The sequence below is a fragment of the Moraxella sp. CTOTU46934 genome (assembly GCF_031979465.1).
Classification (GTDB): domain Bacteria; phylum Pseudomonadota; class Gammaproteobacteria; order Pseudomonadales; family Moraxellaceae; genus Faucicola; species Faucicola tetraodonis.
Window position 1 is genome coordinate 346,029 of the sequence record NZ_DALZEG010000001.1, and the last position, 57,671, is coordinate 403,699.

A 57,671-nucleotide genomic window follows, 5' to 3' on the forward strand; every position below is an offset into this window, starting at 1 on the left:
GATACACATACACGCACCACCCGATAGGTTTGGATAGAGCGCGAATGATTGGTTGGCGGTAAATACCATCTCTTCAGCGAGCATAGTCACCATTTTTGGCATGCCTTGACCGCCATGATTTGGATCGCCGCCCAAACCAATCCAGCCGCCTTGTGCATATTCGTCAAATGCTGCTTTAAAACCAGTTGGGGTTTTTACTTTGCCTTCACCCAGATATTGTGCCGCTTCTTCATCGCCCGAGCGGTTGATGGGTAGTAACGTGTTTTTAGCAAATTTTGACATTTCTTCTAAAATCATATTGACCGTGTCACTGTCAACATGGGCTAACTGTTCATTTTTTTGCCAAAAATCGGCTGCATTGAATACATCATTTAAAATGAATTTCATGTCTTGAATTGGCGCATTATAAATAGGCATATTATTTCCTTTTATGGGTTAGCTCGTAATTCGAAATGAGACAAATCCTTAGATAGCTTTTACTACCTAAGGATTAAATAAAGAATTAAACTATCAATGATTCTATCATAATTTTATTACTACACTGGATAGCTTAGTAAAAATTAGAATTGGAATTCGTCAACGTCCATGCTCATGTATGGCTCGAGACCTGTATCAATACGTTTGACGTAAGTTAAGGTGCGAGGCAATAGTTTTGCAAAGTAGAACTGAGCGGTTTTGATTTTGGCTTGATAGAATTTGGTCTCAGTGGTGTCGCCTTGGAGCGCTTGCTGAGCGACTAACGCCATACGAGCCCATAGGTAAGCTAGGGTGATGTAGCCACTATAGTACATGTAGTCAACAGCCGCTGCACCCACTGCATCAGGGTTTTCAGTAGCTTGCATACCAATGCGAGCGGTCAAATCGCCCCATTCTTTATTCAGACGTGCTAGTGGACGAATGAATTCACCCATCGCATCGTTGTCTTTGTTTTCTTCACAGAATTGATAAATGACTTTGCTAAAGTTAGCTAGCATTTTACCTTGTGAACCCAATACTTTACGGCCTAACAAGTCAAGTGACTGGATTTCAGTGGTACCTTCGTATATACAAGCAATACGCGTATCACGTACGTTTTGTTCCATGCCCCATTCACGGATAAAGCCGTGACCACCATACACTTGCACACCGTGATTGGCTGCTTCATAACCTGTTTCAGTTAAGAAGGCTTTAGCAATTGGGGTTAAAAAAGACAACATTTGGTCAGCGTAAGCTTGTGTTTCGCCTTCACCTTTAGTTACCACATCAGAGAATTGTGATAGATAGTAGACGAGGGCACGGCCACCTTCTGCAAACGCTTTACAAGTTAATACCATGTTACGCACTGCTGGATGGACGATGATTGGGTCAGCCACTTGTTCTGGGGCTTTTGCACCGCTTAATGCGCGCATCGCAAGACGATCTTTGGCGTAGCTTAAGCCACCTTGGAAAGCCAATTCAGCCGCAGTTAGACCTTGAATTGCGGTACCAATACGGGCAGTATTCATAAAGGTAAACATACAGTTTAGACCTTTGTTTTCAGGTCCAATCAAGTAGCCTTTGGCTTTATCAAAGTTTAGTACCGCAGTTGCAGAGGCTTTGATACCCATTTTGTGTTCAATCGAACCACAGGTAACGATGTTACGCTCACCGATAGAGCCATCTTCGTTGACATTGAATTTTGGTACGATGAACAATGAGATACCTTTGGTACCTGCTGGCGCACCCGGTAAACGCGCTAGTACGATATGGACAATGTTGTCTGCCATGTCGTGTTCGCCGGCTGAGATAAAGATTTTTTGACCGGTGATAGCGTATGAACCATCTTCATTGGGTTCAGCTTTGGTGCGGGTAATACCTAAATCAGAACCTGCATGTGCTTCGGTTAGACACATGGTACCTGTCCACTCACCGCTGACAAGTTTCAATAAATATTTTTGTTTTTGTTCATCGGTACCGTGGTGTTCTAGCGTACGGATGGCACCTTCAGATAGACCTGGGTACATTGAGAAAGACCAGTTAGCGGTACCTACCATTTCATTGACCGCTGAACCCAATGACAATGGCATGCCTTGACCGCCAAATTCTTCATCGGCACATAAAGAAGGGAAGCCTAATTCACAGTATTGTTTATAAGCTTCTTTAAAGCCTTTTGGGGTATACACATTACCATTTTCAAAACGACAGCCTTCTTCATCGCCTGAACGGTTAAGGGGTGACAGCTCTGCTTCTGAGAAGCTTGCACCTGCTTCTATGAAACTATCGATCGTTTCTTTATCCGTATGGGCATAGCTAGGAATGGTTTTGTAGTGATCTTCAAATTTTAATAATTCATGCATGACAAATTTCATATCACGAAGCGGTGCTTTATATTGCATACGATATCCTTGATTAGTGTTTTAAAAAGAAAAAAACCTACCCCAATACTAAGGTTTTATATCTCTAAGATAGGAAAATTTGACAAAGGTGACAAGGTACTAACATGACTATAGGGTCATAAAAAAATCTAATTAGTCTAATTTAAACTTATAGCAAATAGTTTGGTTTATAGTTGGCTTTAAGCCACTCAGTGGTATCTTGACCAGACATGGGTTTAGCAAACCCAAAGCCTTGAATCGAATCACAACCAAGACTACGCAGATATTCGATTTCTTCACAGTTAGACACCCCCTCAGCCAATGCTTGCATGGATAACGAGTGCGCCATCTCAATCACTGATTTGACAATCACTTGTTTTTTTGGGTCTTGTAAAATATCCATAATAAATAAGCGGTCAATTTTGAGCACATCAATCGGATATTTAATCAAATATTGCATCGCGGCAAAGCCTGTACCAAAGTCATCAATCGATATACTAAAACCATACTGGCGCAGTTTTGATAACATCGCTTGCGATTTTACTTCATCTTGAATGTTGCAGACTTCGGTGATTTCAAAACTGATTAGTTGCGCAAGCCAACTATACTGCTGTATCGTCCCTTCAATAAACTCAATAAATTTGTCACTAATCAATTGGCGAGTATCAATATTGATACAGATGAGGCAGTTATAGCCCATCTCACGCCATGTCAAAATCTGCTCGATACAAACTAACACGATTTTTTCAAATAGCGGCTGCGATGACTTATCGAGCACCTCATCCAAAAAATCGTTGGGATAGAGAAGTCCAAGGGTGGGATGCTCCCAGCGCACCAGCGCTTCAAACATCGGCAAGTCAGGCTGTGCAAACTCTAACTTAGGCTGAAAATAGGGCAAAATTTGCTGTTTTAATAACGCATTTTTAAAGGCACTGAGCAAATGAATGTCTTTAAAATTGCCTTTTTGCTGGTTGGCATCATACCAAACACAATCTTCATCACTGATAAGCCGCGCATGTTTTAACGCCGTGTCTGCTTGCAATAGCAATGTCTGAGCATCTTGGGTATGGGTTGGGAAAACCGAAGCACCAATCGACAACCTTAAATAAATTGATTGGTTGTCAATGCTAAAAGGTAGGTCAAATAACTGTTTGAGCGCTGCCACGTAGTGATGCGCGGCATTAAGGTGTTGTACCGAAATCATCGCCGCAAAACTATCACCCCCAAACCGCGAAAAAGTGACTAAACTGGCACCCGAAATTTTTAAGGACTTTACCCGTTTGACAAAACCTTGAATCAGCGTATTGGTATTTTCAATGCCAAGGCTGATGTTAAAAGATTGCAATTTATCAATATTGATGCGTAGCAATATCCCCATACACTCACGCTGATTATCGGCTGCCTGGTAATAGTCAATACAGCTTTTTAATTTGTCATAAAAAGTATCGTAATTGGGCAGACCCGTTAATTCATCATAATTGTATAGATGTAAGGTGTGGCTAAGCTGCGCATCTTTTTTGGTTAAATTGCTAAGTAGCCCTACATACACCACTCGGTTGTCATCGACTTCACACACGCAGATATCTAGCCAAACCGCCACTTCAGGTGAATTGTGATAAGAAAGCACTAAATTGGTCGAAATTGATTGTCGATTATCCAGTTTGGTAATGATGGTGGCAATCGCTTGCTGTAAGTGTGGGGCGTAGGTCTTATACGGATAAAAATAAAACGGGCTACCTATCACCTGATCGCGTGGCAAGGCGGTAATGTTTAAAAATTGCTGATTGACACAGATAAAACGTAGATGTTCATCAAGCATAAAAATGCCATCATGGATTTTTGAAAAAACTGAGGCAAACACCGCATTTTGATGTTCAAGCGAAATTTGTTGCTCAAAAAAATGGTTATCAACAATAAACCCATACTCACGTAACGCATCATGACACAACTTATTAGCACCCGCAAAGCAATCACGATGGTCTATCGGCATGACTGATTTTTTATTCGGTGGCATGATTATTCCTGTGCAAGGGTCAAAGTTTGATGTAACGTTAACAATGAAGACAATGCGACGACAGGGGCTGTTTCAGTTCGTAGCACACGCTCGCCAATTTGCCAAGGGATAAAACCTCGCTCGATAGCTTGCGTTATTTCTTGCGCTGAAAACCCACCTTCTGCGCCAATGAGTAACCAAAATTGGGCTAAAGAACACTGTCTAAACTGGTTTGTTATATGGGGTAGTGGGTTGGGATATGGGGTATAGGGCGCGATGGGTTCAATATCGTTATGCTCAATGTCGCTATGCTCAATGTCATGACAAGATGTCACTACGCCACTGTCGTCAGGAGGCACGGCTAAAATTAATTTGGTCACGGTGTTAGAAATGGGCACGCCTGCTGGCTCATCAATCCAGTCGCTAAAAGCTTTTGGTGCCAGTAAGTTTGGCACGATATTAAGCCCACATTGTTCACATGCCGATACCGCAATCTGCTGCCAGTGGGCGAGCTTTTTATCGGCTTGGTCTGCTTTTAGGCGTACTTCGCCATGTTGGCTTGTGAGCAGCTGAATCGATGACACCCCAAGCTCTGTGGATTTTTGAATGGCATAATCCATGCGCTCGCCACGGCTCATAACCAAGGCAATGTTCACAGTAAATGGCAAAGCTCGATTGATCGGATTAAAATCGTTGATGGTAACGAGCGCTTGTTTTTTAGTGACATCCGTTAAAGTGACGGTATATTCACCACCTTGACCATCAAAAAACAACGCTTGTTCATCCATACTTGCTCTTAACACTTTACACCAATGATGAAAAATCTCTTCGGTCAAAGGCACAGTGCTACCAACTTGTAGCGAATTTGGTTGGTTGTAAAAAAATCTACGCATAAATCATCTAAGTAAGTTTCACGATTGAGTTAAGTTAAGTAGGTTAAAATGCCTACAAAAGTTAAATATTTTTTTGACGATAATCTCATGGATTATACGTTAAATATTAGCAATGTAGGTATAAGCTTTGAATTCTAATACAATTTTTTATAATACAGTAAGAATTGAAGGTTTGTAACAAATCCTAGCTTTTGAAGATGGATGATAAAAACAAACATTTATTTATATTTAGCGTGTAAATTTCATGAAACGTTCGTTAGTAAAGGCGTTAAGGCAGATCGATGGTTTGCAACGAGCCTTGGGGTATTTGGGGGAGATTGTTACAAAGCTTTTGCAAACAACGATTTAATATGCCAAAGATGTGCCCAATCTCTGCCGGGGTGGTGCAATAAGGCGGAATAAGATAAACATGGTTGCCAATCGGACGAATCATCACGCCTTGATCAAGGCACAACTGGGTAAAGGCTTTGCCCAAATTTTGAGAAAAATCCAAGGTAAAAGCTGCAATCATGCCGGTTTGACGTACAAACTTTATGGGTAAATTGGCATCAGCTAATTGCTGTAAGCCATCAGCCATCGCTTGGATAAGGGATTGATTGTGTAGCAAGACATTATCGCGTTCAAACAGTTCAAGCGACGCCAAAGCCGCGCTACAAGCCAATGGATTGCCAGTAAAACTATGCGAATGTAAAAACCCTTTTTCCACTTTGTCATCATAAAACGCTTGATAAACATCATCGGTTGTCATGACGCAAGACATTGGCAGATAGCCTGCCGTTAGACCTTTTGACAGACAGATAAAGTCAGGGCAATAATCGTCTTGTTTATCCGCATCTGCCAACGCCAGCATTTGCTCTACCGCAAACATAGTACCTGTACGACCAAAACCCACGGCAATCTCATCATATATCACATGGATGTGATAATGGTGCGCAAGTTTGGCAACGCCAAGCAAATAATTAGCAGAATACATCGCCATGCCAGCCGCCCCTTGTACCAAAGGTTCAAGGATAATGGCGCAGATATCGCGAGATTTTTCTGCCAAGATGCGTTCCAGTGCATCCAAGCTTTTTTGCTCATGCAGCTGCGCTGCGATAGCGTCAGTATTGAAAATATGCGCGGGGGAAGGGATACGAATTTGACTGACAATCAAATCTTTGTATTGCTCGCTAAACAGCGGGATATCTGTCACCGCAAGACTGCCAACGGTTTCACCGTGATAACCGTGTTCCAATGAGATAAATTTGGTTTTTTGGGTTTGCCCTGATTGCTGCCAGTACTGCAAACTCATCTTAAGCGCGACCTCCACCGCCCCTGAGCCACTGTCGGCAAAAAAAGCTTTGGTTAGTGATGTGGGCGTGATGGCAACCAATTTTTCTGCAAGCGTCAAAATCGGCGGGTGAGTGACACTAGCGATTAAAGTATGCTCAAGCGTATCAAGCTGTTGTTTTATTTTTGCGTTGATAAAGGGATGGCAATGTCCATGTAAATTGACCCACCATGAGCTAATCATATCGTAATAGGCGTTACCGTCCTGATCATATAATTGATTGCCTTGAGCTTTGACGAGGTGGAGTGGGGGATTGATTTCAAGGGCTTGCATCTGTGTGCAAGGAAGCCATAACGCGTTATTCATAAAGGTCTCAAAATTTTTTGTCACATTGTAGCACTTTTGACCCAAGAAAAAACGCTTGAAAATGCAAGCCTTCTAATGCTATGAGTGATAATAATAGGAACGTTAATTATCACAGAATTTACCTACTATAAATTTTCGATAAAAAATACAAAAGCATTACCACCCAAAAGTGCATAGAGGCATGCTATGTTTTTATTTCGATAGGTCAATGGTATTGCAGCATTTCTTGCAGGCACAGGAAAAAGACAGGGTAGTAAAGCGGGAAGTCAAGAAAAAAACACAACCAACGCTTTGGTGGAGTATCAGCCATATCGAAAAAGCCTGGCAACGGCTTTTTCAACGAAAAATTCATGATTAGGAGAAAATTGATGGTGAAGCAAAAATTGATGGTTACCGATTTGACAGTACCTCTAAATGTTGGTGAATGGGGAGGTTATCTGGCATTAACTCAATCAGCCTTTCTATGGCATCGCTAGCATCAGGGCAATTTGACAAATGCATGAGTAATAAGTCAACTTGATCTGACTGATAAATGGCTTGGCTTAAGCGAGCTTCTAAACAGGTGCGCCAAGTGCATAAAAAAGGGCTTTCAGTTTTGCTAAAAAATATGCCAGTATATAGTTTGATGGCGGCTTCTAAATAACCTGCATTTAATGATTGTTCAACCCGCAAAAAATCACCATCCACTGGCATTAATAGTCGGTACGGACGAGAACCCAATAAACCAGTAAGTGTATCACGTAACTGCGACATTTCAGTCTTTAGCGTACCTTGTGACACTTTACGCTCACCGTAGATGGCTTGGTGTAAGGCATCTAAGCTCAGACCTTGGGGACAAAGTGCTAACACTGTCAATATCTCGACTTGCCGAGGGGTCAGCCGCAAGGTTTTACCATTGAATATCACGCTGGGTTCATTAAATCCTTGAATATACAGATAGTGTCTTTGGCACTCATTCAAAGCGGATTGTAAAATACTGGCACAGCGTTCAGCAGCAAATATGCCAAAATTATTGTGATTCTGCCAAGTGGTCGATAAATCCAGTACGCCAATGACCTGTTTGGTATGCGGTTCAATAATAGGCGTGGCATAACAGACCCATTCATGAACCGAAGGCATATAATGTTCATTGGAAAAAACACAAGTTGATTGCTGCGTTTTTAGCGATAAAGCGAGCGCATTTGTGCCAACTTGGCTTTCCCCCCAGCATCCACCTTCAATAAAGTTAACCGCTTCTGCCGCTTTTTGCATAGACTTACTGGCAGTCGTCCAAATAATCGTACTACCGATATCAGCCACAGCCATCACCATGGAGGATTGCAAGGTGATATGTTGTAATTGATTTTGACAATAGCCTAAGGCTTTTTTTAGATAATACGATTGCTCGCTTTTGGTGGCGTTAATGGGTGCTTGTTGGCGCTCAGTTGGAATGTTAGCACGGTCTGAGCGGTGCCATGACTGGACAATACTTTGTTGGATAAGATCTGCATTATTATCGGTAAAGGTAATGTTAAAACGCCTCTTATCAATCCGATGCCTTTGCTCTAACAGTCTATTTTTATTCATATTTTAAAATATCCTAATTCACTAACCAATCCTTGGTTTTTAAAATAAGCTATCCTCAATAGTATAATGTACATCCCTTATTGTAAAGGATAATTAAACACCTACCTTTTACCTACCGTTTCTGTAATAATATGAATGTGTAACCACCAACTGCACGAAGCAGTTTTATCTACCAACTGACAAAAGGAAATGTCATTATGCGTTATGCTGACCCTAATACTGACGGTGCTAAAATCAATTTTAAAGAAAAGTATGACAACTTTATTGGCGGCCAATGGGTTGCGCCGGTTAAAGGTGAGTACTTTGATAACATCTCACCCGTCAACGGCAAGCCCTTCGCCAAAGTCGCCAAATCAAGTCCAGAAGACATTGAACTTGCACTTGATGCCGCCCATGCCGCTAAAACTAAGTGGAATGCGGCTTCACCCACAGAGCGCTCTAATCTATTATTAAAAATCGCAGATCGCCTTGAGCAAAATATTGAGTTATTGGCGGTAGCTGAAACATGGGAAAACGGTAAACCTATTCGTGAAACATTGGCTGCGGATATACCACTTGCCATTGACCATTTTCGCTACTTTGCGGGTGCAATTCGCGCGCAAGAAGGCGGTGTTTCACCCATTGATGATGACACGGTCGCTTATCACTTTCATGAGCCTTTAGGTGTGGTTGGACAAATCATTCCTTGGAACTTTCCAATTTTAATGGCTACCTGGAAAATCGCGCCTGCACTAGCCGCGGGTAACTGCATTGTCTTAAAACCCGCCGAGCAGACGCCTGTGAGCTTATTGGTGCTTGTTGAATTGATTCAAGATTTGCTACCAGCAGGTATTTTAAATATCGTGAATGGGTATGGCGAAGAGGTGGGTAGTCATTTAGCTAGAAGCCCACGAATCTCAAAAATTGCCTTTACTGGCTCAACCCCTGTCGGTCAGCTTATTATGAAGTATGCGACAGAGAATATTATTCCAGTTACTTTAGAATTAGGTGGTAAATCACCCAATATTTTCTTTGCCGATGTCATGGATAAAGAAGATGATTACCTAGAAAAAGCGCTTGAAGGTTTTACTATGTTTGCGCTCAATCAAGGTGAAATATGTACCTGTCCTTCGAGAGCCTTAGTGCATGAAAGTATCGCCGATGCCTTTTTGGCGAAAGCCGTAGAACGGGTAAAACGTATCAAAACAGGTCATCCATTGGATACGGAAACCATGATTGGTGCGCAAGCCTCTCAGGAACAACAAGACAAAATCTTAGGCTGTATTGCTACAGGTAAACAAGAAGGCGCCGAGCTTTTAACAGGTGGTAATGCAAGACATGAGGTGGGTGAAGGCTATTATATCGAGCCGACGATTTTTAAAGGCAATAATGATATGAAAATCTTCCAAGAAGAGATTTTTGGCCCGGTATTGTCTGTGACAACCTTCAAAGACTTTGATGATGCCATGCGTATTGCCAATGATACTATGTTTGGCTTAGGTGCTGGCGTGTGGGCACGTAGTGGCAATACTGCTTACCGTGCAGGGCGTGGCATTGAAGCTGGGCGAGTATGGACAAACTGTTACCACATTTATCCAGCCCATGCCGCATTTGGTGGTTACAAGAAATCAGGCATTGGGCGTGAAAACCACAAAATGATGTTAGAGCATTACCAAAATACCAAAAATTTACTGGTCAGCTATTCTGAAAAACCGATGGGCTTTTTCTAGAATTTGATAGGTCATAAACAACAAAAACCGCTCTTATAGAGCGGTTTTTTTATCGAAAATAAAAAGTATCAATATTAAATTCATTCACACTTGCTCAATCAGACAATCACAATAAGCGGTTATTGAGCAATTAAGTTGATAGATTTTAAAGAAGCAAGTGGCGTACTTAGTTTAAAAAACTTATAGTTTAGCCATAAAATCTTAGCATCTACCAAAATAAAAAAATCCCATAAAGACGCTAAGGTTAACTAGTCACTGTCAGCCTATCAAGTCAAAGTACTAAAATCTACTAAACAGTCTCGATTGATATCTTCAATTCGGTTTGCACTGGTCAATGTCATTGCCACGCGCATTTCTTTGTCTATCAAGTTGAGTAAATTGGTCACCCCGGCCTCACCATCGGCGGCTAACGCATAGATAAATGCACGTCCTAACATACATAAATCTGCCCCCAATGCCAACATTCTCACCACATCTAAGCCATTACGGATACCAGAATCGACCAAGATTTTGATATCACCTTTAACAGCATCGGCAATTTTGGGTAGGGCAGTGGCAGTTGACATCACCCCATCAAGCTGACGCCCACCATGATTGGAAACCACGATACCATCAGCGCCAAAACGTACCGCATCTTTGGCGTCTTGTGGGTCAAGAATACCTTTGATGACCATAGCGCCATCCCAAAAATCACGAATCCATTCTAAGTCTTTCCAAGAAATCGAGGGATCAAAGTTATTACCGAGCCAACCGATATAATCTTCTAAACCAATCGCTTTACCAAGATATTTAGAAACATTACCCAAATCATGGGGTCTTCCTAGCAATCCCACGTTCATTGCCCAGTGTGGATGGGTGCATGCTTGTAGATAGCGACGCATCGCGGCATTGGGTCCACTCATACCAGAGTGCGCATCGCGATATCTCGCCCCAGGTACAGGCATATCGACGGTAAACACCAGCGTTGAGCAGCCTGCCGCTTTGGCACGCTCTAGCACATTTTGCATAAACTTACGGTCACGCAACACATACAGCTGAAACCACATAGGGCGATTGATTTTTGGGGTGACTTCTTCGATAGGGCAGACTGATACCGTTGACATGGTAAATGGAATACCTTTTTTGTCAGCAGCCATGGCTGCTTGGACTTCACCACGGCGAGCATACATACCTGTCAAACCCACTGGCGAGAGTGCCACAGGTAATGACAGCTGCTCACCAAAAATCTCAGTGGATAAATCAAGCTGCGTCATGTCTTTTAATACCCGCTGACGTAAGGCAATACTTGATAAGTCTTCAACATTACGTTTTAGGGTGTATTCTGCATACGCGCCACCATCAATGTAGTGGAATAAAAAGGGGGGTAAACGGCGGCGAGCCGCTTCTCGGTAATCATTGGCAGAAGAAATAATCATAATATCCCTATCTTAACTATGTTATTAATGGTAGAAATAGCCACTGGCACTCAAAACTGTTTACACTAACATACGTTTATAAAATGCGCCTGCATTAACAGGCATCTGTATTAAAAAGCATCTGTATTAAAAAGCATCAGTGGCCAACCGGGAAACTCGCTGTCTGCGAGCCGTTGCCTCATCAATCTTGGCAACCTGTTTTATCACAAACTCAATATGTTCACCCACGGCTTTGCGAGCTAATTCACTATCACGCGCGATAATCGCATTCATCATTGCCATGTGCTGCGTATGTAAAGTTTCAAAGCCATAATGCTCGGTGTAAATTTTTCGCCGAGCTAATACCACGTTATGTCTCATTAGGTGAAAAACATTTTTCATCATCTGCAACAATACCGCATTTTGGGAGGCTTCGGCAATCGCTAAATGAAAATTGGCATCGGCAATAGCGGCTTGTTCGGTATCGCCATGTGCCTGACTATTTGCTAACTGCTCGTAGTAAAAGCGGATTTTCTCAATGTCTTGTTTTGTAGCTCTTTTGGCAGCGTACCAGGCTGTACCGCCTTCTAGTACAATTCTTGCTTCTTGCACATCAAGTCGATACAGTGGATCAGCATCCAATAAGGGGGTTAGTGTCTGTAATATCAGATTATCAGACAGCGCCACAAGGGGCTGGCGCTGTTTGATAGTTTGCACATCTTTGACAAACGTTCCCGACCCAATACGACTTTCGGTAATACCGACACTATTCATCTGCTGTATCGCTTCACGCAGTGCGGTACGAGATACGCCTAGTCGCTCACACAAATGGCGCTCGGCAGGTAATCTATCGCCATTTTTTAGCCCTTCACGGTCTATTAGCGAAATTAATTGTTCAATGACCTGCGTTGCAACCTTCATACCTTACCCATCATTAACCTTGTGGAATCATCCAAGGCACGACATACGCTTGTAGCGTGATGAGTGCGCCCATCATAATGGTAAAAATAATACTATGTTTGACGGTAAATCTAAACAAATCCGACTCTTTACCCACCAAACCTGTGGCGGCACAGGCAATGGCAATGGATTGCGGAGAAATCATTTTACCAGTCACACCGCCCGAGGTATTCGCTGCCACTAACAACACCTCAGGCACACCAATTTGCCGAGCGGTGGTGGCTTGAAGGGCAGCAAACAACGCATTGGCTGACGTGTCTGAGCCTGTCAAAAATACCCCTAACCAACCTAAAAATGGTGAAAAGAAGGTAAAAGCTTTGCCTGTGTGTGCCAATGCTAACGCTAAGGTAGCAGACAACCCTGAATAATTGGCGATAAACGCAAACGCCAACACCATACCAATAGAATAAATCGGGGTGCGTAGCTCTTTAATGGTTTCGCCAAACGTCGATAATGCTTCTTTGGGACGCATTTTTAGCATCACGATGGAGATAATCGCCGCTAACATGATGGCTGTACCTGTTGCTGAGAACCAATCAAATTTATAAATGGCCGCATAGTCGGTAATTTTGGTGACGACTGGGGGCAGTTTTTGTACGGCATTGTGCAAATACGGCACATTAATACTCATCACCATATCGACCAACGCCCCATCAGGCTGACCATTTTTGCCTTTGACAAACAAATCTTTAAACGGCTTAATGCTCCATAACGATACCATTGCTGTCAAAATCACAAACGGCATCCAAGCTTTGATGATTTGAGCGGGTGAGTAATGGGTGGTTGGCAACGGTGCTGATACGCTTTTGGTATCACCCATCTGATTTTTGCCATCGACTTGATTTTCAAAACGGAAAATGTGCTTGGGCTGCCACACTTTAAATAGCAACGTCAAACTGACTAACGAGGCAATAGCAGCGGTAATATCAGGCAACTCAGGTCCAATGTAGTTTGAGGTCAAAAACTGCGCAATGGCAAATGACCCACCACCGACCACAATCGCTGGGAAAGTTTCACGAACCCCGCGCCACCCATCCATAATCGCCATAATCCACACTAATACAATCGGCACAATAAAAGGCAACTGACGGCCGACCATTTGGCTGATGGCATGGGTTTCTACCCCAGATACTTGTCCTGCCACAATGATTGGAATTCCCATCGCACCAAAGGCAACAGGGGCAGTATTGACGATGAGGCAAAGTCCAGCCGCATATAAAGGCTTAAACCCTAATCCTACCAATAACGCCGCCGTGATAGCCACGGGTGCACCAAAGCCTGCTGCGCCTTCCAAAAAAGTACCAAAGGCAAACCCGACCAATAACATCTGTAAGCGTTGGTCTTCGGTCAGCGATAAAATACTGGAGCGGATAATATCAAATTGCCCTGTTTTTACCGTGACTTTGTATAAAAATACCGCCCCGATAATAATCCAAGCGATGGGCCAAAGCCCATAGAAGAATCCATAAATCGCGGATGATAGCGCTAATGTCACCGGCATTTGATATAAAAACAGGGCCACAAGCAGCGCCAAAACAACGGTAATGGTGCCTGCGACACTACCTTTTAAGCGAAACACCGCCAAGGCTAGAAAAAAGAAGATAATTGGGATGAGGGCAATGGCACTTGAGAGCCAAATATTGCCCATGGGATCATAAATCTGTTGCCAATGTTGCATCATTTCCTCCATGAAATAATTGGTATTACCAAAATAGTCTGAGTATCAATAATTGGTTAAATAATAAAGAAAATTACGCTTTAATTCAATTAAATTTCAAAAAAACAGTGATATTTATACGGTTTTTTGTAAATTGGTAATACCAATTTTGATAGTAATATGACTTGTTGTGTGAACGGATACAAAAAAGCTTGGTATTGAAGTCAGCAGAGTTTCAAATTTTTGCTATCGGGCTGCGTGATGAAAGCTACCCAGTGTTTTGCTGTATGGTTGACAGCATAAGCCGTGAGGGACATAGCGCAAGTAGCGTGCTTTATTTTTTCAAAAGACATTAACTCTAGTAACTTTTTGACTAAGGTAGGTTAATAGTAGGTAGAGCGCATTGGATGACTGAACTAAAATCAAGTCATAGTGATTTTATAAAAATATATTAGTACATCCTATCTAGTTGTAATGATGACAAAAAACTAGACGTATGAATAAAATTACTATACACCCCTAACATACAAGATTAAAAGGAATTTAATCATGGCTTATAAGCAAATCTCCGATCAAACCAGTGGCTTTTTTATTCCCTGTGTATCATTATTTGGACCTGGCTGTGTCAAAGAAGTTGGCTCAAAAGCCAAAGATCTAGGTGCTAAAAAAGCGCTTATTGTAACTGACCAAGGGCTGAACAAAGCAGGTGTTCCAGACATTATCATTAAACATTTAAGCGAACAAGGTATTGATAGCTACGTATTTGCAGGCGCAGAGCCAAATCCAACTGACAAAAATGTCCACGATGGCGTCACAGCGTATCAGGATAACGGCTGTGATTTTATCATCTCATTGGGTGGTGGTTCGTCACATGACTGTGCAAAAGGGATTGGTCTAGTGACCGCAGGCGGTGGTCATATCCGTGACTATGAAGGTATTGATAAAAGTAAAGTGCCAATGACACCATTGATTGCTATCAATACCACGGCAGGCACAGCATCAGAGATGACACGTTTTTGTATTATTACCAATACCGATACCCACGTCAAAATGGCGATTGTAGATTGGCGTTGTACCCCACTCATTGCTATTGATGATCCTCGACTGATGACTGCTAAACCTGCATCTTTAACTGCGGCAACAGGTATGGATGCGTTAACCCATGCGGTAGAGGCGTATGTATCGACTGCTGCAAATCCGATTACAGACGCTTGTGCTGAAAAAGCCATTCGAATGATTCAACAATGGCTGCGTCAAGCAGTAGCGAATGGCGAAAACATTGAAGCGCGTGAGGCTATGAGCTATGCTCAATACTTAGCGGGCATGGCGTTTAATAATGCCTCGCTAGGTTATGTCCATGCAATGGCGCACCAGTTAGGTGGATTCTACAATCTGCCGCACGGTGTCTGTAATGCGATTTTGTTACCGCACGTCTGTGAGTTTAACCTGATTTCAACACCTGAGCGTTATGCAAATATTGCTGAATTTATGGGCATTGATATCAAAGGCATGACTCGAGCAGAAGCAGGTAAGGCAGGCATCAATGCAATTCGTGAGCTATCCCAATCGGTAGGTATTCCTACGGGACTTACTGAACTTGGTGTTAAACAAGAAGACCTTGCCATCATGGCAACCAATGCCCAAAACGATGCTTGTATGCTCACCAACCCACGTAAGGCAAATCATGAACAGGTCGTAGCAATCTTCGCAGCTGCCATGTAAATGTAAAATCAAACTAAGACATACTCACAGCAGTAAAAAAGGGGACTTTAATAGTCTCCTTTTACATTGAGCGCTGATACAAAGCGCATAAATTTTTGCGTAAATTGATTAAAATATAGTAGCATACAGGGATGAAACAAAAAGTCATCACTCGCTTAAACCACTGCCAATACTTACGGGTAACCCAAGAAAGCTACACACTTAGCCACTATGCCAAGCCTCATCTAGCACAAAATCTGATAGCAAAAAATCTCCTAATAAAAAATCTAATAGCACAAATCAGCGATAACCGCATCTACAATCGAGCCACCGATGGTAAACGCACACTTGACCATGTTAACGCTATGCGTAGCTCTACCATCGAACACAATCCTATCTTTGATAAAACCAGACCGGTTCAACTATCAACAAGTCAATATAATCGCCAATAAAACCTCATGACTCATTTAATCAATAAGGATATTTATCATGTTAAAACAGTATAAACCGACACTCGATAAATTAACGAAGATCGTAGGGAAGTCTTATGTACTCATCGATGAACAAGATACCCGTCATTATCGACAAGGTATACGTTTTGGTGAGGGAAAAGTGTTGGCTGTGGTATGTCCAGGTACTTTACTTGAGCAGTGGCAGGCGCTACAAACAATTATTGAGGCAGATTGTGTGGTAATTATGCAAGCTGCCAATACAGGATTGACAGGCGGCTCTACACCTTATGGTGATGACTATGATCGTCCAGTTATTATTATGAGTACTCGGCGTCTACAAGGCATTCAAGTGATTTTAGATGGCAAACAAGTGGTGTGTTTACCTGGCGCAACGTTGGATAATCTTGAGCGTACTTTAAAGCCTTATAATCGTGAACCTCACTCTGTGATTGGGTCATCATGTATTGGCGCTTCAGTTTTAGGTGGGGTTTGCAACAATTCAGGGGGCGCACTGGTACGTCGTGGACCTGCTTATACTGAAATGGCGTTGTATGCCCGTGTCAATGAATCGGGTAAGTTAGAATTGATTAATCATCTAGGTATTGATTTAGGCAACACCGCCGAAGAGATACTCACCAGACTGCAAAAACAAGACTATGAAACCGGTCAGATAACCACGCAAACTACTCAGCTGGCATCAGACAATCGTTATGCCCATGACGTTAAGCAAGTCGATGCAGACAGTCCTGCTAGATTTAATGCAGATCCGACACGATTATATGAAGCATCGGGGTCAGCGGGTAAAGTCTGTGTGTTTGCGGTGCGACTCGATACCTTTGAAAAAGTTGAGAGTAAGGTTTTTTATATCGGCTCAAATGACCATGATGACCTAACAGCAATACGACGTTATTTGCTGACATCGTTACCCAGCTTGCCGATTGCTGGAGAATATATTCATCGTGATGCTTTTAGTATTGGTGCAAAGTATGGCAAAGATACTTTCTTGTTTATTGAGCGTTTTGGCACGGTTAATATACCCAGAGCATTAGCCCTCAAAGATCGCATTGATGGGTGGTTGGAAAAAATCAAGATACGGGGTTTGACTGATCAAATTTTACAAGCTATCACTTTTTTCTTACCCAGTCATTTACCGCGGCGCATGCTAGCGTTTCATCAGCGTTTTGAGCATCATTTGATTCTACGAGTAGATGAGCAAAGCGCAGAACAGACAGAGCAGTTTTTAAATGAGTATTTTGCCGTTCATTCTACTGGCTCGTATTTTGCCTGTACGGAGGAAGAAGGTCGCAAAGCTTTCTTACACCGTTTTGCTGTTGCCGGGGCGGCGATACGATATCGTGATACCCACCGAGCAGAGGTTGAGGATATTGTGGCATTGGATATTGCGTTACGACGTAACGATAGAGAATGGGTAGAAAAAATCCCAGCAGATCTCGAACAACATATGTTACATAAATTATATTATGGGCACTTTTTTTGTCATGTATTTCATCAAGATTACATTGTCAAAAAAGGCACTAATCCACTGGATATTGAACATCAGATGTGGCAGCTGCTAGACGAGCGTAGAGCAGAATATCCCGCAGAACACAATGTGGGTCATTTATATGTTGCTAAGCCAGCATTAGCCAATTTTTATCGCAAGCTAGACCCTACCAACACCTTTAATGTGGGGATTGGTCACACTTCAAAGTTAAAATACTGGCGCAAACCTAACGCATGACGACATTTAACTAGGTAAGCATAATTAGGTAAGCATCCGACTATCAGGGCAATCGCACTATCGCACTATAAAATTTTACCCAACAGTAACTACTCAAGATAAACTGTTCCAAATAAACTTTTTAAGATAAGCGTTATTTTGCGATGCCCCAATTTTACGAGGTTAAACAGAGAGTTTAACCTCGCCATTATCATTTTTTTGTTTAGTGGCAGGTTTACTGCCAGATAGTGCGCAAGGTCTATTCCCAATTAAACCAAACCGAGCGCTTCAATCAGTTGTTTATTTGGGCTGACTTGGTTCATGCTGTAAAAATGCATTGACGGTACGCCTTCGGCAATCAAACGCTCACATAGATTGACCACCACTTCAAACCCAAATTGACGAATGGCTTTTTTGTCATCGCTATAGTCGGCAAGCTGTTTACGGATAAAACGTGGAATATCTGCCCCACAGCCATCGGCAAATCGAATCAAATTTGACGCATTGGTGATGGGCATAATGCCTGCGATAATCGGGAACTCATCTTGAGTCACCCCTTTTTTGGCAAGGGCATCACGCAAATATAGATAGCTGTCAGCGTTGTAGAAAAACTGGGTAATCGCTTCAGTCGCGCCTGCGTGGTATTTATTGAGCAAGTTTTGGATATCGGCCTCAAAGCTTTTGGCTTGCGGGTGCATTTCTGGATATGCAGCGACTTTGATACGAAAATAATCACCGCTATGCTCACGTATGTATTTAACCAAATCGACAGCAAACGGCAGCTCGCCAAGACCCACCATACCCGATGGCAAATCACCGCGCAGCGCCACCAAGCGATTAATACCTAACGATTTATAATAATCCAATAACTCGCCAATTTTGGCTTTATCATCGCCAATGCAGGATAAATGCGGGGTGATAGGCGTATCACTTTTTTCACTCAGTGCCTTAACGATACCTAAGGTGCGTTCACGGGTTGACCCACCTGCGCCATAAGTCACGCTAAAATATTGAGGTTTTAAAGCATTTAATTCATTAAAGGTTGCCAATAATTTGGTTTGACCGTCATCGGTCTTGGTGGGGAAAAACTCAAAAGAAAACGGTGTTGTCATGGTGGTCATGAAAGTATCCAAAATAATAAGAAATAGCACCATTATAACGGGTAAAACAGTAAAAAAATTGAATTTTTTGGCATAAATATTGAGTTAAACTGCATAAAAAAGTCATGCACATGGGCATGACTTTGATTAAACCTTTAACAAATAGTATTTTTAGCTATTAGTATTTCTAGCTATCAGTATTTATAGCTATCAGGTTTGAAAGGACCTTCAACTGGTACACCGATATAATCGGCTTGTTGCTGCGTCAATTTAGTCAGTACCCCATTAAAGCCTGCGACCATGGCTGCTGCCACTTCTTCATCGAGTTTTTTTGGCAACACTTTGACATATAAATTGTCCGCTTTTTTGTCCGCAGGCAAATCAGCAAATTTTTCTTTGAATAAATGCATTTGTGCCAATACTTGGTTAGCAAAAGAGCCATCCATAATACGTGATGGGTGACCTGTGGCATTGCCCAAATTGACCAAACGACCTTCCGACAATAAAAGCAAGTAATCGTTTTCATCGTCTGATCGATACACTTGGTGTACTTGAGGCTTCACTTCCACCCATTTCCAGTTGTCACGCATAAACTGGGTATCAATCTCGGTATCAAAGTGACCAATATTACAAACCACTGCGGTGGCTTTTAAGGCTTTTAACATATCGCTATTACAGACATGGTAGTTACCAGTGGTAGTGACTACCAAGTCAGTATCTTGCATAAGGGTTTTGTTGACGCCTTTGGCAGGGTCGCCTTCCACAAATGGCGAGACCAATTCATAGCCATCCATACAAGCTTGCATACCACAAATTGGATCGGCTTCCGTCACTCGTACTATCATACCTTCTTGACGTAGGCTTTGAGCAGAACCTTTACCCACATCGCCATAACCGACAACAAGCGCACGACGACCTGCTAAAAGCATATCGGTACCACGTTTGATGGCATCGTTTAGGCTATGACGACAGCCATATTTGTTGTCATTTTTTGATTTGGTCACTGCGTCATTGACATTAATCGCGGGTACTTTTAAGGTGCCTGCATTGAGCATTTCAATTAGACGATGTACCCCTGTTGTTGTCTCTTCTGAGATACCGTGGATGTTGTCGAGCATTTGCGGGTAGTCGTTATGAATCAGCGCCGTCAAGTCACCGCCATCATCTAAAATAATATTGGCATCCCACAGCTTGCCCGTGGCTTCACCGCCTTCAAAAATCTGCTGGCGAAGACACCATTCGTATTCTTCCTCAGTTTCGCCTTTCCAAGCAAACACAGGAATACCGGCTGCTGCGATGGCGGCAGCGGCATGGTCTTGGGTTGAGAAAATATTACAAGAAGTCCAGCGTACTTCAGCACCCAGCGCCACGAGCGTTTCAATCAATACTGCTGTTTGGATGGTCATGTGGATACAGCCCACAATCTTGGCGCCTTTTAAAGGCTGCTCGGCTTGGTAGCGTTGGCGTAAGCCCATCAAAGCAGGCATTTCAGTTTCAGCCAGTTTGATTTCTTTGCGACCGTAGTCGGCAAGGCTCATATCGGCAACTTTGTAATCAGAAAAATTTGAATCAGTAGAATTGATAGACAGGGACACTGCGTCCACTCCTTAAAACCGGTAAAAAAAGTTAAAGTAAAAACGCAGATGCGGTTATTTATTTTGGATTTATTTTGGTTAAAACACAAAAAACGAGCCTAGCGCAGGCAAGCAAATATAAATTAAGCCAACCTTAAGCTGCAGCATCTCTCGATAGGTGTATTGTAAAAAAAATTAACATAAAAGTCATTCTCTTAATTGCAACATCAACTTAAGTCTTTTAAAAAAGCAACATTTTTGATAAAATATTACACTTCATCCTATGTAGTTACATAAACATATAGAAAAGTTATACAAAATTAAAAGACATTGCTGAAAAATTACGTTTTAATATACCTAAGAGAAACGTAACAAAATATGTCAACTAATTTACTTTTTCTTTATATGTCATTCATCGCTTGAAAGTCTTTTAGATTTTTAAGAGAAATGGTAAATTTACCTTATCCTGTCCTTAGGAGATTTATATGAAAGTTTTGAAATTAGCTGCTATTCCTGCTGCTTTAATCGCAACTTCTGCTTTTGCTGAAACTATCGCTGTTGATCAACAAGTTGTTGTACAGCCTGTTGCCGTATCTACTACCACCTATGACCCAAACTCAGGGGTAGTAAGAAACACAACAACTCAATTGGTTACTGGTACTAGAACGTTTTTTGATACCGTAACAAATCCTGCTGCTATCAGTGCCGAAGTAGGTACTTTAGGTTATGGTGCCAATATTGGTTGGGCGCTAAACGATAAAACTGAACTCGTAGCTGGTTGGGCTGGCGGCGATATCGGTGATTTAAAAGACACCATCGAAATTGAAGATGTTGAATATGACTTAGAAACAGATTCAAGCAATCCGTATATTGGTGTGAATTTACGCCCAGCTGGAAATTGGTTTACTGTGGGTGTTGGTACCATTTTTGGTGACAATGAAATCACTTTGAAAAAACAAGCAACTGAAACCAAACCAGTTAAAATCAATGGTAACACTTACTATGGTAACATTGAAGCGTCAGCTGAAAATAAAAACACTTTAAATCCATACTTAACTATCGGTTTCCGTCCTAATATCACTAATAACTTTGGTGTATTTGGTGAAATCGGTGCAGCTTATACTGGTGGCTTAAAAGTGACTGATGCTAAAACACGAGTTCTAGATGCCAATGGTGAAGAAGCTGCAGTATTTGATAATAATCGTCTAAAATCTGACTTACAACAAGATTTGGATGACTCAGATTATTCAAAATGGTATCCAATCGCTAAAATCGGTGCAACTTACCGTTTCTAATTTTTTAGCATAAGCTGTAGAAAAACGACACTTTTGGTGTCGTTTTTTTTCGCCGAATCATTGCCAAAAGTTTGCTTTATTGATACTATCCGCTATCAATTTTTGAGGCTGGATTTGTTGATGTATAACAAAGATTTAGCTTGCTTGGCGCAAGCAAGTGTGATGGATAGCATTCATTGTAGTGTCAATCTTATCAGTTCACCCATGTGGGATTGGTTGGTGTGGATTTTGATTTGTATTGGTGTGTTTTTTACCGTCATGACAGGGTTTGTTCAATTTCGTTTATTTGGACATAGTGTCAAAAATTTGCTGGCTAGTCGGAGCACCGAACATCACGAGCATAGTGAGAGTATCTCATCGTTTCAAGCGTTTATGACAGGACTGGCGAGTCGTGTCGGTACAGGGAATATCGCAGGGGTTGCTATTGCCGTGAGTGTTGGCGGACCGGGTGCGGTATTTTGGATGTGGTTTATTGCCTTGATTGGGATGGCATCGGCATTCGCTGAGTCGTCATTGGCACAATTATTTAAAGTGCGAGATGCCAATGGGCATTTTCGCGGTGGACCTGCTTACTATATCCGTCAGGGTTTAGGGCAAGGTTGGCTAGGTGTGGCATTTGCAGTGAGTCTGATTTTGTGCTTTGGCTTGGTATATAATGCCATTCAAGCCAATACCATCGCCCAAGCGGTACAATCGGCGGTCGGTTGTACGGGCGATAATACCTGTGCTTTATGGGGGACTGGTAAACATATTGTGGCGATATTGTTGGTTATCATTTCTGCACCGATTATCTTTGGTGGGATAAAACGGGTTGCCACCATTTCAGAAATGCTAGTACCTGTGATGGCAGGGGTATATCTGCTGATGGCGTTGTATATTATTGTGACCAATATCACCATGATTCCACAGGTATTTAATTTAATTTTGACCGATGCTTTTACTTTTAATGCGGCAGCGGGTGGGACGTTAGGCGGTTTGGTATCGCAATCGATGATGCTTGGGATTAAGCGGGGTTTGTATTCTAACGAAGCAGGTCAAGGCTCTGCCCCCAATGCCGCTGCTGCTGCAGATGTGCCTCACCCCGCCACACAAGGGCTTATTCAAAGTTTGGGCGTTTTTGTGGATACCATTATTGTCTGTTCTTGTACCGCGTTTATTATTTTATTATCAAAACTACCCACCGCTGATTTGACAGGGATTCAATTGACCCAAGCGGCATTAGAAAGTCATGTGGGTTCATGGGCGCAAATTTTCCTAGCGGTAGTGCTGTTCATGTTCGCTTTTTCGAGTATTATTGGCAACTACGCCTATGCCGAAACCAATGTGCAATATCTTAAGAATCATCCAATGATTTTAAATATCTTTCGTATTTTAGTGCTCGCCTTTGTGTATTTTGGTTCTGTGGCTGAAGTGCCTATGGTGTGGGATATGGGGGATTTGATGATGGCGATTATGGCGTACATTAATCTTGTTAGTATCGTTCTGTTGTCAAAATATGTGTTTATTTTGGCAAAAGATTATTCCGCTCAAATCAAATCAGGTGTTAAGCATCCTGTTTTTAACATCAATAAATACCCCGCCATGAAAGCCAAAATCACATCGGGAATTTGGGAAAAATAACGATTAGACAATAAAAAAAGCCGTTGGTTATCAATGGCTTTTTTATTGTTTGGCTGGGCATCATAAGCGAGACCGATACATAAAATAGTGCGTTTCTTTATAGGTTTTTAAAACAGGGTTTAAAACAGCCTTTAACACCCAATCAGATAATTGATTTTTCAAACACTTGCCGTAATTCAAAACTGGTATGCACTTGTGCGATACCTTCAATACGGTTTAGACGATGCAATAAAAATTCTTCATAATGCGCCATATCTTTGACCAAAGCTTTGATAAGATAATCTTCGCTGCGCCCTGTCACAATACTACAGCTGACCACTTCAGGAAATTCTCGTAGTTTTTTTTCAAAATTTCTAAAGTGTTCTGCGGTATGTTTATCCATGCTAATGGCAATATAGACTGACAGTTGATAACCTAATTTTATAGGGTCGGTTGTGACACTATAACCCGTGATAACACCTGAATCCTCTAATTGTTTGACTCTGCGCGCACAGGGAGTAGGGCTTAAGTTTACGCTTTCTGCCAATTCAAGGTTACTCATGCGCGCATTTTCTCGTAATAGCGCTAATATTTGTCTGTCTATTTTATCTAATGAAGCCATCATAAATTCTCAATATTAGTGATTTTAACTAAACAATATAATTATAGTAGCCATAAATATCAAATTCTGTGTTTTTTATAGCAAAATTTAGTTACTTCAACTACAAAAAAATGGATATAATTTCATCATAGAATTTTAAGTAAAATTAAATGTGGAGAATTAGCATGTCAATACAACCCAAAAACGCGGCTTTTAATCATAAAAAATACCAACCCTTTGCATTTGCACCAAAGATGACCCAGCGTACTTGGCCCGATAAAACTATCACCAAAGCGCCCATATGGACGTCGGTGGATTTGCGAGATGGTAACCAAGCCTTGATTGAGCCGATGAGCATTGAACAAAAAATGCGCTTCTTTGATTTGTTGGTGCAAGTGGGGTTTAAAGAAATTGAGATTGGTTTTCCATCAGCGGCGCAGGTCGAGTATGACTTTACCCGCAAATTAATCGAAGGCGGACACGTACCCGACGATGTGACCTTGCAGGTATTGGTGCAGGCACGCGAACATTTGATTCGCCGTACCTTTGAGTCGTTAAAAGGTGCCAAACGTGCCATCGTCCACGTGTATAACTCAACCTCAAAAGTGCAGCGCGAAAAAGTGTATCAAAAAGATTATGATGATATTATTGCGATTGCGGTTGAAGGCGCAACATTGTTGCGTGATTTGGCAAAAGAATACCCTGAAACCGAATGGATTTTTGAATATTCCCCTGAAAGTTTCTCGCAAACCGAGGTCGATTTTTCGGTCAAAATCTGTGATGAGGTGTGTAAAGTTTGGCGCCCGGACTTAGGTCAAAAAGTAATCTTTAACTTGCCATCAACCGTAGAAAGCTCAACGCCCAATATCTATGCCGATCAGATTGAATATTTTTGCCAAAACTTACCCATGCGAGAGCATGTGATTGTGAGCCTTCACACCCACAATGACCGTGGCTGTGCTGTGGCTGCCAGTGAGTTAGGTTTGATGGCAGGCGCTGACCGTATTGAAGGTACGCTTTTTGGCAATGGCGAGCGCACAGGCAACATGGACATTATGGTCATGGCGATGAATATGTATAGCCAAGGCGTAGACCCACAGCTTGATTTTAGTAATATGAGCGAAATCGCCCAAGTGGTAAGTGAGTGCAATCAGTTACCGATTCATCCACGCCATCCTTATGTGGGCGAATTGGTATTTACCGCTTTTAGTGGCTCGCACCAAGATGCCATTAAAAAATCGCTAGATTATAACGAGAAAAATGCCGAAGCTACCCAAGGCTTATGGGATGTGGCATACTTGCCGATTGACCCTGCTCATATCGGACGCGGCTATCAGGATGTCGTGCGTATCAATAGCCAGTCAGGGAAAGGTGGTGTTGCTTATATCTTGCAACGTGACTTTGGTTTTCATTTGCCGCGCTGGACGCAGATTGACTTTAGCCGTGTCATTCAGCAAGAGGCCGAGAGCCGTCAGTCAGAATTGACATCAGATGATGTCATTAGCGTGTTTGAAAACACTTATTTGAACCAATCTACTTTGGCGTTGCAAGATTATGAAATCAAGAACACGGCTGGCTCAGTAAGCTTTATAGGCTCTGTGCGTATGGGGGATGATATCATAGACGTCGTTGGTAATGGCAATGGTCCGTTATCTGCCTTTATCAATGCCATCTCTGCCAAATTGAACAAAAATATTCACGTTATCAACTATGCAGAGCATGCATTAACGGTTGAAAGTCAAAGCCCACTCACCCAAAATAACAGTGATGCTAATGCCGTTGCTTACTTACAGTTGAATATTGAAGGTGAGATTTATTCAGGTATCGGCACTTGCTCAAGCACTGTATCAGCGATGTTAAAAGCCGCCTTATCTGCGTTGGCACAAGCGCAGATTGCAGATACTGAGCATCATTAAATAGCTTTTATTTATCAGTAGCTTTTATCACTAAAAGAGCAATTGCCTTAGTTGCTCTTTTTTTATGGGCTAACAGGTGAAATGCCTAGATTAATAGTACACAGGGCTGATAGCAAAAGGGGTTTAATTCCAAACATACTATTTTATGGTATGATAGAGGCACTTTAAATTTTACAGTAATAATAGAGTTGTATGATGCATTGCGATATTTATAAATTTAGCAAAAAAGATGACCTGTATGTGTATATTGCTCGCCCAGATTATCCCAATGACACGGATGAGATTCGTGACTGGTTGTCAGTGTTGCCCAAGGATTTTCGTCAAGCGATTGGGCGCGAAACCTTTGTGATGCATTTGGATTTGGCGAATACGACAAAGCTTGCACGAGTCAATAAAGCAGAAGTGTTAGAAAAACTGCAAAGTCAGGGGTATTTTGTGCAAATGCCGCCTGAAGATGTGCTGTTACGCCAAGCAAAATTGAATATGGCAGAAGCGCAGCAGAACAAGTGGCAGTAGCAAAATTTTAACAAAATGAGTTGAATCATGCTAAAATAATCTATCTATTTTTGGCAAGGCAAAATTATGTTTGCATTTTTATCACTCGACCAAATCGGTAATGTGCTAGGCGAAATCATCATTTGGTGGGCGCAGCTGGTTCAAGGTGTGCCGCCAGACAAATTACCCTTATATGCTTATGTGGGATCTTCCATTGTGGTATTACTGCTTTGGATTTTAGTGGTACGGATTTTGCCAAAAACGCTTGCAGGCTTGAGTTGGATTATTCTATTTGCGATTTTGCTCACGCCCACCACTTCCCTTGGCACCCCGCCTGACATCGCACCAGCGAGTATTTCCGTGGTGTATGGGATTTTACTCAAAGATCCAGCAATTATCTTTAATGGGTTGCTACCAATTATGGTTGTCATTACAGTGGGCTGTATTTTGGGTTTTATTTGGCAAATTCTTCGAATGGGCATCGATAAAACCAACAAAAAACATGCGCTAAATAACGCCAATATCAGCCAGCCTAGCCGCTAAGCTATGATAGTGATAAGCCAGCAAGCTGTAACCGCTTAACTTTTTATAGCTTAATCTTTTACAGCTTAACCTTTTACTTATAGCTTAACTTTCCCTAAAACTTATGATAGTCTGAAACTCATTTTTGACGATTATCATAGGTTTTTTTATGTCTGACCATCAGCAAAATGCTGCCATCCAAAACAGCGCAACCCAAAGCAGTTTTGCAAGCACCGATAGTTATATCGCCACTGACAACCTAAAACTTGCCGTCAACGCTGCGATTCAATTGCAAAAACCGTTACTCATCAAAGGGGAACCTGGCACGGGTAAAACGCTACTGGCTGAAGAAGTGGCAAAAAGTTTAGATATGCCACTGTTAACTTGGCACATCAAATCAACCACCAAAGCTGAACAAGGCTTGTATGAGTACGATGCGGTATCACGCCTGCGGGATAGTCAATTGGGCGATGACCGCGTGTATGATATTGCTAACTACATCAAGGCAGGCAAGCTATGGCAAGCATTTACCAGTCCTGAGCGTGTGGTACTGCTCATTGATGAGATTGATAAAGCGGATATTGAGTTCCCCAACGACTTGCTACATGAGCTCGATAAAATGTCATTTTATGTGTATGAAACTGGCGAAACGATTACCGCCGATCATCGTCCTGTCGTTATTATCACGTCAAACAATGAAAAAGAACTGCCTGATGCCTTCTTGCGTCGTTGCTTTTTTCATTATATTGATTTTCCTGACCAAGCAACCATGCGCGAAATTGTGGATGTGCATTTCCCCAATCTACAGGCAGACTTGGTGGATGAAGCACTCAAGGTGTTCTACGGTCTGCGTGAAGTCAAAGGCTTAAAAAAACCGCCATCCACCTCTGAATTGGTAGATTGGATTAGTTTGCTGATGGCAGATGAGTTGCAAGCGGGCAGTCAAAATGCGATTGAGCGGTTGAAAAATCCAAGCGATAACTTACCGCCCATGGCGGGGGCGTTGCTCAAAAATGAAAATGACTTGAGTTTACTTGAACGTATGGGCTTTATGCTGCGTCGTAGTCGATAGGGGATTGGTGTGTTTATCAATCTTTTTTATACCTTACGCACATATGGCGTGCCAGTTTCCACTCGTGAATTGCTAGACCTTTATGCTTTGCTAGAAACAGGCATTGTGTTTGCCGACCGTGAACAATTCTACGAGCTGATTCGCCTATGTATGGTCAAAGACGAAAAATACTTTGATAAATTTGACCGTGCCATGGCAGATTATTTTGAAGGTATTGATACACTCGATATCGACGAGCTGATGGCAAAATTGGGTAATATCCCCAAAGAATGGCTGGAACTTAAACTTGACCCCAACAATCTCACCGAAGCCCAGCGGCGCCTACTCAAAAAATATGGTTCGCTTGAAGCACTCATGAAAGCCCTAGAGGAACGCCTAAAAGAACAAAAAGAGCGACACCAAGGCGGTAACAAATGGGTTGGTACAGGCGGCTCATCGCCTTTTGGTGCGTATGGCGACCATCCTGAAGGTGTACGAGTAGGGGGTGAAAGCCGAAAACGCAGCGCGGTTAAGGTGTGGGAGCAGCGCAAATACCGCGATTTGGACACGGATAACCAGTTAGAAACCCGCTCCATGCAGATGGCACTGCGAAAACTGCGTAAATTCGCCCGTGATGGGGCGGCTGATGAGCTTGATATTGGCTCAACCATCAAGAAAACCGCGCAAACGGGGATGCTCGATGTGCAGCTGCGTCCCGAACGCCGCAATCGTGTCAAAGTGCTCATGCTATTTGATATCGGTGGTAGCATGGATAGCTATATCGAAGCGTGTGAGCGCTTATTTACTGCCGCTAAAAACGAATTTAAGACGCTTGAGTTTTTTTATTTTCATAACTGCGTGTATGAGTATGTTTGGACAGAAAATGCCCGCCGTAATGCCAGTGCCGTGCCCACATTGGATGTGCTACACAAATACGGCAGTGATTATCGGGTGATTTTTGTTGGTGATGCCGCAATGTCGCCTTATGAGTTGCTATCTGTCGGCGGTAGCGTTGAGTATATGAGCCAAGATACGGGGCAGGCGTGGCTAAAACGTATCACTAACCACTTTGATAAAGTCGCATGGCTCAACCCTGAGACACCAAGCTACTGGCAATACACCCAGACCATCGGCTTAATCAAAGATATCATGCAAGGGCATATGTACCCGATGACCTTGCATGGTATTGAAGATATGACCAAGTATTTGGCGCGGTAGTATTGTTAAGGCAATTAAAAAAGCATAAATCAATTTCATGCTTTTTTTTGTGCTGATAGGCTGCTAGTTTACCTAAAATCTGCTAGTCACCTAAAAGTTGATATTAAGCTAAAAGCTGCCTAGTCAGCTAACATTAGTTTGGACCGGCCACACGCTCAATAACGACGTTGCCTGTACCTGTGCTGGCTAAGCCAATTTGTTTGGCGGCGGCATACGATAAATCTAAGACGCGATGGCTTGAAAACGGACCGCGGTCATTGACTTTTACTACAACGCTTTTACCGTTTGATTTGTTGGTTACTTTGATATAACAGTTCATTGGCAATGAGCGATGCGCCGCAGTCAATGAATTGGAATCAAAAGTATCACCGCTAGCAGTTTTACGACCTTGAAATTGACGACCATACCAAGAGGCGACACCCGTTTGGCTAAAACGATTGACCGTATTAGATGCAACGGCAGAAAGACGCTCTAACACGTCTGCATCTTTGCTAGCTTGTGAAGTGTCTTGGCTGATAAGTTGGCTTTCTAAGGCAAGGTTGCGAGGTTGACGCGCGGATTTGACTAAGTCTGATGCATTGTTGTGCTGGCGGGTTAACTCATTAAGTACGTGATCTAAATTGCTCGTGGCTGCTTGGGTAGTTGAGCTAATCGCCGTTACGCCACAAAAGCAAAGTAACGTCGCTACATTAGCTAAATTCGATTGACGCTTTGACATAATGACCTCTGAACAATCGCTCTTTACAATGAGCGCCTCATATTTGGGAGCCAATAAGCCTTTACTTTATATGTCGTGTATACAAATCGCTTATAGGGCACCAAGAAAATTTATTAGATTTAATAATTAGTTTACAAATTTTACTTTGTTTCGGTATGTAATTGTTTAATCCTGATGACCCACAATAAGCAATTACGCGATTAAAATCACGATTTATTTAGATAAAAGGTATAAAAAAATAGATAAACGGTAAATTATTAAGCTTTACCATCATAATTGTTTAAAACTACTCATAAAAAAGATATCTTTTATGCCAACTCTTTTACGTTTTTTACATTTAAAAATACCAAGTTACATAAATAGTTACATAAAGAATCGTTTATAAATAGCCTATTTACAAACAAAATAGTTTCGAAGCTAGTTTGACGGTTATTTAACATTATGCGAGGCAATTGACATCACTAAACCAAATCCTGCCATCAAAGTAATTAACGCGGTACCGCCATAGCTGATAAATGGCAAAGGAACGCCGACAACTGGCAAAATACCTGCCACCATGCCTGCATTCACAAACACATACACAAAAAATGACATGGCAATCGCGCCAGAGAGTAATTTGCTGTAGACAGCAGTATTGGAGTAAGCAATAAATAAGGCGCGGCATAGAATACAAAAATACAGGAACATCAGTAAACTGACACCGATTAAGCCAAACTCCTCAGAAAAAGCCGCAATAATAAAATCGGTGTGACCTTCTGGTAAAAAGTGTAGATGAGATTGTGTGCCTTGCAAGTAGCCTTTACCTGTGAGTCCCCCTGAGCCAATCGCGGTTTTTGACTGCATGATATTCCATCCAGCCCCCAAGGCATCGCTTTCAGGGTCTAGCAAAGTCAGCACACGTCTGCGCTGGTAGTCGTGTAGCAGGTATTCCCAAGCCACAAAAACAAAAGGAATAAACAGCGCCACCGCAGAGCCAATCATCCACCAAGGCAAACCCGATAAAAACAGCACAAATAAGCCACTAGATGCCACCAATAAAGAAGTACCCAAGTCGGGCTGTTCAGCGATTAGCAGCACCGGAATACCAATCGCCACCAGCGTGATAAGCACTGTCGATAAACTCGGCGGCAAGTCGCGTTTGGATAAAAACCAAGCAGTGAGCATCGGCATGCCAAGCTTCATAAATTCTGACGGCTGCACACTACCAAACCCAGGAATATCAATCCAGCGCTGCGCACCCAGACGCACCTCACCAATAATTTTGACCAGTATCAGTAATCCCACGCCACCCACATAAAAAAACGGGGTAAAATCACGGTAAAGACTGGGCGGGATTTGCGCCATCACAATCATCACCACAAACGCGATGGTAAAACTAATGGTTTGACGGATGACCATTCCCATGTCTTGAGCAGAGGCACTGTATAAAATGGCTAAACCAAACAAAGCTGTGACAAACAATAGCATCAATAACCAAGGGTCTAAATGCACGCGCTGCCAAAAGGAGGGTAGACTGTCATTACCAAAGTGATGAGCTTGCCTAGAAAAACGGTACTGTCCAATCTTATCTACCATACACACCAAACATCAAATTAACCCGGTGACAATAAGTCTGTAAAAAGACACAAAAATAGGCTCAATAGTTTATATGGCTTAATGTGATTTTGGTAGTCTTAATAATGTAATAGTTTATAACACTTGTTTCATAGAAATAAGTCACTATATTAAGTGAGCTATTAATTAAGCTTAATTATGTAGTGAACATAACTATCAAGTGAAAATCAAGTTAAGTGAAAATTAAGTTAAGTAAAAACAATTATCAAGTAGGCATGATTAGCTAAACATATCAAGCCCACTTTTTTGACAGTTGCTCATAAGTCCGTGGTGTTTTTCCATTTTGACGAGACGTGAATAGGCAGTCCATGATACATCAAAACAAGACCAAAAATAAACCAAGCATTATCGAAGACAACGCGCAAACAGCCCAATATGCTAAGCCCGAGAGTGCCAATACCAAGAATATCAACACTACCAAGACTCAGAATACCAAAACCAAGATTTTGACAGGCATTGTTGGCTCAGGGACGATAATGACATTGCTTATTGCCTGTAATCATCCCGTCACACCCGTGGATAATCGAAAACCTACTACGCCAATCGTTCGTCAAACCCAGCCAAACCCTAAAAATACCACTGTCACGCAGACTGACAATATGCGCGGTCTTATTCTCAACCGTCAAAACACAACCCGACCTACAATAGATTATGGCGCACTCAAAAATACCACACGATACAATAGTAGCATTGTCTATACCAATGATGCAGATTTTAAGGATTGGCTGGCTAGCCACAGCTACCAGCAATCAGAAGTGTTGGCGTATCAAAATTACTTGCAAAGCCAATTAGGCAGTATTCCGCCGATGGATCAGTTAATCACGAGTGCCAGAGATGCGCGGCGCTGCGGTTTTGAGCCGTATGAAGTGCCGCCTGCGTCACTATGGCAAAATATCGTACCCACCCTGCAAATGCTGCAGCAACTGCAAAAACAAGGTTATTTACCGTATTCGACAGTGATACGCTCCGTGTATCGAAACCCTGTATTAAATGATTGTGCCGGCGGCGCAGGCGAGAGTAAGCACATGACCAATGGCGGAATCGATATTTGGGTACCTGAAAACGAAGCCAATAAATGGGCAATAGAAAGCACCTTTGATGGACTTTGCCAGTTTTGGCAGTCCAACGGGCAAGCCTATAGCTTTGGACTTGGCTTGTATCCGACAGGCTCGGTGCATCTTGATACGCAAGGTTTTCGAAAATGGGGCGCAAGCCATAGCTCAAGCTCATCACCCTGCCGTTTTTAACCCTAGCGCGAGTGTTAACCCGTTAACCTTTAACATTGGCATTGGCTATTTAGCGGTTTTTGTTGTGTTTGGCGTGGCGTTCCCAACGGTCACAATCAAAAACTTGTTAGGGTCAATGAGGTCTTTATAGCTTTGATTGACCGCGTGAAGGTCGGCACGCTGCACGCGCGTCACATATTTGGTCAAGTAACTATCTGGCAGCTGATAAAACCCCATCATACCAATCGTGGCATTCATGGCGGCATTGCTAGCAAAGCTGGTGGGAAAACTGTTGATTAGACTGTCTTTGGTTAAAGCCAATTCGTTTGGCGTTACCCCTTTTTCTAGCGTATTTTTGATGACTTGCTTGGTCGCCTCAATTGCTTCTTGCGACTTTTGGTTACGGGTAGAAAAACTAATGGTATAGCTGCCTTGGGCAAGCATCGGCGTGGTGCGGCTATAGATGCCATAGGTGAGCCCGCGTTTTTTACGGATATCTTGCATCAATCTGGCTTGAAAATTGCCGCCCCCGACGATTTCATCGGCAATGGCAAAGTTGGTTTGATGCTGCAAGCCTAAGCTATCACCCACGCGCTTTTGACCCAATTGCCCCATCAATACGGTGGTTTGGGTGCTGTCAAATGGGATATGAATCGTTTTAGCGGCGTTCAAAGGCTTGGCATCGGCAAGCTTTGGGGCAGCTGTGCCAACAGGCATTTGAGCGGTTAGCTGATTGGCAAGCGCCCGCGCGCGGGGAAGACTGATATCGCCTGTAATGGCAATATTTGCGTTGTTCGCCACCAAAAACTGCTGGCTAAAAGCTTTGAGATCGGTGGCATTGATTTTGGCAATGCTGTCCTCCGTGCCTTGGGTGGGGTGGGCGTAGGGGTGATTGCCATAAAGCGCCTCGGCAAAGGCTTTGCTTGCGATGCTATCGGGGTCTTCTTTGGCTTGTTGCAGGCGGATTAAATACTGGGCTTTGGTACGCTCAAAATTTTTGTTTGGAAACGTAGGCTGGGTCATCATATCACTCATTAAACCAAGCGCAGGGGATAAACGCGCCTCATCGGATAGACTGCGCAAACTCACAATAAACATGTCTTTATAAGCACGGGCAGATAAATCAATCCCAAGCTGCTCACTGGTTTCAGCAATCTCATCTTCGCTTTTATGGCGAGTTCCCTGATCCAGCATACTTGCGGTCAGACTGGCAATCCCAAAACCGCCTTTTTTAATGGCTTCATCACGAGCTGAGCCTGCATTAAAATACACACTGATATCCACAATCGGTAAATGATGGGTTTGTACCAAAGCCACTGGGGTACCCGAATCCGTCGTAAAGTGGATGATATTCGGTAGGGTCACGTTTAACGGTGCCGTCGTTTTTAGACTGGTTAATTTGTCTAAAGCGGCAATGGGTGCATTGGGGTCAACATTGCCACTACTGTGAGCATCGCTATAGGTGGCAGGTTCTGCATAGCCCGCTTGCGTGGCAATGGTGGTCATTAGTAATAAGATTTTAGCTAAGCGTGGTTTCATTTTTTTTCTCAAAATTCTAAGGATGGTCTGAAAGCAATTTGGGCAATTCAAGTTAGGATAAGTTACTGGTTTTATAGTTATTTATTGGGTTTGTTTGCTTTTACCACATTGAGCACGGTTAGATTGTCGTTAACCAAATATTTGCTAGCGGCAGCGTGTAAGTCACTTTCTGTGATGCTATCTAAGATTTTGGGTAGGTTAAACACCATCCGATCATCAAGCCCAATGCTGTTTAGACTGCCAATCATCTGCGCTTGTCCGCTGATACTATCTTGGCTATAAATTAAGCTGGTCATGGTGTTGGTTTTGGCACGGGTCAGTTCACTTTTTGCAATCGGTTGGGTTTTAAGCGCGTCAATCTCAGCAATGATTGCTTGTTTGGCTTGGGCAAGCGTAACGCCATCTCGTGGGGTGGCTTGGATTAAAAGTAGCCCATCGCCCCGACTAAAGGCACTGTAACCACTGCCGACTGAGGCTAGTAGCTGTTTGTCCCGTACTAGGCGTTTTTCTAGGCGTGCAGATAGACCGCCATCGAGTACATCGGCTAGTAGTGATAGACTATAGGCGGTTTTGGGGTCTTTTGCTGTGGTAAGCGTAGGCACGTTAAACGCCATCATGACCATTGGCACTTGTACCGGCAATTGGGTGGTTTTTTCTTGATAACCACGAAAGCCTGGCTGTATCACACTGGGGCGCGTTGGCAGGGTTTGGGGTTTTTTATCGGCAAAGTATTTTTTGACTTCATTGATGGCGTCTGTCGGATTGACATCGCCCACGATCACTAAGGTCGCATTGTTGGGCACATACCATGTTTTATACCAATCAGTTAGGTCTTTTAAACCAATGGATTCGATTTCTGCCATGGGACCAATGACCGATTCCCCTTTGGGGCTGTTGGGATATGCCATTTTGCTAAACTGCTCGTAGGCGCGGGCGTTTGGGTTGTCATCGGTGCGCTGGCGGCGCTCTTCCATCACCACTTGGCGCTCAGCGGTAAAGTCACTGTCTTTTAGCTGTAAATCGGTCATCCGATCAGCTTCAAGCTCTAGGGCAAGCGCTAAGCGATTGGCAGGGAAAATTTCATAATATGCAGTGTAGTCATAGCTGGTAAAAGCATTATTGCTACCGCCAAATTTGGCGATGAGGCGTTCAAAATCTGCTGAGGACACGTTTTTTGTTCCCTTAAACATCATATGCTCAAGCAAATGCGACATACCGCCTAAGTTAGTGGGTTCATCCGCAGCACCCACGCGATACCATACTTGGCTTATCACCACAGGGGAGCGGTGATCTTCTTTGATTATCACCTTTAAGCCATTATCCAGCGTATATTCATGGCGCGTTGCTGCCCTATCGCTGTCAAAATCTGTGGGGCTTGGCGTTTGCTGGGTTGCATCGGTTACCGCGTTAGCAGTTGGATGCACTTTAATAGGCGTATTCGCTACAGTCGAGGTAGTTTTGGTCGGCATGGTTTTGGCTGTGATGGTCTGCGCAGTGCTGCAACCTGATACACTGAGCGTACAGGTCAGGGCGGCAGCAAGGATGGTAAGGTTAAAAAATGTAGGCTTTGACACAGGGTTTCGGTTTAACATAGTTTCTCTTTAACTTTTAATCTTTAATCTGGTTTTTCTGATTGTGGGGAAATGGGGTTTGCAGGCATTATAAAAGATAAACCATGATAACGGATGTTGGCATTGATTGCTATTTGAAAGCCCATTGCACAATTAAGTATGACTAAATACCACCTGCAAATTTTTAGCGCAGCAAGCTGTAAACGGACAGTTTTTTCCCATACCACACATCCTATGGGTTTAAGGGGTTGACAGCATGTTTATTTCAAACTGCGAACAAACACTGTTATAATTTTATACATCTCGATATTTTAATGACAAATTTAACCATAGGCGATGATATGAGTAGCAACCAATTTAATAAAAATGCTTCTAATAAGGTGGTAATTAATTTTAATAACCAACCGACTAATTTTGATGATGCTACGATTCCCAATCTGCCTGTGCAAGATGTGCCAATTATTGAAACGCCGCGTATCGCTGAAGCCGCCCAAACGTCAACGCTACAAGCACCTGCAGGCACACAGCAGCCATCTGCCAGTGTTGCTGAGCCAAGCGCAGAGCCTGAACAAAAAGGCGGTTGGTTTAGCCGCATGAAGCAAGGCTTGTCAAAAAGTCGTAAAAATTTGACCGAAGGCTTAACCAATATTTTGATTGGGGGTAAAGAAATTGATGATGAGCTACTTGAAGAAGTCGAAGACCAACTGTTGGTCGCCGACATTGGGGTAAATGCCACCAATCGCATTATCAAAAACTTGACCGAAGCCACTGCACGCGGCGATTTGATTTATTCGCATTCACTGTATAAAGCGCTACAAAAAGAACTAACCGATATCTTGACACCCAAAGTTGCACCACTGGTGGTGGATGCTAGTACAAAACCGTTTGTTATCTTGGTCGTTGGGGTCAATGGTGTGGGTAAAACCACCACCATCGGTAAACTTGCCAAACGTCTGCAAGGTGAAGGCAAATCAGTGATGTTAGCAGCGGGCGATACGTTCCGTGCGGCAGCCACCGAGCAATTGCAAGTTTGGGGGGAGCGCAATAATATCCCTGTTGTCGCCCAAGGTCATGGCTCAGACAGTGCCTCGGTAATTTTTGATGCCATTCAATCTGCCAAAGCCCGTGGCATTGACGTGCTGATTGCCGATACTGCAGGGCGTCTACAAAATAAAACCAATTTGATGGAAGAGCTGAAAAAGGTGATTCGGGTCATGCAAAAAGCCGATCCGACAGCGCCGCATGAATCCATGATTGTGCTCGACGCGGGTACAGGACAAAATGCCCTAAATCAAGTAGAAATCTTCAATGAAGCAGTGCCATTGACAGGCGTGACCGTGACCAAATTGGATGGTACCGCAAAAGGGGGCGTGGTATTTAATATCGCTGAAAACACCAATGTGCCGATTCGTTTTATTGGCGTGGGTGAAAAAATTGATGATTTGCGCCCATTTCAAGCCGATGATTTTGTCAAAGCGCTATTTGAAAAAGATGAATAACATGATAATGACGTCTTATCAACTTGCGAAAAATTTGCCAACCGTGACGCTTGTGGCGCATCAAGGCTGTTTGATTGCGCTCGATTGGCATACCCAAAAGACCCACAACCTATTAGCTAAGCTCAAGGTAAAAGTAGCCGTCATGAATTCGGTAGCGTTAAGTCACTCGATTGATGCCGATGCAAAAGTGCTAGTAGAGACCATCACTCAGCTAAAGGAGTATCACGCAGGTCAGCGACAAGTGTTTGATATGCCCATCGCCATTTGCACAGGCACACCCTTTCAGCAAAAAGTATGGCAAGCATTACGACAAATTCCTTACGGTCAAACCATCAGCTATGCACAGCTTGCCAACCACATTGGTCAACCTACCGCATGTCGCGCGGTCGCCAATGCCAATGGCAAAAATCCCATCAGCCTGATAATTCCTTGCCATCGCGTGATTGCCAGCGATGGCAAATTGGGCGGTTATACCGGTGGGATTGAGATTAAGCAAACATTGCTTGATATAGAGCAAGCAAGTTATCAGCGATAAACAATGACCCAATGAGGCGTTATTCTTTGTCATCTGCATCTTTTTCTTCCCAAGTTTCTAAGCGTTCATAAATACGACCATAAACGGTATTTTTACGATATTTACCTTTTTTGGTCATCTCATCCGGCGCCAGACCCGTCAATAGATACATGGCTTCATTGACATGCTCTACGGCATAGATGGTAAATTTACCTGCGGTCACGCTATCGATGATATCTTGACGCAGCATCAATTGCGCCAAATTGGCTTTGGGCACAATCACCCCTTGTTTACCCGTCAAGCCTTGCTCGACACACGCATCATAAAACCCGGCGATTTTGGCATTGACGCCGCCGACCGCTTGGACTTGACCAAATTGGTTCATCGATCCTGTAACCGCAAAGCTTTGATTGATGGGGGTTTGCGATAGCGCAGACAGTAGCGCGCAAGTTTCGGCTACTGTCGCGCTATCGCCATCGATACCGCCATAACTTTGTTCAAAAGCCAGCGATGCGGTAAAGTTGAGCGTGTGGTCTTCTGCAAACAGCGCTTTTAGGTAACTGCTCATAATCAGCACGCCTTTGGCATGGATAGAGCCGCCTAAATCCACATCGCGCTCGATATCAACAATATCGGCATGCGCGGCACTGTGATGCACTGACGCCGTCAATCGTGCAGGCATGCCAAACTCACTATCTGCGTAGCTGATGACTGTCAGCGCATTGATTTGACCAATCGCTTTGCCTTGGGTGCTAATCAGCTGTTGCCCTTTTTCTAGTTCTTGCCAGAACAATTGCCGTAAATAACCCGAGCGATGGCGAATATCCTCAATGGCTTGACGGACATGGCTAGCGGTTACTGTGTTTGCAGGAGTAAGCTCTGATTGATTGATGATAGCATGACGATTGGCTTCGAGTAAGAGCTGCGCCAATCTGTCCCCATGTAAGCTTAATTCATGCTGGTCTTCTGCTTGCTCACTGAGATAATCTAATAAACAAGCCAACGCGGTGTTATCAAACGTTAGCAATTGGTATTTGCTGATCATGTCGGCAATTTTGGCGGTCATCGCTTGTTCGTTGGCGTGACTGCGTACCACGCGATCGTGAAAATCTGCACGTATTTTGAATACGGCATTAAATTCAGGCTCAAAATCTAGCAGGTCATAATACAAGTCTGGCTCACCGAGTAAAATAACTTTGACATCAAGCTTAATCGGTTGTGGCTCAAGGCTGATACTGCCGGTCAATGTCAGCATTTGCTCAAGGCTCGACATCTTGATTTGGCGGCTTTGTAGTGCGCGTTTGAGACCTTGCCACGCATACGGATATTCAAGCAAATTAGTTGCTTCAAGCACTAAATACCCGCCATTGGCACGGTGCAGTGAACCGGCGCGAATCAGACTAACATCCGTTGACACGGTACCCAAATGGGTAATTTGCTCGACATGACCGAGTAAATTTAAATGGGTAGGTAAGTCTTCAAACACAATCGGTGCGCCTTGATCGGGCGCATGGCTTGCAATCACATTGACAAAATAGCGCGCAGGCAATGGCGAAAAATGGCTAGGCAAAAACTCTTCATCATCTTCATTGATGATTCGTTCTGCATGATTGACGATATCGTCATGCACGTCTTGCAAATACTTACGAACCTTTGGTAAGGCTTGATACTTGTCAAATAACGGCTCCATCAATGGTTTTAAGGTACGCCGAGTCAATGAGTGGTGTAGCGCTTGTAGGGTCTGATTGGCTTCATCTTCAATTTGCTCAAGCTCAACGGTCAGTTGGCTCAAGCGTTTTTGCATGTGGTTTTTATCTTGATAATTGGCAACATACGGCGATTTTGGGGTTAAGCCAAAGCTGGCTTGATTGGTTGCGCTCGAGGTATTATTAGAGGCGCTAGTTGTAGTGCTAGACGTTTGATTGGCTTTAAGTGGTAAAACTGGCGCTTTGCCACTGGATTTTTGGCGACCCAATTTATTAGCAGGTTTGATTGATAAATAACCATCGCTTGGCTCAATATCATTGTAACTGTCATTGTCATTGCCATCGGCTCGGTTGTCACTAAAATCAGATTTGATAAAAATCGGTTTGTTGTCCGAAGGTCGCAGCGCCAATGCAAGTGAATACTGTTTACCTTCTTCATGCAGCGCATGATAGACCTGTTCTTCTCGAAGGCTAATTTCATTCTTTATGGCTTCTACCTTACTTTGATAGTGCTCACTGCGAAAACGCTGATTGAGCTGACGTTTGGTGGTTAGCCAAAAGGTTTTGACATCTTCCGCTAATTGCTTGCCCATGCCAGCAGGAAGGTCAAGCGCAATCGGGGTGCGCGCATCAACAAAATTATGCACATACACCCAGTCATTGGGTGTGGGTTTTTGTTTGGCGTGTGCTTGTAGCAGGCGAGTGATTAAGGTGCGTTTGCCCAGTCCGTTTTCACCTGCAGCAAAGATATGATAACCATTGGCATTGATATCAAGCGCAGTGGCAATCGCTTTACAGGCGCGCTCTTGCCCAAAGCCAATCTCAAGGGTTTTGGTATGGTGGCTATCTTTTGGCAAGGTCGCCGGGTCGGTATAACGGCGCAAGTGCGAGATTGCAACAGGCTGTAAATTGTCAGATTTGATGGTATCGGTAATGATAGCGGCGGATTTTGAGGTCACAGGGGTAGTACGAACAGATTTTGCAAGGGTATTTTTCATAAAACAAGTTTCATCAACGCATTAAAAAGCGGTAGTGGGAAAGATCAACAATGACAGTTAGAGTGACAGTGCTTAGGGTCTGAAATCTAAGGTTTAGGGTCACTTATAGTTAACAGATAGGTTTTGGTAAGTGGTAATAAAGTATCAGTATGATGTGGTTTTTTGTTGATAAAATCAATGGCTATTTTTTCGCGAATCGTTGCCTTACGGTTTCAGCCGCAGTAATATAAAAGTTGATGGGCAAGTATTTGCTAAGATAATATATTGACGTTTAACACAATCGTTTGAGACAACAACATGGCTAAAACAGAAAACGGATTTATTTTAGCGCTGGATCAGGGCACTACCTCAAGCCGCAGTATTATCTTTGATAGCCAATTAACACCCATCGCCATCGCCCAAAAGCCGCTTAATATCATCACCTTAAAAGCCGGGTTTATCGAGCAAAATGCCAATGATATCTGGCAAACCCAAATTAGTACCGCCCAAGAAGTGATTGCCAAAGCAGGATTATTGGCGACAGATATTTCAGCCATCGGTATCACCAACCAACGTGAGACCACCATAATTTGGCATAAAAAGACCGGTAAGCCTGTCGCACCCGCCATTGTCTGGCAAGATAGACGTACCCATCAGTGGTGCAGAGACTGGCGTGATAAAGGCTTTGATGCCAAAATCCAGCAAATTACCGGATTACGTATAGATCCGTATTTTAGTGCCAGCAAAATCGTATGGCTGTTAAACCAAAACCCTAAGCTTCGCCAACAAGCGTTAACAGGTGAGTTGGCTTTTGGTACCGTGGATAGTTGGCTACTGTTTAACATGACAGGCGAGCATAGCATTGATATCACCAATGCGTCACGCACCATGCTGATGTCTTTGCAAACAGGCGACTGGTCTGAGGAGTTATTGGATTTATTTGATATTCCCAAAACCATGTTACCTACCATCAAGCCATCAGATGGCGATTTTGGGGTCACCAAACAAGGGATGTTTGGCAAACAAATCCCAGTCACGGCAGTGCTAGGCGATCAGCAAGCGGCATTGTATGGGCAAGGCTGTAACCGAGCAGGCATGGCAAAATCCACCTATGGCACCGGCTGTTTTTTATTAATGAATACCGGCGATAAGCCCTGTGTCAGTCATCAGCAATTACTCACCACCGTTGCTTGGCAAACCACAGAGGCGAATCACACTCGTCAACCTAACCGTCATGAACCTTCAGGTAAATTGCCCAACTTGTTAAAACCTTTACAAAATTTACAACGAAATAAAAAAACAAGCCTCACGCAAACACAATATGCGCTTGAAGGCAGTGTGTTTATGGCAGGTGCCATCGTGCAGTGGTTACGCGATAATTTAGGTATGATAGCGCGCAGTGAGGACATTGAAATCTTGGCGGCGCAAGTACCAGATAGCCAAGGAGTGACCCTGATTCCTGCCTTTACCGGGCTTGGTGCACCTTACTGGCGAGCAGATGCTACCGCAAGGCTTATCGGGCTGACACGCGGCACTAGCAAAGCGCATATCGCTAGAGCCGCCTTAGAAGCGATTGCGCTACAAGCGTATGATGTGTTAATCGCCATGCAAAAAGATAGCCCTGTGCCATTGCACGAACTGCGCGTGGATGGAGGCGCTGCCAATAACAATATCTTAATGCAATTTCAAGCCGATATACTCAATGTTCCTGTGCTGCGACCAACGACCACTGAGAGCACCGCAAAAGGGGTGGCATTATTGGCAGGGCAAGCGGTGGGGCTGTATGATGACACTAGCATTGGTGAAAGTTGGCAGCTAGACCGTATCTTTGAGCCTAAGATGGCAGTGTCTGAGCGCCAAGCCATCGTGGAGCGTTGGCAGTTTTATATCAATCAACTATTAAACGAACAAAATTAAAGCAAGAAAATCATTAAGACGGCTCTAAACAACTAGGGCGTGTCCCTAATTCGGAACAAAGTATTTTTAATGGCCTAAAAATGCCTAAATCTGGCAAAACTGCGTTAAATTGTTTGACAATATTCCAATATTATCTGCACAATTTGCCTTGTTTTGCTGGCGATTTAGTCTATTTTTAGCCTCATTATCCAAATAGGGACACGCCCTAACAATAATGTAAAAACAAAGAGTTAACCATATGAAAAATTTTTTAAAGACTCGACACGAGAGTGATTTTCGTTAGCAATTAACTGCATTAAGTAAAAAAAAGCACTTTATGCACCAAATTTTTAAATCCTGCTTAAAAATATCAGCAAATTTCGGCTAAAAAAAGTGATTTTTTGTGTAGAAATTGAATAAAAAAATGTATAATGCTTCAAAATTCGACACTGTGTTGATAGTGATAAAAGTTATTATGATAAAAGTTACGAAGATGAAAGTCAGGAAATTTTTTGGACAAGGTTGGCGCAAAGCAGGGATAACTGGTAACTAAACATTAAGGATATGACAGTGGACAATCAATTTGTTATCGCTACGGCAAATTTACTTAACTTTGCACTGCCCAATCGGGTTTTTTACCGAAACCAAGACGTGTATACGCCGCAGCAATATCAACAAAAGATTAATGCACTTGCCCCCATTTTTCGTCAATTGCAAGCTGATATCATTGGTTGCCAAGAAATTTGGGATGAGCAAGCACTCATTGACTTATGTCATGCAGCCGGTCTCAATGACTATCATGTCACTGTGCCGTTAGCCAGTAATCAGCCAGACAGTCCATTAACCCAAGGGCGAGGCGCAGTTGGTACCCCGAGCGTAGGTTTGGTATCGCGTTTTGAGATTATTAACACCCAATTGCTCACGCAGATGCCGGCGATTGCGTTGTTGGACGTTCCTGATGTTGGGCTTTATCAACAATTTAATCGCCCCCCGCTGATTGCCGACATCAGATTGCCAAATGGCATGCTGGTCACCGTGATTGTGGCGCATCTAAAAAGTAAACGCCCTGAGTTTTTAGAAAACGCGCAAGGCGAGCCGTTAGAAGATCGCAATGATCCGCTAATTCGAGTCCGCGCCAAGCTGCGTAGTCTTTGTATGCGGGCAGCGGAAGCGGCAGGCATTCGCCAGGTGGTCATCGAAAAACTGTCACACAACAACCATCCGCTGATTTTGTTAGGGGATATGAATGATGTGATGCAAAGTGTCACTTGTCAGCTTTTAAGCGAATCGGGCGAAGTATTTTATGATAAGTCGATGCGGGATATCGTGCTATATGATGCCTCTACGGTACAAAGCCGTATGCACTGGCTTAAAGATGTGGCGTACACCCATATCCACCAAGGTACGCCAGAAGTGCTTGACCAGATTTTGGTATCTGAACAGTTTTTAGCTGATAGTAAATTTAACATCGGTGAAGTATTACAAGTAGATTATTTTAATGATCATCTCAAATTTATTGTAGAACAACGCCCAACCGATCATGGATTGGTACGGGCACAAATTAAACTTTATTCATAATCAGTCGATAGAGAGGAAATATGTCAAGCGCTTATGATGAAAAAATTGAGGATGTGTTGGTGGACTCTGAGCTCGCTCGCCGCTTAGTCCCTAACAAATTCAAATTCACAAGCCAGCAAGGTCGTTTGCGTCGCCAAAAATTATTAGCCGCTGCCAAAGAGTTGAGCGCGACCCGACCTGTCAGTGAGATTAGTTTGGCTGATGTGTGTGAACGAGCGGACATTCCCAGAGCCTCGGCATATCACTTCTTCCCAAACGTTGAAGCGATTTTTTTGGCATTGCGTTTTTTAAATGCGATAGAAATCTTTAACAAGCTTGAAAAAGTCGATGCCAAACAATTTAGTCGCTGGCAGGCTTATATCACCACAGTCATTGAGACAGGCGTTGATATTATTCAATCTGATTTAACGGTTGCCCGTTTGATTTATGAGACCAATACCCCAGATTTTGAGGGCAATGCGTTTGGTAGTGAAATCGAAAAAAGCCTCGCCCAAATGGTGTATGATAAGTTGTCTGAGCATTATAAAATGCCGGCTTTAGAAACCATTCATCAGCAATTGTTAGTCGCATACGGTATCATTAATGGTATTTTTATTTTAGCTTATCGCTCAGAAAAAGAAATTACCGATACCTATCGTCAAGAAGCGATTACAGCGGTGATTGCTTATCTACGTTGTTATTTACCTGAAAATTTGCCAAAAAACGGCTAGTTTTATAACCTACTAGGGTTTTAAGCGATAGGCAATACAAGAGGTAATAAAAAACCCATCAGCGAGATGGGTTTTTTTACTTAAACAGAGAATCTACGATTAGATTTTGTTTTCAGTTATTTGTGCGGTAGATTTTGTTTTCAGTTTTTTGTGCGGTATTGGTTACTGCGCCACCTGTTTTTGATACGTCTTTACCAAAACCTTGGATTGTATTACAACCTGTGACAGCAAACATAACAACGATTGATGCAGCGATTAATTTTTTCATTTTAAATTTCCTCAGATATATCCATTATTTTTTAACAGTTTTTAGCTACCAGGTTAAATCATGCGACTTTATTGATTCATAGAAGATTGGTTCATAGAAGTTAAAATAAAGTAAAACATGCTTGGTAGAGTCATGGTAATGCAGTTTAGTCTAACGTCGCTATAGCGTTAATGTAACCAAAACTATCAAGTTGTAAAAAAAACTTAAATTTACGCAATAAGTATAGGTTTTTTGTAAATTAATCTTCGCATTTAGCGTTTTTTTATTTCAATCTGGTTAAGGATGTCGATATGATTCACGTAGTATTAGTTGAACCCAAAATGCCAAGCAACACAGGCAATATTATACGGTTATGCGCCAATACGGGCGCAACGCTACATTTGGTTGAGCCACTAGGGTTTGAGTTAGAAGATAAAAAATTACGCCGAGCAGGGCTCGATTATCATGAATGGGCAAATGTCAAAGTACATGCCAATTGGCAGGATGCACAGGACAGTCTAAGTCAAAGTGGGGTACAAAGAATCGTTGCCTTGACCACCAAGCTTAGCAAACCTTTATATGATGAAGATTTTGCGCAACTGGCAAATATCGCCTTGGTATTTGGGTCAGAGACAGCCGGATTACCCGAGCCAATTCGCACGGCAATTGGGCAAGACAACTGGCTACGTTTGCCTATGTTGCCGACCTCTCGCAGTTTGAATTTATCTAACAGCGTGGCGATTACCTTATTTGAAGTTTGGCGTCAGCAGGGGTTTGGCGGTGATAACGGTCACAGTATCGGTTATGACAATCTCGTCCCTTATGACCCAAAATAATCTCAAAATTTATAAGCAATTTGCAGGTTTGGGCAACCCTGCAATGCGGTTGACATGACGCGCGACAAGACCTGTGTTAAACATGGCTTGCAGTTTGGCGTTATCAACCGCCAATGAGGGCAATTGCTTGGATAAAAACTTGATTAAAGGACGGGTCGTCGGTGGATGGCTGTATAAATCATAATATTGACGTACCGCGTCTATGATTTGATAGTGCTCAGGGGTTAACGTGACATCCAGCGTGTTTGCCAATTGTTGCGCGATATCTGGTGTCCAGGTTTGATGAGCTATCAAATGACCGTCTTGGTCAAGGGCGGCTTGGTCAAGTTCAGGAAGTTGGGTCATAGTATTTATAAGTCAAAAGTGGTATCAAAATGAGGCGCTGTGGTGGGCTGTAGCGTGACTTGAGTACACCAATCAAAGTCTGCTGATTGGTTTGCTTGCCATGCTTTGAATCTATTAAAATCCGCTAGCGCCAGCCAAGCGGGCGCCATATCATACATATCAAGGGATGCTAGCATATGGGCAAGCTTGCCCGTGGGCGTATCTAGTAGTAAGTTTAACATGCCATGACCGATAGTCAGCTGAATTTGGTGGTCAAACGCTGCCAGCGCAAACGCCATTGATAAGGCTTCATGGCAAAGCAAAAACGTGTCAGCGTCAATATTAATGACAATTTTCATAGTAAATCGCTATCGCTAAATCCATCCGAATTAAAACTGATAAACCGTTTTTGCCCTGTGTAGATGCATGGCTAATTCACCCAAACCGACTAATTCAAAGCCATCTGCTAAATTGTCACCTTGTAGCTGATGTCTAGTCGCATTGTCAGCATCTGTCACCCCGCGAGCCAAAGCGGCACTCACACACACTTGAATAGTTAAATCATGACTTATAGCAAAGTGTTGCCAATTTTTTGCCATATTTTCGATATCATCGGGCAGCCAAATTAATCGGTTGGCAAGCATCACCGCATCACTATATAAGAAAATTTTAAAATCGGTACTAGTCAACGGGTTTTGCGCATCGGTTGTTTTACTATCGTTTGCCCATAGCGATTGGGCACATTCAAGCGCTCGTTTGGTGAGCGGATGACTAGGCGCATGGGTCATCAGCATCACAATCGGTGTATCGAGCGTCGAAGTATTTGGCATAGCGGTATTATTCGATGTATTTATCAAATCAGTCATTTAACCATCTATAAGGCATTAATCTATAAAGCTGCAATATGCCCGCTATTTTAGCAAAATCGACCCCTATTTGCGATGCAATTGTCATCAAACTGTTATCAAATTGACATGAGGTTGTCAATGGCGGCTTATAAGCTTAACCCATACAAAGGATTGATTTAATTTACCGAAACGGCTTTTGTAGTCAAATAAAGCAGTCGGTTGTAATGGTTGATAACATACTATGAGTGACAACACTGTAAACACTAATTTGTACCAGGCCTCCTCTGACAATAAGACGACGTCAGCAAATCACATGAATCCCTCAACTCAAGTTGCAGGCACGCCTTTTCATGAAAATAGGCCATTTCTGCATATCGCTTTGGTGACTGAAACGTGGCTGCCAGATATCAATGGGGTAGCCTCAAGCGTTTATCAAATCATGCGCGAACTCAAATCGATGGGTCATCGCATCACGTTGATTCGCCCCAAGCAAAGCGATGAAGTCGAACAACATACCCTAACGACAGGGCTTAACACTGCGGCTGTTACCACTGATTTGCAAGTGCCAAGTTTGCCCATTCCCTATTACCCGCATCTGCGCATGGGGCTACCTTGTTACCGATTTTTAACCAAGCAGCTGCGCAAGCTTCGTCCTGATATCGTGCATATCGTGACGGAAGGTCCTTTGGGGCTTGCGGCGTTGATTGCTGGCAAACAGCAAAGAATTAAAGTCTCTTCAGGTTATCACACCGCGTTCCATGATTTTAGCCGATACTTTGGTTGGAAAGTTGTTTCAGTGCCTTTGCTAGCGTATATGAAGCGTTTTCACAACCATTGCAATGCCACATGTATTCCAAGCCAGACCACCCAACATCAGCTCGCTGAATTTGGTTTCAAGCATTTGTACCAAGTCGGTCGTGGCGTTGATACAGCGCGCTATGCACCGAGCAAACGTAGCCAAGCATTACGGCAAAGCTGGGGCGTGGGCGAGGGTACCACAGTGTTAATGTGTGTGAGCCGTGTTTCCCCTGAAAAAGGTATGGATACCGTCATTAAAAGCTTCAAAGCGCTACAATTACAGCAGCTGCATCGTCATGTTAAATTAGTGATTGTCGGTGATGGACCATACAAAGAAGCGCTGGTTAAAAGGCATGCCAATGATACAAGCATTATTTTTGCAGGCTTTAAAACAGGCGAGGCGCTGGCAAGTTATTATGCCAGTGCGGATGCTTTTGTCTTTGCTAGTCAAGTGGAAACTTTCGGTAATGTCGTCACCGAAGCGATGGCATCGGGTTTGCCAATTTTTGCCTATCATGATGCGGCAGCGGCGCTGTTGGTGGATGATAGTTGTGGTAAAACCGTACCGCTTGGGCAAGAACAACGCTTTGTAGAGATGATTAGTGAATTGCCCAAACAACAACAGCTTGATCAAATGCGACTAGCTGCAAGGCACAAGGTAGCTGCTTTTTCTTGGCAAAAACCTGCCCAAGAAATGTTGACCATGTTTTATGAGGTGCTATCAATCCAAACCAATACCGTAACAGCCAGCACAGTGACACCAACCATTTTATCTTCTCAAGCGCCAGCTCAACATCCGCTAGCGGATTCGACAATCGCCCCCACACCTGAGTCAGTTCACCCGACTGTCGGGGCAAAAAAACAGCCACGATATAGTCATTCACTCCAAAGTAGCCACTCACCCCAAAATAGCCACCTAACCCCAAGACCCGCTGAATCTGCTGCGTTTTTTTCCAAAACGTGATGTTCAAATAGGCAAAAAAAAGGATGGCGCCATGAATCAACCTATAAAAAATCCCAATCTGTCACTTGCCAATTCAGAATTCACCTGTACCTCTGTTAGCCCTATCGAAAACTTACCCAATTTAATGCGCAATTATTATCAGTTTTTGCACAGTAAACCTAAACTATATCATTTGCAAAAGCGCGTGCTGCAGTGGGATACTCGCTTATGTTTACGGGTAAATTTACTGTCGCAATTGAAGTTTTTTGCGCAGTTTTTCAAAACCATCAGCCGCTTAGGCGATGGTTGGTTTTGGGCGCTATCGACGGTAGTGATGTTAGTAGCATTACTATCGCAAGGACTGGTCGCTAGTATCGTTGCTGTGAAAGTGTGTGCGGTGTTACTCAGCAGTTTTTGCGGTTATTTGCTGTATAAGTATTTAAAAGTGCATACAGTACGTCCACGCCCTTACCAAGTACACCAGACCATTACTTTAGGCGAACGGCCTTTGGATGTATTTAGTTTTCCATCGGGGCATACACTGCAAGCGGTATTGTTTACCACCATGATAGGTCATCAAGTGCCGATGATGTTATGGGTGTTGCTGCCATTTACGATGCTGGTGGCATTATCGCGCTTGGTGCTTGGGTTACATTATCCCACCGATGTGTTGGTGGGGGCAGGCATTGGCGCAACATTTGCGACCATCGGTAGTAAAGTGAGTGATTACTTGGTTGCGTAAAGGATGTCGCCAAATAATGATATCACTATCTATCAAGGAAAATGAAAGCCAAACTGCGCACACATCGTTAACCAATCTGTATCCACAGGCGCAGTGATATCAACACGGCGATTGTCGGTCAGTCTATGAAAAGCTAAGGTATGCGCATGTAACATCAAGCGATGTACACCGATGTGTTGACGGATAGCGCGATTTTGGTGATGATCGCCATAGCTGGTATCGCCAATAATCGGATGAAACACATGCTTCATGTGGCGACGTAGTTGGTGTTTTCGTCCGGTAATGGGCGTCAATCTAGCCAGACTAAAGCGTGAAGTGGGATAGCGTGCGCGCGCTTGAAACGGCTGCTCAGTTGTTGCCAAGCATTGCCAATGCGTTTGTGCAGGTTGCAGTAAGGTTAATTCAGCAGGGCTGCTAAGGGCTTCATCAAACATGTCTGTCGAACTGACCTTTCTTTGTTGCAGTGCCTGCAAACTTGGTTTATCGCCAATTTTATCCAAAATTTGTGTGAGTGGGTAATCAATCAGCCCAGATGTCTGCTCATTCACTGTCAAAAACCCGCGCACGATGGCTAAGTAAGATTTTTGCACTTGCCTGTTTTCAAATTGCTCACACAGTTGCCGCGCTGATTCGCTCGATAAAGCAAACAGTAATACGCCAGAGGTTGGTCTGTCTAAGCGATGAATCGGATAAACATATTGACCCAGTTGATCGCGCAGGGTCTGCATCACAAAATGGGTTTCATGACGGTCAAGCCAGCTTCGATGCACCAGCATACCCGCAGGCTTATTGACTGCCACACAGTGTTCATCTTGATATAAAATTTCTAACATAGGGTTTTCCAAAAAGCCACAGACATAAAAAAGGTCAGAATCGTATCTGACCTTTTCACCACGTTAACTATTACTCATGTTCGTTGTGCATCGGTGGATGACGCTTAAAACCACCGGTTTTAAATGCCAAATAGATAAGACCGATTACTGCCCAGCTTAAACCCATTTTGATGGCGATGGGCTCACTTTCTTTCCACATCAGCGCAACACTGATAAAGCCCAACAGCGGCACAATCAAATACATAAACAAATCATAGGCACTGTGGTAGCGTTTTTCACGGATGATGTAGGTCGCAATCACGGATAAGTTAACAAAACTAAAGGCCGTCAACGCCCCAAAACTAATCAAATGCGCGATGACATCAAACTCAATAAAACCCGCGGTTAAGGCAATCACACCCGCGATATAGATATTGTAGGTTGGGGTCAAGTATTTTGGATGAATATGACCAAAAATACGTTTATTAATGACCCCATCACGCCCCATCACATACATCAAACGAGAGACACCCGCATGTGCAGAAATACCTGACGCCATCACCGTGACAATTGCAAAGCCCAATACGGCGGCTTGAAACGCAGAACCACCCACCAACATTAAAATATCTGGCTGGGTAGCAGCCACATCTGGGAAATATTTGTCAGGGGTTTGTGGGAAATAAATCTGCATAAAGTAAGTGCTAATGATAAACACAATACCTGCAATCAATGCGGTCAAGAAAATTGCTTTTGGTAGGGTTTTTTGCACATCTTTGGTTTCTTCTGCCAATGAGCTTAGTGAGTCAAAGCCTGTGAAAGAGAAACATAAAATCGTTGCGCCACTGATGAGTGCCGTCATGTTAGCAATATCACTCCAAAACGGCTTTAAGCTCCATAATTGGTAAGCTGCGGCATTGATAGTGCCGTCCGCATTGGTGCCCGCCATCAATTTGCTATACACCAACCACGTAAATACACCGATAATCAATAGCTGAATAAACACAATCCAACTATTAAAATAAGCCACGACTTTGGAGCCATGCACGTTAATCCAGGTCATAAATCCCGTCAGAATAAATACCCAAATCCATTTGTTGACATCAGGGAACAGTGCTTCAAGATAAATCACCGCTAGGATAATATTCACCAAAGGTGACAATAAATAATCCAACCAAGAAGACCAACCCACCATAAACCCGACATTGGGATGAATCGATTTTTGGGCATAGGTATATGCCGAGCCTGCCGAAGGATAACGACGAATCATGCTACCGTAACTTAGCGAGGTAAGCAAAATAGCAATCAATGCAATAATATAAGATGTTGGAACGTGCTGATGACTGGCTTCAGAAACCAAGCCAAAGGTATCAAATACGGTCATGGGCTGAATGTACGCCAAACCAATAATGATAATGTGCCAGAGTGCCAATTGACGTTGCAATTTAGCGGGCGAATGAGTCGCAGTGGTGGTATTGTTCAAAGTTACCTTTCTCCTATACCCAGTGGTGTTAAAAACAGTCAGCTGTCAAAAGTCAAATGGGCGCTGTTTTTAGCCAGTTGAGAGTAGATTAATGCAGCGCATTTAATCCATGAAAAAAAAGAGCCTATTATAAACAAAAACTAAGAATAAACTATTAACAATTAAAAAATCCTGTTAAAAAAAATCATGCATCGTTTGTTTTATGCATGATTTTATAAAATTTAACCTATAGTCAAAATAGCAGTACAATGGTTATTGGTCGCGATTGGCTTTTTCGCGTTTTTTGAGTAACACCAATACTGCACCATTGCCACCTTGTGCCGCAGGCGCTGAGCAAAAAGCAAGCACTTCAGGAATCTGACGCAACCAGCCATTGACGCAAGTTTTTAAGATACTATCAATGCCCTTGCCATGAATGATTTTTACGCAATTTTCATTGTTTTTTTGAGCCTGCAAAATCAACTGACTCATGGCTTCACGGGCCTCTTCAATGGTGGCACCGTGTAAATCTACGGCATCATACCAGCGAATCTTGCCTTGTTTGAGCTCATTAAACACTTTGTTTTGTAGCGTTGCGGTTTTATAACTTAAATAAGCATCGCCAGACACCGGGTTGAGCAGCGCTTGCATATCAGACAATACATGCCCGCTATCATCGTCACCACCGACTGCCGCCGCGCGTTTGGCTAGCGTCGTCGCATCAAGCTTATTGCCAGCGTTGTTTTTATCCGCCAAGTTTTTATCTTTGATTGGCTGCACGCCTGACATGGCTTGCATAAATAGCAATTTATCGTCATCAAGATGTTCGCTATTATATTTTTTAACTTGTTTGGCGACTTGTTGCTTGCTCAGTAAACCCACGGTTTCAGTCGGTTTGCCGTTTTCATCGGTCTCTTTGGTTTGGCTGCGACCTCTACCCAGTTCGGTTTTAAGCTGCTTTAACTGGTCTTGCATTTCTTTAGAAAATAAATTTGCCATACAATAACTCTATAAATCGGTATAAAAAATAGGGCGTTTATCGATGAAACGCCCTAACATCAATTATTTAACTTGGCTATTTTACGCATTTTGTTGCGATTGTGCCAATAACTTTGCTAATGCCGCGCCTGCATTACCCGTTTTCATAAACTGCTCACCAATCAAAAACGCATCGATGTCATGGCCCAGCATCAATTTTACATCCTCTGCCGAATGAATCCCGCTTTCTGTCACCAATAAGCTATCTTGTGGAAACAGTGTTTTTAGGCGTAGGGTAGTGTCCAAACTCACATCAAAGTTATGTAGATTGCGATTATTAACCCCATACACGTTTTGACGATGGGCTGGCAAGCGTAACGCGCGTTCCACTTCTATTTCATCATGACACTCAATGAGTACACTCATGCCAAGTTTTAACGCCAATTCATGCAGCTCAGCGACTTGCGCATCCGATAAACACGCCATAATCAGCAAAATACAATCTGCCCCAAGCGTACGTGATTGCAAAATGTGATACGGCTCAATCATAAAATCTTTGCGTAGCACAGGTAGGCTTACCGCTTGGCGCACTTGCAATAAATACGCATCCGAGCCTTGGAAGTAGTCGGTATCCGTCAATACCGATAGGCAAGCGGCACCCGCTTGTTCATAGCCAACTGCAGTGGCGACAGCATCGAAATTAGGGGCGATGATGCCTTTGGATGGCGAGGCTTTTTTGACTTCCGCAATGACACGGATACCCGCTTTGCGCAAACTGCCGGCAAAATCACGGATGTCTTGGCGGTTCGTTGCGGCAATTTGCTCAAGGTCGTGCCAAGATTGTTGTTGTTTGGCTTTGGCTAGTTCTTGACGTTTGGTGTCGACAATTTTTTGTAATACCGAGGGGACTGCTTGATGAGGCATGGTTTTTCCAAAAATTTAATGAGAGGTGAATTGCTGAGTAAAGCTTGCTAATGCTGCCATTTTTTGCAAGGCTTTGCCACTGCTGATGATATCTTGTGCTATGGCTACACCTTGTTTTATGGTATCTGCTTTACCTGCTACATAGATGGTCGCACCAGCGTTTAAGGCAATCATATCCGCTGCTTTTTTGGCGATGGGGGTTTTATTGGGATTGTTAGCCAGTGCTTCGCGGATGAGGGCTAGGCTTTGTGCTGGACTGTCAATGATTAAGCCTTTAAGCGTTTGCGATTCGATACCAACATCTTCAGGTTCGATATCATATACGCTGACTTTGCCATCTTTAAGTTCAGCCACGTGGGTATAAGTCGCCAATGAGATTTCATCAAGGTTATCCACTGAGCCGACGACTAGCACATGCTCTGCGCCAAGGTTTTTGAACACATTGGCAAGCGGTTCGCACAGCGAAGGATTAAATACCCCAATCATGGCATTTTTGACGCCCGCCGGGTTGGTCAAAGGTCCTAAAATATTAAACACCGTGCGCGTTTTTAGGGTACGGCGAATGGGCATCGCATGTTTCATTGCCACATGGTGATTGGGCGCAAACAAAAAACCAATACCATGGGTTTTAATCGACTGGGTAATCTGCTCGGTATTTAACGCCAAATTAATACCCGCTTGCTGCAGCAAATCGGAACTGCCCGATTTGCCGGAAACGCCGCCATTACCATGCTTGGCGACATGACAGCCAGCTACTGCTGCGACCATCGTAGCGGCGGTAGAGACATTAAACAAATTTGCGCCATCGCCCCCCGTACCCACAATATCGACGACATTGGGCACATCCGATAAATCCACTTTAATCGCCAGCTCCCGCATCACTTGGGCGGCGGCAGTGATTTCTTCGATACTTTCACCTTTCATACGCAGCGCGGTGAGCAGCGCGCCCATCATGGCATCGGGGCATTGACCTTGCATGATAGCTAGCATGACGCCGCGCATTTCTGCATAGGTCAGGTCAATGGTATTGATGGCGCGATCAAGTGCCGTGGTAAGCAGTAGTTGGGTTTGCTCTGGCGTTAATGGTTGGTTGTTTTCAATAGACGTGGTAATGTCACCAAGATAGGGCGTTACAGTATGGGTCATGTCAGTCTCGTATGAGTTTTATGGCTTACACTTTATATATCATTGTACTAGTATACTATAACAAAGCCAGGTTTTAAAGCCAGGTTTTAAAGCCAAGTTTTAAAGCCAAACTTTAAGCCGCAAAACTCAATTACCCCAGTCTAAGGGTTAGCGCTTTGATAGTTTTCATGGTTTTCATAATTAGCTAAAAAATTTTTCAAAATTGCATACCCATGCTCACTTAAAATAGATTCTGGATGAAACTGCACCCCTTCAATCGGCAATGTTTGATGCCTAATGCCCATCACAGTAGGGGACGGCAGCAAATTATGTGGGTGAGTATCATCACACCATGCGGTAACCTCTAAACAAGCAGGCAAACTGTCTGCGTCAATCGCTAAAGAATGATAGCGAGTGGCGTTAAAAGGTGAGGGAAGCCCGGCAAATATCCCTTGATGGTGATGAAAAACTTGCGACACCCGCCCATGCATAATCGTTGGGCAACGAATGATATTGGCGCCAAATGCTTGCCCAATGGCTTGATGACCCAAGCAAACGCCTAATATAGGAATAATGCCGGCACAGTCTTTGATAAAACTCAACGTATTGCCCGCATCGCTTGGCGTGCAAGGTCCGGGACCAATGACCAAATAATCGGGATTTAAACGAATGATATCTTCACTGCTGCAAGCATCATTGCGCCAGACTTCAACGGGTTGCCCCAATTGCTCAAAATACTGCACCAAATTGTAGGTAAAACTGTCGTAGTTATCAATAAAAAGTAGCAATCCAGAAACCCTATGCTGTAATTGTTGGACGGTGGTTAGCCAATGAAAAAACTTCACCGTTATTTTAGTTAATTATTTTACCACAACCATTCTACAAGTGACTGAAACCGAATACATGAAGCCGAGTCGGAGAGATCAATGTTAATGATTTTCCCTAAAATAGTTAAACGTATAATTAACGCACTATAAAAGTGAATATAGATGAAATTTTAATTAAAATGGTGCAAGTATTACAGCCCCATAGCGATTTGAAGGTCATCTAGGCAGATAGTCATATCAGCCAACTTCATCAGTAAATCCATCCTTAAATAACTCATTGAATTTGATATAAAAATTTAATCTTTAGCATGATAGCGCAAAAGTTGGCACATAACTTGAAAGTTTAACTTCAACAAGCACTACTTTGTTTATCTCTTGTCACAGCACCGAAAAGAGTATAAAGTGGCGTAACGTTTTTTTAATCATTTTTTGCGTAAGTAAAAGGAAACGAGCAATGTCGAATAAATTTTTAGATTTAATCAAATCTAGCGAAGCAAAGTGGGTAGATTTTCGCTTTACTGACACTAAAGGTAAAGAGCAACATGTAAGCTATCCAGCTGACAGCATGGACGAAGACATTTTTGAAGAAGGTAAAATGTTTGATGGTTCATCAATTGCTGGTTGGAAAGGCATTGAAGCGTCAGATATGATTTTGATGCCAGATGCTGATACCGCATTCGTCGATCCTTTCTTTCGTGAAACGACCGTTGTTGTGACCTGTGACGTTATCGAGCCATCAACCATGCAAGGTTATGACCGTGACCCACGTTCAATCGCGCGACGTGCTGAAGAATACCTAAAATCAACGGGTATCGGTGATACCGCATTCTTTGGTCCAGAGCCAGAATTCTTCGTATTTGATGATGTAAAATGGTCAATCGACATGTCAGGTGCGCGTCACACCATCTCAGCTGATGAAGCCGCTTGGTCAACCGATAAAGACATAGAAGGCGGTAACTATGCGCACCGTCCACGCGTCAAAGGCGGTTACTTCCCAGTACCACCCGTTGATAGCTCACAAGATATGCGTGCTGATATGTGTGCCGCGGTAGAAGCGATTATGGGTAAAGGCCGTGTTGAAGTCCATCACCATGAAGTTGCCTCTTGCCAGCTAGAAATCGGTGTATCATTTAATACCCTAGTTCGTAAAGCGGACGAAGTACAACAGTTCAAATATGCGGTACACAACGTTGCCCACGAATATGGTAAGACTGCGACCTTTATGCCAAAACCGATGGTTGGTGATAATGGTTCAGGTATGCACGTTCACTTGTCAATCCAAAAAGATGGCAAAAACACCTTTGCCGGTGATGAATACGCAGGGCTGTCAGAAACTGCTTTATACGCAATCGGTGGTATCATCAAACATGCTCGTGCATTAAATGCCATCACCAACCCATCAACCAACAGCTACAAACGCCTAGTACCGCATTATGAAGCGCCTATTAAACTGGCTTATTCAGCGCGTAACCGCTCAGCATCAATTCGTATTCCATACGTGGCAAGCCCGAAAGGCAAACGTATCGAAGCACGTTTCCCAGACCCAGCAGCCAACCCTTATCTTTGCTTTGCCGCATTGTTGATGGCAGCGCTTGATGGTATCCAAAACAAAATCCATCCAGGTGAAGCCGCAGACAAAAACTTATACGACCTGCCACCAGAAGAAGAAGCATTGATCCCAACGGTGGCGGAGAACTTGGAAGTTGCGCTTAAAGCGTTAGAAGACGACCATGAATTCTTAACCAAAGGTGGCGTATTTACCAAAGAAATGCTTGACGCTTACATTGCCTTGAAAAAAGAAGAAGTAGAGCGTTACAACGTATCAGTTCATCCAATCGAATTTGATATGTACTACAGCTGCTAATAAGTTCGCTT

48 protein-coding genes (1 of these 48 only partly in view) are annotated in these 57,671 nt (G+C 43.2%); 21 read left to right on the forward strand and 27 right to left on the reverse strand.

The features are described 5' to 3' along the window. The 6 genes from RTN07_RS01595 to RTN07_RS01620 all read right to left on the reverse strand — a co-directional run. Nucleotides 1-417 carry the 5' end (the start) of an acyl-CoA dehydrogenase C-terminal domain-containing protein gene (locus RTN07_RS01595; RefSeq protein WP_312175055.1) on the reverse strand. Its footprint begins 1,368 nt before the window's first position, so 417 of the gene's 1,785 nt are visible here — the first part of the coding sequence; its start codon is at nucleotides 415-417; its stop codon lies off the left edge, out of view. A 143-nt stretch (nucleotides 418-560) separates the two neighbouring features. Next, a complete protein-coding gene (locus tag RTN07_RS01600) occupies nucleotides 561-2,354 on the reverse strand; it encodes an acyl-CoA dehydrogenase C-terminal domain-containing protein (RefSeq protein ID WP_312175057.1) in 1,794 nt (597 codons plus the stop codon). Nucleotides 2,355-2,502: 148 nt separating this feature from the next. After that, nucleotides 2,503-4,347 (reverse strand): putative bifunctional diguanylate cyclase/phosphodiesterase, encoded by a 1,845-nt coding sequence (locus RTN07_RS01605; protein WP_312175058.1) that lies wholly within the window; start codon nucleotides 4,345-4,347, stop codon nucleotides 2,503-2,505. A gap of 2 nt (nucleotides 4,348-4,349) precedes the next feature. Next, a complete protein-coding gene (locus RTN07_RS01610; protein WP_312175061.1) occupies nucleotides 4,350-5,219 on the reverse strand; it encodes a 16S rRNA (uracil(1498)-N(3))-methyltransferase in 870 nt (289 codons plus the stop codon). 268 nt (nucleotides 5,220-5,487) lie between these two features. After that, the gene (bioA, locus tag RTN07_RS01615) at nucleotides 5,488-6,879 is read right to left on the reverse strand and encodes an adenosylmethionine--8-amino-7-oxononanoate transaminase (RefSeq protein ID WP_312175064.1); all 1,392 of its coding nucleotides are present in this window, start codon (nucleotides 6,877-6,879) and stop codon (nucleotides 5,488-5,490) included. Between the two features lie 366 nt (nucleotides 6,880-7,245). Continuing rightward, nucleotides 7,246-8,421, reverse strand: coding sequence for a helix-turn-helix domain-containing protein (locus RTN07_RS01620; RefSeq protein WP_312175065.1), 1,176 nt, complete (start codon nucleotides 8,419-8,421; stop codon nucleotides 7,246-7,248). A 197-nt stretch (nucleotides 8,422-8,618) separates the two neighbouring features. On the opposite strand from RTN07_RS01620, the gene exaC reads away from it, so the two are divergent. After that, entirely contained in the window at nucleotides 8,619-10,130 is a 1,512-nt protein-coding gene (exaC, locus tag RTN07_RS01625) for an acetaldehyde dehydrogenase ExaC (protein WP_312113780.1), read from the forward strand. Nucleotides 10,131-10,396: 266 nt separating this feature from the next. On the opposite strand, the gene lldD is transcribed toward exaC, so the two are convergent. From lldD to lldP, 3 genes are all read right to left on the reverse strand, one after another. Then, nucleotides 10,397-11,545, reverse strand: a complete 1,149-nt coding sequence (lldD, locus tag RTN07_RS01630) for an FMN-dependent L-lactate dehydrogenase LldD (protein WP_076774261.1) — start codon at nucleotides 11,543-11,545, stop codon at nucleotides 10,397-10,399. A 126-nt stretch (nucleotides 11,546-11,671) separates the two neighbouring features. After that, the gene (locus RTN07_RS01635) at nucleotides 11,672-12,445 is read right to left on the reverse strand and encodes an FCD domain-containing protein (protein WP_312175067.1); all 774 of its coding nucleotides are present in this window, start codon (nucleotides 12,443-12,445) and stop codon (nucleotides 11,672-11,674) included. 13 nt (nucleotides 12,446-12,458) lie between these two features. Beyond that, nucleotides 12,459-14,165: an L-lactate permease gene (lldP, locus tag RTN07_RS01640; RefSeq protein ID WP_076774259.1), complete on the reverse strand. Its 1,707-nt coding sequence runs from the start codon at nucleotides 14,163-14,165 to the stop codon at nucleotides 12,459-12,461. 525 nt (nucleotides 14,166-14,690) lie between these two features. On the opposite strand from lldP, the gene mdh reads away from it, so the two are divergent. The 3 genes from mdh (at nucleotide 14,691) to dld (ending at nucleotide 18,035) form a co-directional block, all read left to right on the forward strand. After that, nucleotides 14,691-15,863, forward strand: coding sequence for an iron-dependent methanol dehydrogenase (gene mdh, locus RTN07_RS01645; protein ID WP_312175069.1), 1,173 nt, complete (start codon nucleotides 14,691-14,693; stop codon nucleotides 15,861-15,863). Between the two features lie 131 nt (nucleotides 15,864-15,994). Continuing rightward, nucleotides 15,995-16,294, forward strand: coding sequence for a hypothetical protein (locus RTN07_RS01650; protein ID WP_312175070.1), 300 nt, complete (start codon nucleotides 15,995-15,997; stop codon nucleotides 16,292-16,294). Nucleotides 16,295-16,331: 37 nt separating this feature from the next. Beyond that, nucleotides 16,332-18,035, forward strand: coding sequence for a D-lactate dehydrogenase (gene dld, locus RTN07_RS01655; protein WP_312175073.1), 1,704 nt, complete (start codon nucleotides 16,332-16,334; stop codon nucleotides 18,033-18,035). Between the two features lie 248 nt (nucleotides 18,036-18,283). On the opposite strand, the gene metF is transcribed toward dld, so the two are convergent. Together metF and ahcY are read right to left on the reverse strand one after the other, a co-directional pair. Beyond that, entirely contained in the window at nucleotides 18,284-19,126 is an 843-nt protein-coding gene (gene metF, locus RTN07_RS01660; protein WP_312175411.1) for a methylenetetrahydrofolate reductase [NAD(P)H], read from the reverse strand. Between the two features lie 182 nt (nucleotides 19,127-19,308). Continuing rightward, nucleotides 19,309-20,697 (reverse strand): adenosylhomocysteinase, encoded by a 1,389-nt coding sequence (gene ahcY / locus RTN07_RS01665; protein WP_312175414.1) that lies wholly within the window; start codon nucleotides 20,695-20,697, stop codon nucleotides 19,309-19,311. A 476-nt stretch (nucleotides 20,698-21,173) separates the two neighbouring features. Here ahcY and RTN07_RS01670 point away from each other — a divergent pair, with 476 nt between their 5' ends. Then, nucleotides 21,174-21,983, forward strand: coding sequence for a hypothetical protein (locus tag RTN07_RS01670; protein ID WP_312175074.1), 810 nt, complete (start codon nucleotides 21,174-21,176; stop codon nucleotides 21,981-21,983). 162 nt (nucleotides 21,984-22,145) lie between these two features. Then, nucleotides 22,146-23,603, forward strand: coding sequence for an alanine/glycine:cation symporter family protein (locus RTN07_RS01675; RefSeq protein ID WP_312175416.1), 1,458 nt, complete (start codon nucleotides 22,146-22,148; stop codon nucleotides 23,601-23,603). Nucleotides 23,604-23,745: 142 nt separating this feature from the next. Here RTN07_RS01675 and RTN07_RS01680 read toward each other — a convergent pair whose 3' ends face one another. Continuing rightward, nucleotides 23,746-24,204: an Lrp/AsnC family transcriptional regulator gene (locus tag RTN07_RS01680; RefSeq protein WP_096488742.1), complete on the reverse strand. Its 459-nt coding sequence runs from the start codon at nucleotides 24,202-24,204 to the stop codon at nucleotides 23,746-23,748. 164 nt (nucleotides 24,205-24,368) lie between these two features. On the opposite strand from RTN07_RS01680, the gene leuA reads away from it, so the two are divergent. From leuA to RTN07_RS01705, 5 genes are all read left to right on the forward strand, one after another. Further along, on the forward strand, nucleotides 24,369-26,099 hold the full coding sequence (leuA, locus tag RTN07_RS01685) for a 2-isopropylmalate synthase (protein ID WP_312175075.1): 1,731 nt from the start codon (nucleotides 24,369-24,371) through the stop codon (nucleotides 26,097-26,099). Between the two features lie 195 nt (nucleotides 26,100-26,294). After that, on the forward strand, nucleotides 26,295-26,615 hold the full coding sequence (locus RTN07_RS01690) for a YcgL domain-containing protein (RefSeq protein WP_007116911.1): 321 nt from the start codon (nucleotides 26,295-26,297) through the stop codon (nucleotides 26,613-26,615). A gap of 66 nt (nucleotides 26,616-26,681) precedes the next feature. Beyond that, nucleotides 26,682-27,137 carry a hypothetical protein gene (locus tag RTN07_RS01695; RefSeq protein ID WP_007116910.1) on the forward strand — a complete coding sequence of 152 codons (456 nt, stop codon included), beginning with the start codon at nucleotides 26,682-26,684 and terminating at the stop codon, nucleotides 27,135-27,137. A gap of 148 nt (nucleotides 27,138-27,285) precedes the next feature. Beyond that, the gene (locus RTN07_RS01700; protein ID WP_198001307.1) at nucleotides 27,286-28,188 is read left to right on the forward strand and encodes an AAA family ATPase; all 903 of its coding nucleotides are present in this window, start codon (nucleotides 27,286-27,288) and stop codon (nucleotides 28,186-28,188) included. A gap of 9 nt (nucleotides 28,189-28,197) precedes the next feature. After that, nucleotides 28,198-29,385, forward strand: coding sequence for a vWA domain-containing protein (locus RTN07_RS01705; RefSeq protein WP_312175076.1), 1,188 nt, complete (start codon nucleotides 28,198-28,200; stop codon nucleotides 29,383-29,385). Between the two features lie 133 nt (nucleotides 29,386-29,518). On the opposite strand, the gene RTN07_RS01710 is transcribed toward RTN07_RS01705, so the two are convergent. Together RTN07_RS01710 and rodA are read right to left on the reverse strand one after the other, a co-directional pair. Further along, nucleotides 29,519-30,103 carry a septal ring lytic transglycosylase RlpA family protein gene (locus RTN07_RS01710; RefSeq protein ID WP_312175079.1) on the reverse strand — a complete coding sequence of 195 codons (585 nt, stop codon included), beginning with the start codon at nucleotides 30,101-30,103 and terminating at the stop codon, nucleotides 29,519-29,521. A gap of 429 nt (nucleotides 30,104-30,532) precedes the next feature. Then, a complete protein-coding gene (gene rodA, locus RTN07_RS01715; protein ID WP_312175081.1) occupies nucleotides 30,533-31,678 on the reverse strand; it encodes a rod shape-determining protein RodA in 1,146 nt (381 codons plus the stop codon). 347 nt (nucleotides 31,679-32,025) lie between these two features. On the opposite strand from rodA, the gene RTN07_RS01720 reads away from it, so the two are divergent. Then, nucleotides 32,026-32,964: a D-Ala-D-Ala carboxypeptidase family metallohydrolase gene (locus tag RTN07_RS01720; protein ID WP_312175083.1), complete on the forward strand. Its 939-nt coding sequence runs from the start codon at nucleotides 32,026-32,028 to the stop codon at nucleotides 32,962-32,964. 45 nt (nucleotides 32,965-33,009) lie between these two features. Here the strand turns inward: RTN07_RS01720 and RTN07_RS01725 are convergent, their stop codons facing one another. After that, nucleotides 33,010-34,482: a M16 family metallopeptidase gene (locus tag RTN07_RS01725; protein WP_312175085.1), complete on the reverse strand. Its 1,473-nt coding sequence runs from the start codon at nucleotides 34,480-34,482 to the stop codon at nucleotides 33,010-33,012. A gap of 77 nt (nucleotides 34,483-34,559) precedes the next feature. After that, a complete protein-coding gene (locus RTN07_RS01730; protein ID WP_312175088.1) occupies nucleotides 34,560-36,074 on the reverse strand; it encodes a M16 family metallopeptidase in 1,515 nt (504 codons plus the stop codon). A gap of 320 nt (nucleotides 36,075-36,394) precedes the next feature. Between RTN07_RS01730 and ftsY the strand changes: the two genes are divergently transcribed. Both ftsY and RTN07_RS01740 read left to right on the forward strand, forming a co-directional pair. Then, entirely contained in the window at nucleotides 36,395-37,552 is a 1,158-nt protein-coding gene (gene ftsY / locus RTN07_RS01735; protein WP_312175090.1) for a signal recognition particle-docking protein FtsY, read from the forward strand. Between the two features lies 1 nt (nucleotide 37,553). Then, nucleotides 37,554-38,087, forward strand: a complete 534-nt coding sequence (locus RTN07_RS01740; RefSeq protein WP_312175092.1) for a methylated-DNA--[protein]-cysteine S-methyltransferase — start codon at nucleotides 37,554-37,556, stop codon at nucleotides 38,085-38,087. 19 nt (nucleotides 38,088-38,106) lie between these two features. On the opposite strand, the gene RTN07_RS01745 is transcribed toward RTN07_RS01740, so the two are convergent. Next, the gene (locus tag RTN07_RS01745) at nucleotides 38,107-40,770 is read right to left on the reverse strand and encodes an AAA family ATPase (protein ID WP_312175094.1); all 2,664 of its coding nucleotides are present in this window, start codon (nucleotides 40,768-40,770) and stop codon (nucleotides 38,107-38,109) included. A gap of 297 nt (nucleotides 40,771-41,067) precedes the next feature. Between RTN07_RS01745 and glpK the strand changes: the two genes are divergently transcribed. The 3 genes from glpK (at nucleotide 41,068) to RTN07_RS01760 (ending at nucleotide 44,933) form a co-directional block, all read left to right on the forward strand. After that, on the forward strand, nucleotides 41,068-42,666 hold the full coding sequence (glpK, locus tag RTN07_RS01750; protein WP_312175096.1) for a glycerol kinase GlpK: 1,599 nt from the start codon (nucleotides 41,068-41,070) through the stop codon (nucleotides 42,664-42,666). 549 nt (nucleotides 42,667-43,215) lie between these two features. Next, nucleotides 43,216-44,223, forward strand: coding sequence for an endonuclease/exonuclease/phosphatase family protein (locus tag RTN07_RS01755; RefSeq protein ID WP_409455523.1), 1,008 nt, complete (start codon nucleotides 43,216-43,218; stop codon nucleotides 44,221-44,223). Between the two features lie 20 nt (nucleotides 44,224-44,243). Continuing rightward, the gene (locus RTN07_RS01760) at nucleotides 44,244-44,933 is read left to right on the forward strand and encodes a TetR/AcrR family transcriptional regulator (RefSeq protein ID WP_065252496.1); all 690 of its coding nucleotides are present in this window, start codon (nucleotides 44,244-44,246) and stop codon (nucleotides 44,931-44,933) included. A gap of 112 nt (nucleotides 44,934-45,045) precedes the next feature. On the opposite strand, the gene RTN07_RS01765 is transcribed toward RTN07_RS01760, so the two are convergent. Next, a complete protein-coding gene (locus RTN07_RS01765; protein ID WP_065252497.1) occupies nucleotides 45,046-45,201 on the reverse strand; it encodes an entericidin A/B family lipoprotein in 156 nt (51 codons plus the stop codon). A 290-nt stretch (nucleotides 45,202-45,491) separates the two neighbouring features. Here RTN07_RS01765 and RTN07_RS01770 point away from each other — a divergent pair, with 290 nt between their 5' ends. Then, the gene (locus tag RTN07_RS01770; RefSeq protein WP_312175102.1) at nucleotides 45,492-46,016 is read left to right on the forward strand and encodes a tRNA (cytidine(34)-2'-O)-methyltransferase; all 525 of its coding nucleotides are present in this window, start codon (nucleotides 45,492-45,494) and stop codon (nucleotides 46,014-46,016) included. A gap of 9 nt (nucleotides 46,017-46,025) precedes the next feature. Here the strand turns inward: RTN07_RS01770 and RTN07_RS01775 are convergent, their stop codons facing one another. The 3 genes from RTN07_RS01775 to tusD are packed head-to-tail and all read right to left on the reverse strand — an operon-like array spanning nucleotide 46,026 to nucleotide 47,170. After that, on the reverse strand, nucleotides 46,026-46,361 hold the full coding sequence (locus RTN07_RS01775; RefSeq protein ID WP_309594488.1) for a TusE/DsrC/DsvC family sulfur relay protein: 336 nt from the start codon (nucleotides 46,359-46,361) through the stop codon (nucleotides 46,026-46,028). A gap of 5 nt (nucleotides 46,362-46,366) precedes the next feature. Beyond that, the gene (locus RTN07_RS01780; RefSeq protein WP_312175110.1) at nucleotides 46,367-46,699 is read right to left on the reverse strand and encodes a hypothetical protein; all 333 of its coding nucleotides are present in this window, start codon (nucleotides 46,697-46,699) and stop codon (nucleotides 46,367-46,369) included. A gap of 30 nt (nucleotides 46,700-46,729) precedes the next feature. Continuing rightward, nucleotides 46,730-47,170, reverse strand: a complete 441-nt coding sequence (gene tusD / locus RTN07_RS01785; protein ID WP_409455527.1) for a sulfurtransferase complex subunit TusD — start codon at nucleotides 47,168-47,170, stop codon at nucleotides 46,730-46,732. Between the two features lie 331 nt (nucleotides 47,171-47,501). Here tusD and RTN07_RS01790 point away from each other — a divergent pair, with 331 nt between their 5' ends. After that, nucleotides 47,502-48,950: a glycosyltransferase family 4 protein gene (locus tag RTN07_RS01790; RefSeq protein WP_312175115.1), complete on the forward strand. Its 1,449-nt coding sequence runs from the start codon at nucleotides 47,502-47,504 to the stop codon at nucleotides 48,948-48,950. A gap of 124 nt (nucleotides 48,951-49,074) precedes the next feature. Beyond that, complete coding sequence (locus RTN07_RS01795; protein WP_312175419.1) at nucleotides 49,075-49,671, forward strand: phosphatase PAP2 family protein; 597 nt, start codon at nucleotides 49,075-49,077, stop codon at nucleotides 49,669-49,671. 32 nt (nucleotides 49,672-49,703) lie between these two features. Here RTN07_RS01795 and truC read toward each other — a convergent pair whose 3' ends face one another. From truC to RTN07_RS01825, 6 genes are all read right to left on the reverse strand, one after another. Next, nucleotides 49,704-50,504: a tRNA pseudouridine(65) synthase TruC gene (gene truC / locus RTN07_RS01800; protein ID WP_312175118.1), complete on the reverse strand. Its 801-nt coding sequence runs from the start codon at nucleotides 50,502-50,504 to the stop codon at nucleotides 49,704-49,706. A 70-nt stretch (nucleotides 50,505-50,574) separates the two neighbouring features. Next, nucleotides 50,575-51,963, reverse strand: coding sequence for an APC family permease (locus RTN07_RS01805; protein ID WP_312175120.1), 1,389 nt, complete (start codon nucleotides 51,961-51,963; stop codon nucleotides 50,575-50,577). A gap of 252 nt (nucleotides 51,964-52,215) precedes the next feature. Continuing rightward, nucleotides 52,216-52,941 carry a Smr/MutS family protein gene (locus tag RTN07_RS01810; protein WP_312175121.1) on the reverse strand — a complete coding sequence of 242 codons (726 nt, stop codon included), beginning with the start codon at nucleotides 52,939-52,941 and terminating at the stop codon, nucleotides 52,216-52,218. 81 nt (nucleotides 52,942-53,022) lie between these two features. Further along, complete coding sequence (gene trpC / locus RTN07_RS01815; protein ID WP_312175123.1) at nucleotides 53,023-53,844, reverse strand: indole-3-glycerol phosphate synthase TrpC; 822 nt, start codon at nucleotides 53,842-53,844, stop codon at nucleotides 53,023-53,025. 15 nt (nucleotides 53,845-53,859) lie between these two features. Continuing rightward, nucleotides 53,860-54,990, reverse strand: coding sequence for an anthranilate phosphoribosyltransferase (gene trpD / locus RTN07_RS01820; RefSeq protein ID WP_312175125.1), 1,131 nt, complete (start codon nucleotides 54,988-54,990; stop codon nucleotides 53,860-53,862). Between the two features lie 140 nt (nucleotides 54,991-55,130). Then, nucleotides 55,131-55,757: an anthranilate synthase component II gene (locus RTN07_RS01825; RefSeq protein WP_312175128.1), complete on the reverse strand. Its 627-nt coding sequence runs from the start codon at nucleotides 55,755-55,757 to the stop codon at nucleotides 55,131-55,133. A gap of 493 nt (nucleotides 55,758-56,250) precedes the next feature. On the opposite strand from RTN07_RS01825, the gene glnA reads away from it, so the two are divergent. Then, on the forward strand, nucleotides 56,251-57,660 hold the full coding sequence (glnA, locus tag RTN07_RS01830) for a type I glutamate--ammonia ligase (RefSeq protein WP_312175130.1): 1,410 nt from the start codon (nucleotides 56,251-56,253) through the stop codon (nucleotides 57,658-57,660). The last annotated feature ends 11 nt before the right edge of the window (nucleotides 57,661-57,671 follow it).

What these genes read in the sequence shown, in the direction of transcription:
- rodA (WP_312175081.1), bottom strand. Translation starts at nt 31,678, where the DNA reads ATGGTAGATAAGATTGGACAGTACCGTTTTTCTAGGCAAGCTCATCAC.
- RTN07_RS01620 (WP_312175065.1), bottom strand. Translation starts at nt 8,421, where the DNA reads ATGAATAAAAATAGACTGTTAGAGCAAAGGCATCGGATTGATAAGAGG.
- RTN07_RS01740 (WP_312175092.1), top strand. Translation starts at nt 37,554, where the DNA reads ATGATAATGACGTCTTATCAACTTGCGAAAAATTTGCCAACCGTGACG.
- truC (WP_312175118.1), bottom strand. Translation starts at nt 50,504, where the DNA reads ATGTTAGAAATTTTATATCAAGATGAACACTGTGTGGCAGTCAATAAG.
- RTN07_RS01695 (WP_007116910.1), top strand. Translation starts at nt 26,682, where the DNA reads ATGTTTGCATTTTTATCACTCGACCAAATCGGTAATGTGCTAGGCGAA.
- RTN07_RS01670 (WP_312175074.1), top strand. Translation starts at nt 21,174, where the DNA reads ATGAAAGTTTTGAAATTAGCTGCTATTCCTGCTGCTTTAATCGCAACT.
- RTN07_RS01810 (WP_312175121.1), bottom strand. Translation starts at nt 52,941, where the DNA reads ATGGCAAATTTATTTTCTAAAGAAATGCAAGACCAGTTAAAGCAGCTT.
- RTN07_RS01760 (WP_065252496.1), top strand. Translation starts at nt 44,244, where the DNA reads ATGTCAAGCGCTTATGATGAAAAAATTGAGGATGTGTTGGTGGACTCT.
- RTN07_RS01680 (WP_096488742.1), bottom strand. Translation starts at nt 24,204, where the DNA reads ATGGCTTCATTAGATAAAATAGACAGACAAATATTAGCGCTATTACGA.
- trpD (WP_312175125.1), bottom strand. Translation starts at nt 54,990, where the DNA reads ATGACCCATACTGTAACGCCCTATCTTGGTGACATTACCACGTCTATT.
- RTN07_RS01675 (WP_312175416.1), top strand. Translation starts at nt 22,146, where the DNA reads ATGGATAGCATTCATTGTAGTGTCAATCTTATCAGTTCACCCATGTGG.
- RTN07_RS01610 (WP_312175061.1), bottom strand. Translation starts at nt 5,219, where the DNA reads ATGCGTAGATTTTTTTACAACCAACCAAATTCGCTACAAGTTGGTAGC.
- RTN07_RS01710 (WP_312175079.1), bottom strand. Translation starts at nt 30,103, where the DNA reads ATGTCAAAGCGTCAATCGAATTTAGCTAATGTAGCGACGTTACTTTGC.
- leuA (WP_312175075.1), top strand. Translation starts at nt 24,369, where the DNA reads ATGTCAATACAACCCAAAAACGCGGCTTTTAATCATAAAAAATACCAA.
- ftsY (WP_312175090.1), top strand. Translation starts at nt 36,395, where the DNA reads ATGAGTAGCAACCAATTTAATAAAAATGCTTCTAATAAGGTGGTAATT.
- RTN07_RS01780 (WP_312175110.1), bottom strand. Translation starts at nt 46,699, where the DNA reads ATGAAAATTGTCATTAATATTGACGCTGACACGTTTTTGCTTTGCCAT.
- RTN07_RS01600 (WP_312175057.1), bottom strand. Translation starts at nt 2,354, where the DNA reads ATGCAATATAAAGCACCGCTTCGTGATATGAAATTTGTCATGCATGAA.
- lldP (WP_076774259.1), bottom strand. Translation starts at nt 14,165, where the DNA reads ATGATGCAACATTGGCAACAGATTTATGATCCCATGGGCAATATTTGG.
- RTN07_RS01745 (WP_312175094.1), bottom strand. Translation starts at nt 40,770, where the DNA reads ATGAAAAATACCCTTGCAAAATCTGTTCGTACTACCCCTGTGACCTCA.
- RTN07_RS01765 (WP_065252497.1), bottom strand. Translation starts at nt 45,201, where the DNA reads ATGAAAAAATTAATCGCTGCATCAATCGTTGTTATGTTTGCTGTCACA.
- lldD (WP_076774261.1), bottom strand. Translation starts at nt 11,545, where the DNA reads ATGATTATTTCTTCTGCCAATGATTACCGAGAAGCGGCTCGCCGCCGT.
- RTN07_RS01650 (WP_312175070.1), top strand. Translation starts at nt 15,995, where the DNA reads ATGAAACAAAAAGTCATCACTCGCTTAAACCACTGCCAATACTTACGG.
- RTN07_RS01720 (WP_312175083.1), top strand. Translation starts at nt 32,026, where the DNA reads ATGATACATCAAAACAAGACCAAAAATAAACCAAGCATTATCGAAGAC.
- RTN07_RS01635 (WP_312175067.1), bottom strand. Translation starts at nt 12,445, where the DNA reads ATGAAGGTTGCAACGCAGGTCATTGAACAATTAATTTCGCTAATAGAC.
- RTN07_RS01605 (WP_312175058.1), bottom strand. Translation starts at nt 4,347, where the DNA reads ATGCCACCGAATAAAAAATCAGTCATGCCGATAGACCATCGTGATTGC.
- RTN07_RS01770 (WP_312175102.1), top strand. Translation starts at nt 45,492, where the DNA reads ATGATTCACGTAGTATTAGTTGAACCCAAAATGCCAAGCAACACAGGC.
- RTN07_RS01730 (WP_312175088.1), bottom strand. Translation starts at nt 36,074, where the DNA reads ATGTTAAACCGAAACCCTGTGTCAAAGCCTACATTTTTTAACCTTACC.
- RTN07_RS01775 (WP_309594488.1), bottom strand. Translation starts at nt 46,361, where the DNA reads ATGACCCAACTTCCTGAACTTGACCAAGCCGCCCTTGACCAAGACGGT.
- tusD (WP_409455527.1), bottom strand. Translation starts at nt 47,170, where the DNA reads ATGCCAAATACTTCGACGCTCGATACACCGATTGTGATGCTGATGACC.
- dld (WP_312175073.1), top strand. Translation starts at nt 16,332, where the DNA reads ATGTTAAAACAGTATAAACCGACACTCGATAAATTAACGAAGATCGTA.
- RTN07_RS01790 (WP_312175115.1), top strand. Translation starts at nt 47,502, where the DNA reads ATGAATCCCTCAACTCAAGTTGCAGGCACGCCTTTTCATGAAAATAGG.
- glnA (WP_312175130.1), top strand. Translation starts at nt 56,251, where the DNA reads ATGTCGAATAAATTTTTAGATTTAATCAAATCTAGCGAAGCAAAGTGG.
- trpC (WP_312175123.1), bottom strand. Translation starts at nt 53,844, where the DNA reads ATGCCTCATCAAGCAGTCCCCTCGGTATTACAAAAAATTGTCGACACC.
- RTN07_RS01690 (WP_007116911.1), top strand. Translation starts at nt 26,295, where the DNA reads ATGCATTGCGATATTTATAAATTTAGCAAAAAAGATGACCTGTATGTG.
- RTN07_RS01700 (WP_198001307.1), top strand. Translation starts at nt 27,286, where the DNA reads ATGTCTGACCATCAGCAAAATGCTGCCATCCAAAACAGCGCAACCCAA.
- RTN07_RS01725 (WP_312175085.1), bottom strand. Translation starts at nt 34,482, where the DNA reads ATGAAACCACGCTTAGCTAAAATCTTATTACTAATGACCACCATTGCC.
- glpK (WP_312175096.1), top strand. Translation starts at nt 41,068, where the DNA reads ATGGCTAAAACAGAAAACGGATTTATTTTAGCGCTGGATCAGGGCACT.
- metF (WP_312175411.1), bottom strand. Translation starts at nt 19,126, where the DNA reads ATGACAACACCGTTTTCTTTTGAGTTTTTCCCCACCAAGACCGATGAC.
- RTN07_RS01795 (WP_312175419.1), top strand. Translation starts at nt 49,075, where the DNA reads ATGCGCAATTATTATCAGTTTTTGCACAGTAAACCTAAACTATATCAT.
- mdh (WP_312175069.1), top strand. Translation starts at nt 14,691, where the DNA reads ATGGCTTATAAGCAAATCTCCGATCAAACCAGTGGCTTTTTTATTCCC.
- exaC (WP_312113780.1), top strand. Translation starts at nt 8,619, where the DNA reads ATGCGTTATGCTGACCCTAATACTGACGGTGCTAAAATCAATTTTAAA.